The organism is Mycolicibacterium austroafricanum, assembly GCF_000612725.1.
GTDB lineage: Bacteria > Actinomycetota > Actinomycetes > Mycobacteriales > Mycobacteriaceae > Mycobacterium > Mycobacterium austroafricanum.
Genome location: NZ_HG964450.1, coordinates 673,134 through 727,643 on the forward strand (window position 1 = coordinate 673,134; position 54,510 = coordinate 727,643).

Consider the following 54,510-nt stretch of genomic DNA (forward strand, 5'->3'; position numbering starts at 1 on the left):
GCGGGAGACGTCGGCGACGTTGCGAGCGTGGCGCAAAGCATGCTGCCGTTGGCCAGACAGACGTTGATCATCGAAGGTGGCCTGAAGATGATCTGCGTGATGGAGGAACAGGTCGGCGGTGCGAATGTTCCCACAGAAGGAGACAGTTTCAGCGCCAGTGCTCATCGGTTCAATCAGATTGGTGACTCCATTGCTTCTGCAATGCCGGACGACCGTTGGCGCGGCACCGCCGCCGACGCCTATACCTCGGCGAACGAGCAGCAGCATGCGCGAGCCCGGAAACTCGTAGATGCCGATCTCAAGGTCCGCATGGCGCTCTCGGCTGAGGCCGGGGAGGTACGTACCACCCGTCGAATGTTCAACAAAGCGGCAACTGTGATGGGGAATGCGATCGTTCCGGCCCTGGCTGCACGCGCCATGGGTAAACACGGGAAGGCGATCTCCCATGGCATCGAGACGGGGGCCGTCGCTTCGGCCATGCCGGTTTGCATCTGGCATATGACGCAACTCGCCGACCATTCAAGCCGCGCAGCGGAAACGCTCAAGGATGCGGTTGCGTTCTACGAACAAGTGGCGGCCGAGGGTTACTCGACCCGGATGTGAGGACGCGACACGTTGACAACCCCGGGCGAGCAGCTGCACGTCGAGCCATCGCATCTCCGCCGACTGTCTGCGCGACAGAGCACCGCTGCCGCACAGATCGCGGACGCCATCCCGCTGACCGCCGATGAAGCCGGCCAGGTACTGCGCAGCCACGGGATCGTGTGCATGCCGACATACCTCGCCGCCCAAGCAGTATTGCTGGCCAGGGCCAAGGCTGGTATCGCGGTACAGGTCATGTCCGAGGCGTTCGCGGCGAATCTGGACACTGCGGCCGCGAACTACTCGTGGACCGACCAGGATTCCGGCAGCAACATCGACGGCAAGATGCGGCCGGGCCGCCGATGACCGCATTCGCCGCCGCGCAGGGGCCGCCCTTCTGGCCGGGGTCTAGGACTTCCGGAAGACGACCCAGCGCAGCGCGCAGTACATGTAGGCCGCCTCGCAACCACCGGCGATCAGACGCGCGATGCGGTAGTCGATGCCGAGACCGGTCAGCACCGTCGACAACGCAAGGATGAACGCCAGATAGTTCACCACGACCACGACGATGTAGACGGCCAGCTGGGGGCCGACCGGCGCGTGCGAGCGAAAGTTGAAGTACCGGTTCAGCGCATAACTCAGACCGAAGGCACATGCGTAGGCCACGGTCACCGCAACGGGATACGGCACACCCAGTCCACCGCGCAGCAGCGTCAACAACACCAGGTCGACGCCGAAGGTGAAGCTGTTGATCAGAGCGAAGCCGAGCAAGGTCGGCGGGACGATCTCGTCTAGCCCGAAGGGCAGGCGAGCGACGACCTGCTCGCACCAACGGTGAAACCGCTCGGGGGCACGAGCCTCGACCACCACGGGTTTCACTGTGACGCCGTCAGGTGTCGGGTACGTGAGCGACCGGCCAACGCCAGGAGTCAGGTCAGTGGTCGCCGTCGGTTTTCGACGCGGAACCCGCCGGCGAAGAGGCGGTCATGCCACCGAGATCCGCGCCCGGACCTCGAAATCCAGATCGACGGCCTCGGCGACGTAGACGTCCTGGCTCATCTGGTTGCCCCGCATGGTGACTTCCCCGCGCGGACTGACATACGTCAGATACTCCGCCGCCGACGTGAGGGCTTCGATGGCCAGGGAGCCCGCACGCGACGCGAGGGCGATGAGAAGCGCGATCGCCTCATAGCAGGATTCACCGATGCTGTTCAGCGCCGGCGCAGCCAGTCCGAACCGGTGGTAGTAGCGGGCGGCGAACTCCATGCTGGCGGTCGTGTTGAGGGCCTCGAAGTACCCGGCGGCCGAGAACAGATTCCTGTTGCAGTGACTGCCGCTGGCCATCAGCATGTTCTCCTCCACGTGCGGGCTGAGCCGAGGGATCGCGGCATCGAGCCCTGTGGCCGCGAACTGCCGGTTGAACGCCACCCCGTCGCCGCCCACGAGGAGGACGACGACGCCCGTGGCCTCGGTGAGCTCGACCTGCCGGATCGCGTCGGTGAAGTCCTCGGTGCCCAGCGGAACATACAGTTGCCCCACGAGCGGGGAACCCTGCGCCCGCGCATGCCTGGCCGCCGCAACACCGGTACCACGGGGAAAGATGTAGTCGTTGCCGATCACGATCCACCGGTCGATGCCGTACTCGGCTTTCATCCAGTCCATTGCCGGCAGGAGCTGCCGGGACGGCGTCTCGCCGGTCAGGAACAGGCCGGCCGTGTGCTCACCGCCCTCGTACAGCGGGCCGTAGACGTACGGCACGCGGCCCGCGGTCACTCGGGCGATCGCTTTGCGCACCGGCGAGATGTGCCAGCCCGTCACCGCGTCGATCGCCCCGCTCTCGACGAGTCGAGCAACTTCAGCGGCCACCACGGACGGCGGGCGACTGCCGTCGACGGGAACCAACCGGACCTGGCGACCGAGAACCCCGGAGGACGAGTTCGCGTCGGCGATCGCGAGTTCAGCGCAGGCCTCACACGACGGACCGTAGATGCCTGCGGATCCGCTCCGGGGTATCACCAGGGCGACATTCAGGGTCTGGTTCACCGTCGTGCTCCGTTCGCTACCTCTTCTCGGCTCGACCTGAGCCATCGTCACGCCGGTGGGTTACCGCCGCGTTGCGCATCTGTTCGATGAGTGAAAAGTTGTGAACTGGTAGTACCCGGCGCTACAGCGACAGATCGCCGACGCGCGCGAGCGTACGGATAAACCCCACCGCGGCCTCCTCGCCCAACTCCTCGACGAGCGCGGCCTTGACCAGGGCCTCCTGCTTGACCAACTTGCGCACCTTCGTCTTGCCGCGCGCCGACAGGTAGATCAGCACCCGCCGTCGATCGGCCGCGTCGACGCGGCGGAGCACGAACCCGCCCTCGACCAGCTTGTCGACGATCCTGGTCAGCGTGGGCGGCGGGATCGACATCGCCGACGATATGTCGCTCATCGTCAGACCGTCACCACCGCGAAGCATGCCCAGGATGCGCCACCCCTCGATGGCGGCGATGTCTCCGTCGAGCAACCCCCGGCACAGCGCATCCGTCCAACGACGCTCTGCCCGGAAGAAGACCTCCGACACGCTGTCGAAGTCCGTCGCGACCGTCACCATGCTCCTCGCCGCCGCCAAACCGCCACCTTCGTCTGAAGGTTTCTCAGTCCTGAGAGTACCTCAGTGCACCTCACGTCGCTCCCTGCCTACGCCGGCTGAACTGAATCAGCATCGTTGCGGCGCAACGAGACCCGACCGATCAGCGAAGCGCCGTATTCCGATGCGACACCGAACGCGGCACCCACCAGCGCCGTGATCGCCGCGATCAGCGCGGGGTTGGACATCCCGAGATCGGTGATGGAATGGCCCGTCGCGGCGATGGTGCCCACGGTCATCGCGAACCCGAACACGATCGCCGGTGTCGCAGATATCCACTCCAGCCGCGAAACCTGGACCATGGCAAAGCTTCCCAGGCCGACAGCGATCGACAACCACAGCGCACCCGTGGTCCCCTGGACCGCGAGCAGTGTGCAGGTCGCGATGGCGATGCCGGTCCAGTTGCACGCCACGGACTTCAGTAGCGCCGGCATGCCCGACCCGACGAAGAAGAACGACGCCCATGCCAGGAACAGCACCCAGACCGGAAGATTCCAGATCGTCGCCGTCATCAACGTCGACACCATTCCCAACACACCGACACTGATCGACAATGCAGTGACTTTCGACATACTCGCCCCTCAGTGGTGGTGGTGGTCGTGGTCGTGGTCATGATCGGAATGCGCAAGCCGCTGCGCCTCTGCGGCAGCCCGCTGATCGAGCTCGGCCTCGGCGAAGAACCCCTTCTCCCGTGACAGTCGGCAGAACGCCTCCGCGAACTGCCGGTAATACACTGCGGGATCACAGGTCTCACCCACCCCGGAGTCCTCGATAGCTGCGATCAGGTGCGCCTTGAAGTCGTCCCACTCGAATGTTCCCGCCTGGCACAGGTGCACGACCAATCCGAACAACCGGCCCTGCCATGGAGCGTCGAACACCAACTCCCCGTTCGACCGCGGCAACGCCGCGTCGCTGTCCAGTGCGTCGAAGTCCGACAGGTCCAGTGCCGCCGCGGTCGTCATGACGCCGTCGCTGCGGTGACGAGCGCCGTACCGACCATCGAGTCGCGGCTGATCAACGGGACGAGCTCTTCGGCCGTCAACCCCTCGGTGCCCTCAGGACGCTGCGGAATGACGAGGTAGCGGATCTCTGCGCTGCTGTCCCACACATCGATCTTGACGTCGTCGGGCAGCGACACCCCGAACTCGGCGAGCACACTGCGCGGTTCCTTCACCACGCGCGCGCGGTACTGCGGGTACTTGAACCACGCCGGCGGGATCCCCAGCAGCGTCCACGGATAGCAGGAGCACAGTGTGCACACGACGACGTTGTGCCGCTCGGCGGTGTTCTCGACGGCGACCATGTGCTCGGTCTGCAGACCGGTGAAACCCATGTCCGCGATCGCCGCGGTCGCGTCGGAAAGCAACCATTCGCGGTATTCGGGTTCAGTCCAGGCCCGCGCGACCACCTTGGCGCCGTTGACCGGCCCCATGTCGTTCTCGAACGAGGCGACGACGGCATCGACGGCCTCGTGCTCGGCAAGGCCCTTTTCGACCATCAGCGATTCCAGCGCATTGACCCGCGCCTCGACGTCGGTGAGTGAAAGCCAGTTCATGGTGTAACTCCTTGGGGTCGGACTGCTCAGGCGGGTTCGAGGTAGTTCTCGAACAGATCGGCATAGAGGTCGAATTCTTCGGGCGTTTCGTCGCCCCACAGGTCGGTGGACGTGAACCGGACCATGTACAGGTGGTGCGGCGTCTCGATCTGGCGGTGTGCGCTGTCGGCCGGATCATGGTGAGCGCCGTAGTGTTTTGCGATCACCCCGGGGATCTTGTTGAGATAGCCGGGCAGCCGGTTGTGGGTGACCTCGTTGAGGTTGCGCACCAGCACGCTGTCACCGACGGCGTAGGCCGCGGGTTGGTCGGCCGGACGGTCATGGGGTGTGCCCGCCCACAGCACCTCGATCATCTTCTCCGCGAACGGCGAGAGCGTCTCCGGCTTGGTGGGATGCGGTGTCATCGACGGTGCGCCGAGCTCTCGCATCCGCTCGTCGATCTCCTCATGGGAGATGTACCCCTTGTCATTGAGCAGCTTCTCGACAGAGAACAGCCAGTGCGCGTAGTACGTCGAGTCGAGGTAGTCGCTCCATTTCATCAGCTCGATCCCATGTCGCTGCTCGTCGAGGTTGAACGCACCCTTGGCGATCGCCATGGCGGTGACCGAGTGCATCCGACCCTCGAAGGGGTAACGCCATTCCGGTATCCCCGGCTTGAGGAACTCGGGATCGATCGGACCGATGCCGTCGCGCCCACCGAGATCGTGTGGACCATGCATACGAATCTCTCCAATCATTTGCTTGAACAAACACTTCCAAATGGAAGGATGTACCTGGAGATGAACGCATGCAATGCCGAGAGGCGGCTCGTAACAAAGCATTTACCTGCGGCCGCCGTTGCCGTGTTACTTCGAGGTTTCCATCGCTCCCGAGGCGTCCTCTCGTATTGACGTGTCGACACCCGAGCGGTAAGCAGGTCACACGCAATAGTTGCGAAATGGAAATATCACCCCCACCGCAAAGGAAGCACCCCGATGAACTCGACACCTGCGCCCGACTCACTGTCTCGCCGAGCCGCCGCCGTCCTGCCGGACTCCACCACCACCGGCGCCGCGCTGTGGCTGACCACGTCCACCGTGGTCGCACTGATCGCGTTCTACTTCCTGGCCTTCGACCAGGGTGCGGTGTCGGTGTTCGGCGCAGACACCCACGTACACGAGTTCCTGCACGACGCCCGGCATCTGCTCGGCTTCCCCTGCCACTGATCGACAAGGAGAAAGACGATGAAGAAGATCATCGGAATCGGCTTGGGCGCAGGCGCATTGGCAGGGATGTCCGCCTTCGGATATGCCCGCGTCCAGGTAGCGCCCCTGATCGCCCAGGCCATCCACCACGAAGATGAGCGGTCGCACATGCTGGCCGGGATCACCGCTGAACACAGTCACGGGCACGAGGTGTTCACCCGTGCGGTGCAGGAGAACGTCGGGGCAGGCGTCGGGGTCATCGGCTTCGGCATGGTCGTCGGCGTACTGTTCGCCGTCGCCTACGCGATGGTGTCCTCGTCGTTGTCCGCCCTCAGCCGGTCGGCTGGTCCAGCCTGGGTGGCAACGGCTTTGAGTGTCGTCGGGCTGATCGCCGTGAGCCTGGTGCCGGCCCTGGTCTATCCGGCCAACCCACCGGGGGTGGGCCAGGAGGAGACTGCTGGTCAGCGCACCGTCGCCTACCTCGCCTTGCTCGTGGTGTCCGTGGCCGCCGTCGCCGTGCTCACTGCCGTGGCGCTGCGATTCGCCCCGCGGGTGGGCGCCTGGACATCCGTCATGGGCGCGGTCTGGGCCTACGTCGGTGTGATTGCGCTCGCCGCAACGATTCTGCCTCGGGTCCACGAGGTCCCGGCCGGCTTCCCGGCCGACCTGCTCTACGAGTTCCGTCTCCAGTCGGTGCTGACCGCCGCCGTGATGTGGATGGTGTTGGGCACCGCGTTCGCCGGGGCGAGCGCGCGGGCGCTGCCTGCGCGCATCCAGATGACTGTGAAAGAGGTTGTCCATGACGGTCGTTGAGTTCACGCCCTCCCGTGACCAATACGTGTGGACGTTCGGCGGCGCAGAGCCGGTCATGGAGGTGGCGCCGGGCACCGCGCTTCGGTTGTGGACCGAGGATGCCTTCGCGGGGCGGGTCACCTCACCGACCGACAGGCCGAGTCAGGTGCTCAACCCGAAGGAGCTCAATCCGCAGACCGGCCCGTTCTACGTGACGGGCGCCGAGCCGGGTGACACCCTTGCACTCCACTTCGCCGCCATCGAGCCGGCGAGGTCGTGGGCCGCGTCGACCACCATCCCGCTGTTCGGCGCGCTCACCGGGACAGACCGCACGGCGACCCTGCAGAGTCCGCTGCCGGAGTTGACCTGGATCTACGACGTCGACGTCGAGCGGGCGGTGGCGACGTTCGTCGCGCACGAGAGCGACTTCAGACTGGAGCTGCCGTTGGCGCCGATGCTCGGGACCGTGGGGGTGGCGCCGGCGCTGCGTGAGGTTCGCACAACGCTGGTTCCCGACTACTTCGGCGGCAACATGGACACCCCCGAGTTGCGGGCAGGCACGACCGTGTACCTCGGTGTCAATGTCGACGGTGCGCTGTTCTCGGTGGGCGACGGGCATTACCGCCAGGGTGAGGGCGAGACATGCGGCACTGCGCTCGAGGGCGCCATGAACGTCACCGTGATCGTGGACCTGATCAAGGGTGGAGCGCCCGCCTGGCCGCGCTTCGAGCACGACGACGCACTGATCACCGTCGGCTCCGCACGCCCCCTCGAGGACGCCTGGCGCTGCAGCCAGGTGGAGATGGTCGGGTGGATGACCGAGCTGTACGGCCTCGGCCGGATGGATGCCTATCAGCTGTGCAGCCAGCTCTGCCTCTCACCGCTGGCCAACGTCGTCGACGTCAACTACAGCGCGGTGACCAAGCTGTACAAGCAGCTTCTCCCCCACGTCGAACCGTACGGCGGCGTCCATGCCCGGCTGCGAGAGCGCGCAGCCGTGCTTCAGCTCGCGTAATCCCAGAACTGGAGCTCGTGCACGGTGGCGAACACCGTGAAGGTCAGGCCATACATCACGAGGATCGCCACGGCACCGGTCAGGGAGATGCGCGTCCCCGCACCGTCGACCGGGTCCAGCCACTTCCGGAACGGCCGCGACGCCGCGGGCATCAGCCACCATTGCATCGCGCTGACACTGACGACCTGACTGATCCACAGGCCGAGCCACGGTGCCGCGCCGGCGGCGTCGAGGATGGGGCCGAGGAAGCGCGAGAGCAGCATCACGGTCGGATACAGCACGAGCAACACCAACATCGCCGATTTCCAGTTCGGTGTCATCAGCGTGTGACCGTCGTCGATCCGCACGGTGGTGCCGAACGGCGTGGTGTTCGAGACCGCCGAGAAGTCTGCGCTCAGGGTCGACCGCAGCCCGTGCAGCGCGGAATCGCGTTCCTCCGACCGCATCCACGCCGACAGCTGGTGTCCGGTCCGAAACCGCACGATCGACGACCACTCACCGTCCCCGTCCGCCGGTAGGAGCGTGGTGCCCTCGTAGCCGGGCAGCCCCGCGGCCACGCTCGCCAGCTGCACCTGCACGTTCCGGAAGTCGGCGTCCTTACCGGCGGAGACGGTGTGGCGGAACAGTCCGACGCCGGGCGACGCGGGTCCGTCCCTCGACAGGACGAGTTCACCCGAGCTGCGCCAGTAGCCACAGGTCTGGCCCTCGGCCAGGATCGCGATCCTCGGCGTGCTGTCCAGCCACGAGTGCAGCGGTGTCTCCCCGGAAAAGGTTACCGCGACAGCCGAATCCAGCCCTGGCTCGTCGTGCACCGAGATCCGTCCCGACACGTAACCGGGCGCCGACCGGGCGGACCCGAGCAGATGCTGCGCCCAGACGTCGAACGCGGCGGCGTCCCCGGCCCGATGAAAGACCGTCACCGCGGTGACCTGCGTCATGCGGTGACCATACCGACGACATCCGCGCCGCGTCCTTGCTAGGTTTTCCCGGTGCCGGGTAGCTGGGGACCGATCCTGACCGAACTCATTCCGCTCGCGCTCGTCATCGCGCTCTCGCCGCTGTCGATCATTCCGGCGGTCCTTGTCCTGCACAGCCCGCGGCCCCGGCCGACGGGCCTGGCCTTCCTGGTCGGCTGGCTGGCCGGTCTGGCCGCGCTGACCGCCGCGTTCCTGGAGCTGTCCGACCTGGTCGGTGGCATCGGCACCAAGCCGCCGTCGTGGGCGTCGTGGTTGCGCATCCTCGTCGGCGTCGCGCTGATCGGGTTCGGCGCCTACCGGTGGGTGATGCGGAAGAAGTCCGAGCACATGCCCGGGTGGATGACGCGCATGAGCAGCCTGACGCCTACGAAGGCGGCGGGGACGGCGGCCGCACTGACCGTGCTCAATCCGAAGGTGCTGTTCATCTGCGCCGCAGCGGGTTTGGCGATCGGTTCGGCGGGTCTGGACTCACCGACCGTGTGGGGTGCGCTGATCTGGTTCGTCGCGATCGCGGGTGTGACCGTCGCACTTCCCATCCTCGGGTACGCGGTCTCCGGGGAACGGCTGGATCCGGCACTGAACCGGCTCAAGGCGTGGATGGAACGTCAGCACGCGGCACTGGTCGCGGTCATCCTCGTCGCGATCGGTCTTCTGGTGCTGTACAAGGGGATTCACGCACTACTCGGGTAGGCCGAGTTCGCCGGCGTCGGCGGTCAGATACCGGGCGACCACGGGTGCCAGCAGCCTGACCACATCCTCGGTGGGCAGTTCCGACAGCGGCGCTATCCCCATCACGTAGCGCAGCATCGCGGTCCCCACCAGGCTGCTCGCAGCCAGCATCGCCCGCAGCCTGGCCTGTTCACCGCCACCGAGCACGCCCGAGACCGCGGTCAGCACGTAGTCCTGCATGAAGCTCCGAAATGCTTCGTGCGCATCGGGATTCGAGGTTGCCGACGCCAGCATGACGCGCATGCTCTGCGCGCTGTCGGCGGCCTCCCACACCCCGAGGTAAGTGGCGACGATCCGCGTTCCGATGTCAGCGGGGTCACCGCCGGTTGCGGCGAACGCCGAGACCAGCACGGCGGGGTCGATGATCAGGCGCAGCGACTCCCGGAACAACTGTTCCTTGGAACCGAACAGGTAGAGCACCATCGATGGGTCAACCCGGGCGTCGTCGGCGATCGCGCGCAGTGTCGTCTTCTCGTAGCCGTCCCTCGCAAACCGGGTTTTCGCCGCCGCCAGCACGGCCTCCTTCGACACCGGTTCCCCCTGTCGGCGACCCCGGCGCCTGGCTGTTTCACCTGGTCGCGGCATAAAAAGACGCTACCATTTCAATAGCTGTTGAAATAACGCCCGGACAGTCTTACGCTGCCTGCAGCCGCTAATTCAACGTCGAATGAAAAGAGGTCGGCCATGACTTCCCACGGGACAGACGCCCGTCACACCGTCACCGTGCACGAACCGCCCGCCGCCGCACGCGCCGCGGGCATCATCGTCGCCATCACCGCGCTGCTGGCGCTGGTGGCGATCGCCTTCGCGCTGCCTGCCGCCAGGTCGGGACCGCATCACGTGCCGATCGGCGTCGCAGGCCCGCAGGCCGCAAACGGCCAGATCAGCACCATGCTCGACGAGAAGATGCCCGGCGCCTTCGAGGTGACCTTCTACCCCGGCGAGGCCGCACTGATCGCCGCGATCCGCAACCGCGAGGTCTACGGCGGTTTTGTGGTGCCCGCCCAACCGGGTGAGCAGCCCGCGCTGCTGGTCGCTTCCGGGGGCAGTCCGATGATCGCGCAGCTGCTCACCCAGATCGGCTCCGAACTCAGCCGGCAGACAGGGATGGCGTTGCGCACCGAGGACCTGGCCCCGCCCACCGCCAGGGATCCGCGCGGCACCGGGATGGCCGCCTCGGCGCTGCCGATCACGCTGGCCGGAATTCTGCCCGCGATCGCCCTGGTCCTGGCATTGCGGCGGGAGATCTGGACCGGCTTCGCCGCGGCCGTCGTGTTCTCCGGTATCGCGGGCGTCACTATCGCGGCGCTGCTGCGCTACGTCCTCGGATCCGTCGACCAGAACTTCTGGGGAGTCGCCGCCGGGCTGACCCTGGGGGTGGCGGCGGCGCTGCTGTTCATGTTCGGCCTCGGCTCGCTGTTCGGTCGGGCAGGTCTTGCCGTCGGCGCGCTGCTCGCGTTACTCGTCGGCAATCCGCTGTCCGGGCTGGCCGGCGCGCCGGAAATGCTGCCGATGGGCTGGGGGCAGCTGGGACAGCTCCTTCCGCAGGGCGCCACGGCGACCCTGCTGCGCTCGACGGCCGCGTTCGACGGCGCAGGCGCAGCCACAGCGATCATCGTGCTGGTGTGCTGGGCGTTGGCCGGAACCGCCCTCATTGTGGCCGCCGCCATTCGGCACAGGAAAACGGCACCCGCGTGACTTAGGATCGTGCGGCGTGGGACTCGAAGACCGAGAATCGATGCGCATCCTCCGGGAGGCGCTCGATCTCGACCTCGGGTCCGAGGCGCTGATCGGTGACTTCTATACGCGATGGTTCGCCGCAGACCTGTCGGCCCGCGACCTGTTCCCGCCGGACATGGAGAAGCAGCGCCAGGTCTTCGCCCAGGCGCTGTGCTGGCTGTGCGACGAACTGATCGCGCAACGCGCCGAGGAGCCGGTCGCGTTCCTGGCCCAGCTCGGCCGTGACCACCGCAAGTACGGAGTCACCCAGGGCCACTACGCAACACTGCAGGATGCATTGCTGACCACACTGCGCAAAGCCCTGGTAGAGCAGTGGGACCGGCGGCTCGCCGAAGCCGCCGACGACGTCGTCCAGCTTGTCGTCGGGGTGATGAGCGGGGCCGCCGACGCGGAGACCAGCCCGCCGTTCTGCGACGGCACCGTGCTCGAACACCTGCGGCCGGCCCGCGACATCTCGGTCGTCAGACTCAAGATGGACCACGCGCTGGCCTACCACCCAGGTCAGTACGTGCCCGTCCAGGTGCCGCAGTGGCCGCGCCGATGGCGCTACCTGAGCCCGGCGATCCCCGCCGACCCGCAGGGCTATCTCGAGTTCCACATCCGTTCGGTCGCCGGAGGCATGGTCAGCACCGCGATCGTCGGCGAGACCCGGCCCGGCGATCGCTGGCGGGTATCCAACCCGCACGGGGCGATGGAGATCGACCGCGACGGCGGTGACGTGCTGATGGTCGCAGGCAGCACCGGGCTGGCCCCGCTGCGGACACTGATCATGGACCTCGCCCGGTTCAGCCAGAATCCGCGCGTCCACCTGTTCTTCGGCGCCAAGTACCCGTGCGAGCTCTACGACCTGCGCACGCTGTGGGAGATCGCGTCCACCAACCCGTGGCTGTCGGTGACGCCAGTCTCGGAGCTGAACTTCGACCCCCCGTGGGCCGCCGACTATCCCGACGTCACCCCGCCGCGCGGGTTGCACGTCCGTCAACTCGGCCTACTTCCGGAGGTGGTCACGCGGTACGGCAACTGGAGTGACCGCCAGATTCTGCTGGCCGGCCGGCCGGCGATGGTGCAGGCCACCAGGTCGGCGCTGATCGCCAAAGGGGCGCCTGCCGAACGGATTCAGCACGACCCGCTGGCCAACTGAGCAACGCATGGCAGGATCGCAGGAATGGACGAGTTCGAAACCGTCACGCTGCGCGATCCGTCGTCCCCGCTGACGGCCACCTATGTTCCAACGGCCGGGATGGTGGCCACCTCGCTGTCCGATGACGGCATGGAACTACTCGGCCAGCGCAGGGGCCTGCTCGCCTACGTGTCCAACCACAAGACCATGGGCATCCCGATCCTGTACCCGTGGGCTAACCGCCTGTCCAGCATGGGTTACGGCGTCGACGGTGCGGTGGTGACGCTGACACCGGGCACCGGCGGGGTACGCACCGACCAGCACGGGGTGCCGATCCACGGCACGTTGGGCGGCTACAAGGACTGGACCGTCACCACACTGCTGGAGTCTCAGCTGACTGCCGAACTGGATTTCGCCGCACGGCCGGGACTGCTCGCCAGTTTCCCGTTCCCGCACCTGCTGACGCTCGACGTCACGCTGCTCGACCGCACGCTGACGGTGAAGACCACCGTGACGGCGACGACCGGTTCCCGGGTGCCGCTGTGCTTCGGGTTCCATCCCTATCTGCAGCTGCCGGGCATCCCACGCACGCAGTGGACGATCGAGACCCCGGCCATGCGGTACCAGCCCGTGAACGCGTGGGGGATCCCGACCGGCAGGGTCGAGCAGCGTCCGGCGGCCTCAGAACCATTGGGCGACAAGTTCATCGACGACGGCTACGACGAGGTCGAGCCTGGATCGGTGTTCGCCCTCTCCGGCGGCGACCGACGCATCGAAGTTCACTTCGACCAGGGCTTCACCGCGGCGCAGGTATTCGCGCCGGGTGACGACGACGTGGTGTGCTTCGAACCGATGGCCGCCCCCACCGACGCGCTGCGCCGGGGCGGCTACCACGAAGTGCAGCCGGGCGAGTCCGCGGTGGCACAGTTCCGGATCAAGGTCTCGTAGTCAATCGCCGAAATTGCATTCCATGCGGTGAAATCCACCTCAGACTCAAGTGGTCGCTGCAACACCTGATTTGTCCGGAGGTGTTGTTCGATGGGTTTTGGCGGGCATGGCAGCAAAGAGGTTCATGAGTCGGCGCGTGAGGTGTTCCTGGAGGCGTTGAGGTCGGGTTTGTCGCAGTCGGCGGCCGCGACGGTCGCCGGGGTGGCCCACCAGCAGGGGTCGAAGTGGGCAAAGGCGGCCGGTATCCCGGCCAATCTCAGACACCGCGGAACCCGGTATTCGGTGGCCGCTCGGGAGGCTTTCTGGTCAGCGATGAAAGCCGGATCGTCGATCACCCAGGCTGCACTGGTCGCCGGCGTGTCGGAGAACGCCGGCGCGATCTGGGTCAAACAGGCTGGTTATGTGCCCAGAACAGCTGTCCCTGTCGAGGAGTCAACCGCGCGAGCGCCTCGGCCGCGAGCGCCGTTGACGTTCACCGAGCGTTACCGTCTCGAAGAGCTGCTCGAGACCGGATGCGCTCCGCGGCGGGCCGCCGAGGTGCTGGGTCGCCACCCCGACACCATCAGCCGTGAGATCGCCAAGGGAATGACCGAGTCGGGGTATCGAGCCCGCCTCGGCCAGGACGTGGCCGAGGCCAACCGTAAACGGCCCAAACCGCGCAAGCTCGAGGACAACCCGGCGCTGTTGGCCGAGGTGGTGGCACGCTTGGAGAAGCGGCATAGTCCCGAGCAGATCGCGGGCCGGCTGCGCGAGGATTTCCCCAAGAAACCGGAGATGTGGGTGTCACACGAGACGATCTACCAAGCGCTGTATGTGCAGCCCCGCGGCGAGCTGGCGAAAGTGGTCAAGGCCGCGCTGCGTACCGGCCGGACCCGACGGAAACCTCAGGGCCGCAACGAAACTGGTCCAGGAAAGCTCAAAGACATGATCAACATCAGTGAGCGGCCCGCCGAGGCTGATGACCGCGCGATCCCCGGCCATTGGGAAGGAGATCTGATCCTGGGCAGCACCGCTTCGGCCTCGGCGATCGGCACCTTGGTCGAACGCACCACCGGTTTTGTGGTCCTGCTGCACCTGCCCGGCGACCACACCGCCGCCACCCTGGCCGAGGCGATCAGCGCCAAGATCCCCGAGATACCTGAGATCCTGCGCCGCTCCCTGACCTGGGACCAAGGCCGCGAAATGGCGCTGCACACCAAGATCACCGAGGCCACCGGGCTGCCGATCTACTTCTGCGATCCGCACAGCCCCTGGCAACGCGGCACCAACGAGAACACCAACGGCTTGCTCCGTCAGTACTTCCCCAAAGGCACCGACCTGTCGTTCTACGGTCCCGGTTGGCTCGACCAGGTCGCCGCCGAACTCAACGCCCGACCCCGCAAACGCCACAACTGGCGCACCCCCGCCGAAGAACTCGACCGACTACTCTCAGACCCGTCCACATTCGTTGCAGCCACCGCTTGAATCCAAGCACGAAATAGCCGCGTGGAATGCAATCTCGGCGGAGATCAACGGGAGTTGCGCGGCTGCCACACCACCAGCGCGGTGCTCTTGGGCCGCGGCTGCGCCCGCAACCGCTCGACTTCGTCGCTGAGCTCACGCACCCGCGCCTGCAGCGCCTCGACCTGGTTGGTCAGCTCGATGATGCGCTTGATCCCGGCCAGGTTGACGCCCTCGTCCTGGGACAGCCGCTGCACTTCACGCAGCAGGTCCACGTCGCGCTCCGAATAGCGCCGTCCCCCACCGGAACTGCGCTGCGGGCTGACCAGGCCGAGCCGGTCGTAGGTGCGCAGCGTCTGCGCATGCATACCGGCCAGCTCGGCGGCCACCGAGATCAGAAACGTTCTGGCCTCTTCGTTACGGCGGGGACGGCCGGCGCTCATCAGGCACCGGCCCATCCCGCCCGCGGATCGAACCCGCCGGCGCGTTCGGCCTTCGCGTACGCCTCCAATGCCTCGGCGGCCTCACCTTCGAGGTGCGGCGGCACCGCCACCTTCACGGTGACCAGCAGGTCACCGTGACCGCCGGAGCGCTTGGGGACGCCACGGCCGCGGACCCGCAGGATGCGGCCGTCGGAGGTGCCCTTCGGCACCCGGACCCCCACCTTGCCCTCCAGCGTGGGAACAGAAAGCGTTGTACCCAAAGCCAGTTCGTGAAAGCTGACCGGAACGGTCACCGTCAGGTCGTCGCCGTTGCGTCCGAAGACCTTGTCCGGCTTGACATGAACGGTCACATACAGGTCGCCCGAGGGTGCGCCGCGTAACCCGGCCTCGCCCTGGCCGGCCAGCCTGATCCGCTGCCCGTCCTCGACACCCGGTGGAATCCGCACGTTGATGGTGCGGGTCCGGGTGGTCACCCCGGTGCCCCGGCACTCGTCACACGGGTGCTCGATGATCGACCCGCTGCCTCGGCACTCCGTGCACGGCTCGGAGAACCCGAACGCACCCTGGTTGCGGCTGATGACGCCCGCCCCGTTGCAGCTGGGACACACCTTCGGGCTGGTACCCGGACGTGCACCGCTGCCGTGGCAGTTGGTGCACGGCGCCGGGCTGGTCAGCCGGAGCGGCATCGCCACCCCCTTGGTGGCCTCAAGGAAGCTCAGCTCGGTCTCGGTCTCCAGGTCGTTACCCCGACGGGGCCGCGACGGACGCGGCTGTTGCGCGCCACGGCCGAACAGCCCGCCGAAGAGGTCACCGATGTTCGCGCCGCCGGCCTGGCCTGCGGCGTCGAACAGATCGTTGAGGTTGAACTCCTGACCGTCGCCTGCACCGAAGCCGCCGAACCCCCCGCCGCCGCCGCTGAAGCGGCCCCGACCGAACCCGCCGCCTGCGAACAGCCGGCGGGTTTCGTCGTACTCCTTGCGCTTCGCCGGATCGGTGAGCACCTCTTTGGCCTCGGAGGCGGTCTTGTACCGCTCCTCGGCCTCGGCGTTCCCCGGATTGCGGTCGGGGTGGTTCTCCGCGAGGATCTTGCGGGCGGCCCGCTTGATCTCCTTCTCGTCGGCATCGGAAGCGACGCCGAGCACCTTGTAGAAGTCCTTCTCAACCCACTCGCGTTGGGCCATTTCGCGCCACCTCCTTACCTGCTCGTCATGGCTGTCGGTCAACTCTTACGATTCTGCGGGCTGGTCCGGCTCCGAGCCGGTATTGGCCGGCCCGGACGCGTCGGGCACCGTGTCGACGACGCCCACCAATGCGTGGCGGACCACCTGCTCACCGACCCGGTAGCCGCGCCGCATCACCGTGCCAACCACCGGGTGGGTGCCCTCGCCCTCGTGCTGCACGGCCTCGTGCAGCGCGGGGTCGAACTCGTCGCCTTCCTCGCCGAAACCCGAAAGCCCAAGCCCCTCAAGGACTGCCACGATCTTGTCGGCGACAGCCTTGAACGGGCCGGATTCCAGGTCGCCGTGGCTACGCGCCCGCTCGAGGTCATCGAGAACCGGCAACAACTGGCTGACCACCGTGGCCTTGGCCCGGTCTGCCATCAGTTGCTGATCGCGCAGCGCCCGCTTGCGGTAGTTCGCGAAATCGGCTTGGACACGTTGCAGATCGGCGAGCAGCTCGGCGGCCTTGCCGGCCTCCTCCACCGACTCACCGGCGAACTCGTCCGGCGCCGGCCCACTGGGGGCCGGCCCGGCGTCCGAGTTCTCGCGGTTCTCACGCACCTGTCCGGTGTCCGGGTCGATGCGCCGCTTGTCGGTGACGGTGATCGGTTCCTCCCGCTCGACTGGATCGCTCACTTGCGCTCCTGGTCGTCCTCAACCACCTCGGCGTCGACCACGTCGTCGTTCGAGCCCGACGGGCCGGCGGATTCGCCGCCGCCCGCGGCCTGCTCAGCCTGGGTGGCCTCGTAGATCGCCTGGCCGAGGGCCTGGCTCTCCTCGCCGAGCTTCTCCATCGCCGACTTGATGGCGCCGATGTCGGTGCCGGCAAGCGCGGTCTTGGCGTCGGCGATCGCGGAGTCGACCTTGGTCAGGGTGTCCTCGGGGACCTTCGATCCCCCTTCACCCTCGCGCTGTTCCTTGACGAACTTCTCCGTCTGGTAGACCAGCGACTCGGCCTGGTTGCGGACGTCAGCCTCCTCGCGACGCTGACGGTCCTCGTCGGCGTGCGCCTCGGCATCCTTGATCATCCGGTCGATCTCTTCCTTGGACAGGCCGGAGCCTTCCTGGATCTTGATCGTGTTCTCCTTGCCGGTGCCCTTGTCCTTGGCGGTGACGTGCACGATGCCGTTGGCGTCGATGTCGAAGGTGACCTCGATCTGCGGGACACCGCGCGGGGCCGGCGGGATACCGGTCAGCTCGAAGGAGCCGAGCAGCTTGTTGTGCGCCGCGATCTCACGCTCACCCTGGAACACCTGGATCTGCACCGACGGCTGGTTGTCGTCGGCCGTGGTGAAAGTCTCCGAGCGCTTGGTCGGGATCGTGGTGTTGCGTTCGATGAGCTTGGTCATCACGCCACCCTTGGTCTCGATACCCAGGGACAGCGGTGTGACGTCAAGCAGCAGAACGTCTTTCACCTCGCCCTTGAGCACGCCGGCCTGCAGCGCCGCACCCACGGCGACGACCTCGTCCGGGTTGACGCCCTTGTTGGGCTCCTGGCCGCCGGTCATCTCCTTGACGAGCTCGGTCACCGCAGGCATCCGGGTGGAGCCACCGACGAGCACCACGTGGTCGATGTCGCCGACGGCGATGCCGGCGTCCTTGATGACCTGCTGGAACGGCTTGCGGGTGCGGTCCAGCAGATCCTGGGTGATGCGCTGGAACTCCGCGCGGGTCAGCTGCTCGTCGAGGAACAGCGGGTTCTTGTCCGCGTCGACGGTGATGTAGGGCAGGTTGATCGACGTGCTCTGCGAACTCGACAGTTCGATCTTGGCCTTCTCGGCCGCTTCACGCAGCCGCTGCATCGCCATCTTGTCCTTGGTCAGGTCGATGCCGCTGGTGCCCTTGAACTTGTCGACGAGCCATTCGACGATCCGGTCGTCCCAGTCGTCGCCACCGAGGTGGTTGTCACCCGAGGTGGCCCGCACCTCGACGACGCCCTCGCCGATCTCCAGCAGGGACACGTCGAACGTGCCGCCACCGAGGTCGAAGACCAGGATGGTCTGTTCCTTCTCGCCCTTGTCCAGTCCGTAGGCCAGCGCGGCCGCGGTCGGCTCGTTGACGATACGCAGCACGTTGAGTCCGGCGATCTGGCCGGCTTCCTTGGTGGCCTGACGCTGCGCGTCGTTGAAGTAGGCGGGGACGGTGATCACCGCGTCGGTGATGTCCTCACCGAGGTAGCTCTCGGCGTCGCGCTTGAGCTTCATCAGCACGCGAGCGCTGATCTCCTGCGGGGTGTAATCCTTGTCGTCGATCTTGACGGACCAGTCCGAACCCATGTGGCGCTTGACCGACCGGATGGTCCGGTCCACGTTGGTCACCGCCTGGTTCTTGGCAGGCTGGCCGACCAGCACCTCGCCGTTGCGCGCGAACGCGACGACCGACGGGGTGGTGCGGGAGCCCTCGGAGTTGGCGACGACGACGGGGTCGCCACCCTCCAGCACTGCGACGACGGAGTTGGTGGTCCCGAGGTCGATACCGACCGCACGAGCCATAGTTACTGCCTCCTGATTAGACGATCATTGTGGTCTGAGTGCACCGCACTCAAGACTGCTCCGGTCGGCACGTCCGTGTCAACCCAGACTTGAGTCTGTTTCACTCAACTATCGATGGGGTCAACGGGGCCACCCGGGATTTTGTTCCCGAGCGTCGGAGAGTGTGGCGATGAGCAGGGCACACGCCGAATCCATCGACCGTCCGACCGGATCTGGTGACTTTCGGCCCAGGGTGAGCGGGCAGTGGTTAGCCGATAATCGAGGTGTCAGATCAAGATCAAACGCGAGAGGCGTAGCGGTGGACACTTTCTTCGGGTTACCGGCACATCCCCTGGTGGCGCACCTGACGGTGGTGGCGATTCCTGTTGCTGCCCTGTTGGTCGTCGTGGTGGCCCTTCGTCCACGCGTTTCTCCGTTGGTGAAGATCACAACGCTGGCGCTCGCCGCGTTATCGGTGGTGCTGGTGCCGCTGATGGAGTCCTCCGGAGAGGCGCTGGAGGAACGTGTCGTGGAGTCGGCGGCCGTCGAACGCCACACGGAGATGGGTGAAACGTTGACACCGTGGGTGATCGGCTTGTTCGTGACGATCGTCGCCGTTCTGGTGCTTGATCGAGTGCGCAGCCGTACCGCACGCGACAGTCGGAGCCGGTCCGGAGTGGGTGGCAGCACGCTGCTGGCCGTCGGCCTCGCGGTCCTCTCCGTTGCCGTCGCCGCCGGCGCCGTCGTGCAAACGGTCCGCATCGGTCACAGCGGCGCGGAGGCAACCTGGTCAACAGTTACTGCTCCGGCGCCCAGCCCATCGGAGGACGACGACGACTGACGAGCGGAGAAGTCGAGCCTGCCCGCCTCCGCGGCGCACGCGGTGTTGGGCGGTCTAGGACCCGACGGGCCTGGCGCCGAAGACGAACCTGCGCCCGGTGATGTTGAGCGGGCGGATCCGCACGAAGTGGTTCTTGACCGTCGCGGTCCACGGCACCAGGTCCGCCGCCTCGGCCTCGGCGATCTCCTCCTCGGTGTGCAGCGAGCGGGCGGTGCCCTTGACGATCACGCTCCAGCCCTGGGTGTCCTCGTACCCGTCGGCCTCGAAGAGCACCTCCTTGCTGATCGCCGAGGCGACCAGTTTGGTGCCCTCGGCCGTGCGGAACAGCACGGTGCGGTTCTGCACGGCGAAGTTCACCGGGAAGATGTGCGGCTCCCCCTCGGTGCTGGTCACCAACCGCCCGAGCGGGGCCCCGGCGAGCAGATCCCAGCACTCGGACGCGGACAGGATCGAGATCGGCGCAGCCTCTTGGGACATGGGCGTGATGCTACCCATCCGACTCGACATCGGGGCCCCACGAGCGCAGCCGGGGCAGCAGGGCGTTCTTCTTGTAGTGGTGTTCGGCCATCCGGCACAGGATGTCGTCGAGAACCGTCACCGCTTCTCCGATGTGCGGGCCCTTGTTGAGCATCACGCATTCGGCCCGCTCGCCCATCGCGGCGTCGCTGACCTCCGCCCGCGACGGCAGACCACTCCTGGCAAGTTGGTCGAGCACCTGCGTCGCCCAGATCACCGGCAGGTGCGCGGCCTCGCACAGCCACAGGATCTCCTCCTGCAACTCGGCGAGCCGTTGGTAGCCGACCTCGACCGCGAGGTCGCCGCGCGCGATCATCACACCGGTGCGGGGGCGCCGCATCGCGGTGAGCAGCAGCTGCGGCAGATTCTCGAACGCGGACGCGGTCTCGATCTTGAGCACGACGCCGACATGGTCACCGCCGAGCCCGGCCAACGTCTCGTGCAGGCGCAGCACGTCGGCGGGATCCTGCACGAAGGACAGCTGCACGAGGTCGGCGATGTCGACGACCGTCGTCAGATCGGACAGATCCTTGTCGGTGAGCGCCGAGATCGGCAGCCTGGCGTCGGGAACATTGATGCCCTTGGCGGCGCGCAGCTTCGAACCGCTCCCCGCGGCGCGCTCGACACGCACGTCGAGAGCGTCGGGATTCACGGTGACGATCTCGCCACCGATCTTGCCGTCGTCGAAGTAGATCCGGTCCCCGACGCGGGCGTTGTCGAACAACTCGGGAAGCGTGCAGCCGATCACCGGGCCGTCCGCGGAATCCGTTGGCACGGGCGAACAGTCGCGGGTGAGCCGGAGCCGATCACCGGGACGCAGAAGCAGGAACTGCTCGACCTCCGGCACTTCCCCCACCTCGGCCGCGTCATGCACACCGTCGACGCGCAGCGTGGTGCCCGAAGTGAGGTAGGTGGTCTTGTCGACGGTCGCCACCCGGCCCGCGATGCTGTCATGGGCGGCGCCGACGACCAGCCGCCGCTTGGCCCCACGGGTGTCGTACAGCGTGATCGTCTCGCCGGGGCGCCTGCGTGCCAGCCAGTCGGCTGGCACCGGAATCACCGTAATCCCTTGCTCTGCAGCGTTTTTCCCTGCGCACTCGGGGAGCAGCAGCGCCTCGGCGGGTGCCAGCACCCGGCCCAGCGCGTCGCGCTTCGGGTGCAGCTTGACCACTCGGGGCCCCGGCCGGATCGGACCGGTCCGCAGCTTCGGACCGGCGAGGTCCATCGCGATCGCGCAGGCCCGGCCGGCGTCGGCACTCGCGGCACGGACATGGCCTGCCATCGCCCGCCATGCCTGCGGGTCGTCGTGGGCGCAGTTGATCCGGGCCACGTTCATCCCCCGGTCGACCAGCCCACGAACGAGCGCGGCATCCGTCGCGGCCTCCGACGGCAGCGTGACCATGATCCGCGTCTCCCGGCCCGACGGCGCCGGACCGAGCAGATCGACACAGCGGCCCCGCAGCAGCTCGCGGCTCTCCCGCGCCCCCACCACGGCGGGTTCCGGTGGCCTCCAGTCCCCCTGGAGCATCGCCTGTGCAGCGGACCGCACCAGCCGCAGCGTGGACTCGACGTGCGCCTCACTGCGCCCGAGCGAGGACAGGCCGAAATCGGCCAGCCTGCGCTGCAGATCCCTCAGGTCCGTCTGACGAATCGCCCAGTAGTGCACGATGTTTCGGGCACTGGCGCGGTACTGCGGGGCCACCGCAGCGATGCCGTCGGCCCAGGAGTTCTCGGCGTCGTCGAGACGGTCGAGCAGATCGGAGAGCTCGCGCACCACGCGCACCAGCTCCCGGTCGTTCGGGCTGTCATGCGCCAACCACTGGATCTCCTGCGACGACACGACCAACTCCCCTGCCTCGACCCGTCTCCGGCGGGCCACGGTAACCGCCGCCGGTTACCTCGCGATGAACGCCGGATGTGCTGGGTTCTTCCCCTCGAAGCCGCGAGTCACTCCCGTCACGCACGCCACATGCTGCGTAGGCTGGACGGGATGAGACCTCAGGTGGCCCTGGCCGGGGCGGCACTCGCCTGCGCCGTCGCGCTCGTCGGTTGCCAGTCGTCGATCGAGGGCACCGCCACCCGTACGCCGGACTCCTTCACCGAGCCCGATTTTCCGACCCCGCGACCGAGCAGACCGACCACTGCGCCGCCCACGACCGGCCCGGCCCCGTCCACGCGCACCGGGCCGCCGGCCGGTGAGGTGCTCTCCCCGCAGAACGGCTACGTGTTCATCCAGACCAAGACCGGAAAGACGCGCTGCCAGCTCGACGAGCAGGAGGTCGGCTGCGAATCGGCATTCACCAACGCACCCGAGATCGACGGACTGCCGGCCAACGGGGTGCGGTTGAGCGCCGACGGCGATCTCAGCTGGGTTCTGGGTAACCTGGGCGCCATCCCGGCGGTGACACTGGACTACCGCACCTATTCGGCGGTGGGATGGACCATCGAGGCCGACGAGAACGGCACCCGGTTCACCAACGACGGCACCGGACACGGCATGGTGATCAGCGTGGAGGGTGTCGAGAGTTTCTGACATCCGGGGATCTGCGGCGAAGGGAACAGCACGACCATGACCGTTGCCCAACGAGAGCGCGCCGCCCTGGTGGCGACCTTCCGCAACGTCCCACCCGACGCCCCGACCCTGTGCGAGGGCTGGGACGTGCGGGATCTGACCGCCCATCTGGTGGTCCGCGAGCGGCGGCTGGACGCCGCGCCGGGCATCATGATCCCGGCTCTGGCCGGCTATACCGAACGCGTCCAGCGCCAGGTGGCGGAATCGACCGACTGGGACGTGCTGCTGAGCCAGGTCGCCGCGGGTCCGCCGCTGTACTCGCCGTTCAAGGTGCTCGACCCGATCGCCAACGTCGCCGAGATGTTCATCCACCACGAGGATGTCCGGCGCGCCAAGGCCGGCTGGGAGCCCAGGCCCCTCGACGAGCAGACCGTCTCGGCGCTGCGCAGGCCCATCGCGATGATGGCCAGGATGACGTTGCGCAAGGCGCCCGCCCGGGTCGTGTTCCGCACCCCGCAGGGCGACACCGTGGCCGCCGTCGGACGGGGCGAGGAGGTGACCGTCACCGGGGACCCCGGCGAGCTGCTGATGTTCGCCGCCGGCCGCGACGAGGCCCGGGTTTCCCTCGACGGTGCCACCGACCTCGTCGAGCGGCTGAAAAGGGCCCGCGGCGGTCTGTGAGCTTAGGCTTGAGCACCGTGGCCGCGACAAACACTCCAGATTTCCGCATCTTCGTCGAACCCCAGCAGGGTGCGAGCTACGCCGACCAGCTCGCCGTCGCCCGCACCGCCGAGAGCGCGGGCTACTCGGCGTTCTTCCGCTCCGACCACTACGTCGCCATGGCAGGCGACGGCCTGCCCGGCCCGACCGACTCGTGGGTGACGCTGGCGGGTCTCGCACGCGAGACGTCGACGATACGGCTGGGCACGATGGTCACCTCGGCGACCTTCCGGTATCCGGGGCCACTGGCCATCTCGGTGGCTCAGGTCGACGAAATGAGCGGCGGCCGTGTGGAATTCGGGATCGGCGCGGGCTGGTTCGAGGCCGAGCACAAGGCGTACGCCATTCCGTTCCCGCCCTTGGGTGAACGCTTCGACCGGCTCACCGAACAACTGGAGATCCTGACCGGCCTGTGGACCGCCGCGCCCGGTGAGACCTTCGACTACTCAGGGCGGCACTACAGCATCGTCGATTCGCCGGCACTGCCCAAGCCCGCCCAGCGCCCGCACCCGCCGATCATCATCGGCGGCGGTGGCGCCAAACGCACTCCGGCGCTGGCGGCGCGGTTCGCCGACGAGTTCAACATCCCGTTCGTCCCGCTCGACACGCTGACCGAGCAGTACGGCCGGGTGGCCGCGGCGGTCGAGAAGTCGGGTCGCGCCAGAGACTCACTGACCTACTCGGCGGCCTTCGTGCTGTGCGTCGGCCGCGACGAGGCCGAGATCGCCCGCCGGGCGGCCGCCATCGGCCGGGAGGTCGACGAACTACGGTCCAATTCTCCGGTGGTGGGCACCCCCGACGAGGTCGTCGACAAGCTGGGCCCCTTCCTCGAAGCCGGTGTGCAGCGGATCTACCTGCAGGTTCTCGACATGTCTGATCTGGAGCACGTGGAGTTCTTCGCCGAGGCTGTGATCCCCCGGATCGGCTGACCCGGCGACCGCTCGGCGGTCATGGCTACTATCAGTGGCCGTGAGCAGCCGATATCGTGACGAAACGCCGGAAGAGCCGCCCGTCGCGTGGCACAACCGGACGTCGACGCTGCTCGCAGCGAGCGTCGCAGGCCTGGTCGCGATCGCTTTGGTGATCACTCTGATCTCCTATGTGGCCCGGCAGTTCAACGAACCCGAGCAGGCCCCGCTGTACTACGTCCCGCCCGCGTCGTCGGCCAGCACCACCAGATCGGGCACGTCGACCACCACGGAGACGATCACCAGCACCAGCCCGCCCATGACCAGCGACATCAACCCCGACCTCACCACGGAGTCGCCGACCACGACCAAGCCGAGCACCCGTCCGCCCCGCACCCGCGAGACCGACGACAACGGCACGACGTCGACCTCGCGCAGCCGGCCGCGCACCAACGTGACACGCACGCTCTCCCCGGTTCCGTAGCGGCGAGCGCCTACTATCGGTTTTCGTGGCGCGATACGGCGATTCCGACGACCAGAACTACTACTCCGACGACGAGCCGACCCAACTCAGCAACTACGGTGCCGGTTACGGCGACTACGGCCAGCCGGCTGATGCGGCGACCCCCTGGTACCGAAAGCCGGTCGCGCTGGTGTCCTTCGGCGCGGTGGGAGCGCTTCTGATCGCCCTCGTGGTCTTCGGTCTCGCCAGGGCCATCACCGGAGATTCGACCTCCGACACCACCACGACCACCCCACTGACACCGTTGACCACCACGTCGGCGCCCGCCGTGGTACCCCCCGCCACGGTCACCGAGACGGCGACGGCGACCACCACCACCGAACCGGTCACGACGACGACCACCACGACCACCGAACCGACGACGACCACCACCACCACCACGACCACGACGACCACCCCCAGCACGTCGGTCAGCACCAGCACCAGCACCAGCACGGTGACGCAGACCGAAACTCAGACCGAGACGGTCACCGAAACCCCGGCGCCGCCGGCTCCTTAACAGACCGTCTCGGGGGAAGCCACGCACTCGGTGACCGGTGCCGGCTCCTCAGACGGTTCCGGCGCGGGCTCCGGCGAAGGTTCGGGCGACGGCTCCGCAGCGGGCGACGGCTCCGCAGAGGGCGACGGCTCCGCCGAGGGTGGGGGTGTCGGTTCTGCCGAAGGCTGCTGCGAAGGCTCCGGCTGCTGCGTCGGTTCCGGGGTCGGCGGCGCGAAGGTGAACACCGGCCACGGGATCTGCGGCTGCGCCGGTTCCGGAGCGGGGGCCGCCGGCGGCGGTGCGGGAGCGGGTGCGGCGGCCGTCGCGGGTGCCGGTTGCGGAGCCGCCTGCTTGGTGACCGTGCGCTGCTGGACCGGACCCTGCGCGGGGGCAGCGACGACGGTCGCCGTCGACGCCGAGGGCGCTGCGGGCGCAGCGGGCGCCGGCGCCGCAGGGCTTTCGACGGCCACCTCCAGCGGCGCCACGGCCATCGGGGTGGCGATGCCCGGCGAACCCGCCGGGGCGGTGTCGGCCTCAACCCCCTGCGAGGTCATCACGAACGCCGTGACGGCGGCCGCCGCCAGCGTCGCCGCACCGGCGAACACCACCCCCGGCCGCCGATACCAGGGCCACGGGGCCGGATCGGTGACTGCCTCGTCCGGGTGATCGAAACGGACCTCGGGACGCGCGTAATCGGTGTCGTACGAGGCGAATTCGACCAGCGCGGGATTCTCGGCCGCGGCCGACCAGGCCAGCGGGACAGCGGCCGCCGCGACGGTCGGCGCCGGGACCAGCGTGGTGCGTGCCTCGGGCTCGGAACTGCGCAGCGCCAGCAGTTCGGCACCGGCGGCCGCGGCGGCCTGCGGATCCGACGACGTCACCACGGGGACCCGCAGCGCTTCGGAAAGCCGTTGGCCAACAAGAGGTATGGCGGCGCCGCCACCGACAGTCACCACGGCGGCCAACTGCGCCCGCGGCACCGCGTTGCGCTGCAGCGTGTCGACGAGCGCCGCCACGAAGCGGTCGAGCGGATGAGCGATCACGTCGTCGAGCTCGGCGCGAGTCAACCGCACCATCGTGTGGGCGCTCGGCAGTGCCGTCGCGGTGTCCGCGCTCAGCCGTTCCTTGGCGCCACGGCACAGCGTGCGCAGGTCGGCCAGCGAAGCGACCGCCGATGTTCCGGCCGGGTCGAGGTCCAGCCCGGTCACCACATGCCTGAGCACCAGTTGGTCGACGAGGTCACCGGAGAAGTCCTCGCACCGAACGGTCGGCCCGATCAGCGTCATACCGTGACCTGCGTCGGCCAGCGTGATACTGCTGCCCGTTGCACCGAAATCACACAGCACCACCACACCGCGGCCGGGCAGACCACGCTCGGCGTCGACCGCCGTGAGCGCGGCCACCGCGTCAGACACCACCGTCAGATGGGGGACCCGGGCGCGCAACGCCGCCATGGCCGAATCCGACCAGTGGCCGGGAACCGCGACCGCCGCGACGTCGGGCCGGCGGTGCGGGCGCGCGAGCCGCGTCGCCGCCTCGATGACGTCGGCCGCCAACCGGTCGGCGTAGTGACGCCAACCATCGGCGGCCACCAACGGAACCGGATCCCCGACGCGGTCGACGAAGCCGGCCAGTGACGGCGGCGCCAGCGTCACCGTCGCGCGCCGGACCATCGGCCTGCCGTCGGCGACGGCGATCAGGTTGGCTGCACCCAGCGAGACGCCCAGAGAACTGCGCATACCTGTACATCGCTCGGCGGCACCGAAACGTTAGGCGCGCGCGTACTCCGCAACCAGCGCTTCCGCGCTGCGCACCGCCGCCCGGCAGGCCCGGGCGGTGAACGGGTCATTCAGCGGATGCTCAGCGCGCCGCCGCCACCGCTGGGCCGCGGCGAACGAGGCGCGCGGCCCGTCGCCGAGGGTGTCGGGCGTGAGCCCCAGCCGGCTGGCAGCGTCGGTGCCCGAGCCGCCGATGAGGCGCCGCAGCGACGCCATCTCATCGTCGTTGAGAGTGGTTGACCGGGAACGCAACTGGCTGAGCAGACGCAGCTCTTCGAACGCGTGGGTGTCGGCGAGCAACGGTTCGATGTCGGCGAGGATCCTGGGCGTGGCGTAGATCGGGTACCGCTGCACGAACTGGCGCAGCGACAGCAGCGCGGTGTGCGCCTTGAGCAGATCGGAGCGCTGGGCGAACTGCTGGTCGATCACCTCACGCAACGCCGGCAGACCGCTGCGTTCGAGCAGTTCGTCAGCCAGCGCCACCGAATCGCCCACCCCGGCGCGCAGCACCGCGATCGCGATCCTGATACCGAACATCCCGAACCGGTCCAGCAGCTCGGCGCGCACGCCGGGGCTGACGGGCAGCGCGTTGTCCTCGCTGTCCTCGCGCACGAAGCGGTCCACGGAGAGCATGGCCCTGGCCAGCTGAGCCGGCTCCATCTCGGAGAGCTTCTTCAGCGCCACGAACTCGCTCTGCCGCAGGGTGCGCGCGGTCAGCGCCAGCAGGCCCGACACCGGCACCACCGCCTGGCAGATGCCGGTGCGCTCCATCTCGTCGGTGAACCGTTGGGCGACGTCCCCGGCCGACATCATCGCGTCGATCCGGCCCGCCCCGATCTCGTCGGCCCGCGACGCCACCCCGATCACCCCGAGCGCGCCGGCCGAGCCGCCGACGAGCTGGCCGATCTGCTTGAGCAGCGCGATGTCGGCGGCGTTGAGGGTGCGCAGCAGGAACACCACGGCGTCGACGCGGGGTACGCCGTCCTCGGGCACCAGCAGCCGCAGGGTGCGGGCCGAGACGTCCCGCGACAGCGACGAGGTTCCAGGGGTGTCGATGATGGTCGCGTCGATCAGCTCGGCCGCCGGCCACTCCACGTCGAGGTCCACCACGTCGTCGGGATCGAGGCTGGCGAAGTCGAAGCTCAACCCCCGCTGCCCCGGGTCGGCCCGGTCTCGGATGATCGGGACGTTCGAGCGGCGTCCGCCCCGGTGGTTCGCGGTCACTCTGGGCGTCGGGCCGTGCCGGAACCAGGTGACGATGCGGGTCGCCTCGGTGGCGTCCGTCGGCGCGATCTCGTCCCCGACCAGCGCGTTGACCAGCGTCGATTTACCGGCCTTGAGCGTGCCGGCCAGGGCGATGCGCATCGGTTCGTTGAGTCGGCGCCCGATGCGCTCGAGCTCAGCGTGCAGGTCGGGCCGCTGACGGTAGGCAGGATCGCCCCGGTAGGCCGCGATGGTGCCGCCCAGGATCGCCCGCACTCGGTCGCTGGTGCTCAGATTTCACCGTCTCGTGTCGCTCGACTGATAACCGTTCGAGCTTAATGACGCTACGACGCCAACTTCTCGGTGTGGTCGAGGACCTGCCGCAGGACGTTGAGCTGACGTTCGAGCTCCTTGACCCGGGTGTTGCGTTCGGTCTCCTCCAGCTTCGCCGCGGCGAGGGTGGCCTGCAGCGACTCGTTGAGCGAGCGGGTGGTCTGGTTGGCGATCTCGCGGTAGTGGTCGCGCAGCTGGCGCTGAATCCCCTTGAGCCGGTCGCGGGACTCCTTGCCGACGACGAACGCCACGTCGTCGACGAACCGGCGGACATTGGCCTTGGCCTCGCTGCGCACCCGCAGCATCCGGTTCTCCATGTCCTCCTTGTAGGCCTTGCGCCCCAGCACGAAGCCCGCCCCCAGCGACAGCGGGTTGAACATGCCGAGACCGGCGAAGGAGGTGAGCATGCCGAACATCAGCACGCCGCCGTAGGAGCCGCGCATGCCGGTGACGACCTTGTGGCCGAACTTGAGTGGTTTGGCCTCCAGCTGGGCCAGTGACTTGAATTCGCCGAAATCGGCGCCCATTTCGCGGGCGTCGATGGCCGGCATCCGCACGGCGTCCAGCCCGGCCTCCCGGAACGTCCGGGCCACGTCGGCGGCGAGCGCCTCGGCCCGCTGGTAGGCCCACACGAAGTTGTCGCCGACGGCGGTGGCGACCGCGTCCTCGAGTTCGGCGCCGATCGCCGCCCAGTTCTGCGTCGGGTCGGAGCCGTCGATCACCTCTTCGGCGTGAAAGGTGATGTTGCGGAACCGATGTCGCAGATCGTGGTCGACGTCGGCGGTCAGGTCGGCGATGCCGTCGTTGAGGACCTGCTGCCACAGCGCGGTGTGCTGGAGCGCATCCTGGGCCTCCTGCTTGCGGCGTTCGAGGTCGGCGGTCAGCTGTTCGCGGGCGGTCGGGTCGTTGAGGGCCGAGAGCTCGGACTGCACCGACATCCTCAGGTGTTCCGCCGCAGAACGGATCTCGCCGACCACCTGGTCGCGGACCCGGCCGCGCTGGCTGGCGAGCACCTCCTCGGACAGGAACTTCACGATCGCCGGGAAGTTCGACTCCTCGTTGAGTTCCTTGTCGTTGAGCGCCACGGCGTGACTACGCAGCGTCGAGGACACCGGGATCAGCGGTGTGGTGACGCCGGCGCGCTGCAGGTGTGCCCGGTTGACGTCGACCACCTGCCGCCAATGTGGGTAGAGGTCGGTCTTGGTTGCGACGATCAGCGCGACCGGGCACACCTCCAGGGCCTGCCGGATGAATGTCATCTCGGGCTCGGTGAACTCCTGGCTGGTGTCACTGATCATCAGCATCGCGTCGGCGTCCGGCAACAACCCCAACGTCGCCGACAGGTGCGGCTGGCCGTGGCCTCCGACGCCTGGGGTGTCGACGAACGCCAGGCCGCCCTTGAGCAGCGGGCTGGGTGCGTTCACCTCGACCCGGAGCACCTCACGGCCATCGGCCTGCGGGGCGCGGCGCAGATCGTTGCGCAGGTCGGCGGTCGGGATCTCGACGAGTTCGGGCTCCTCGCCGCCGGGCCGGGCCACCACCAGCCGCGCCGACGCCTGCTCGCCGTAGGACACCACGGTGGGCAGCACGGTCGACTCGTCGTCTCCGACGCGCGCGACCGGCATGTTCAGCAGCGAATTGAGCAGCTGGCTCTTGCCCTGTTTGAGCTGGCCGGCGATCACCACCCGGATCTGGGGGTCCGCGAGCCGTGTCCTGGCCCGCGCCAGCCGGTCCGCCAGATCGCCGCGGTCCTGGGCCTGCGCGATCCTGCTGGCATGGTCGATCAGCTCGACGATCGCCGTGTTGGCCGGCTGTGTCATGGTGCCCCTCTTGTCGCGGCGTGGTTCAACGGTAAGCGCGAGGACCGGCGGGGACCGTCACGGTCCCCGCCGGTGTCGCGGTGGCGGATCAGAACGCGTCCAGCGCCGCCAGGGTGTCGTTGTTGGAGGCGACATCGGTATCGGTCTCGATGCCGGTGACGTTGTCCGAGAACAGGTCGGTGTTCGTCTCGTTGCCCGAGCCGATGTTGGACTCGTAGGTCGACGAGTTGTCCTCGACCGAGCTCTCCGTCGAGGTCGCGATGTCGGTGTCCACGGCGGTGTTCACGGAGTTGTCCTCGGAGTTGTCGCTGCCGTAGTCGCCGTCGATCTGGGTGCCGGTGTTGACGTCGTTGTCGGTGATGATGATGCCGCCACCGCTGCCGCCGTCACCGCCCGCCGCATTGCCGGATCCGATGCCGATCAGGCTGCCGCCGCCGTCGGCGCCGCCGCCGTTGCCGCCGCTGGTGTCGACGTCGTTGAGGACGGGTGCGTCGTTGTCGGTGATCAGGTCGTCGCCGGCGGTCTGGGAGTTGTCCTCGACCTCGTTGTCCTTGCCGACGACGACGTTGGACCCGGAGCCGGCGAGGATGTCGCCGTTGTTCATGGTGTTGCCGTCGCCGAGTGCGGCGCCGTCGCCGGTGACGATGTCGCCGTCGTTGTCGCCGTCGACCACGACGCCGCCGTCGGTGGCGGTGTTGCTGGTCTTGTCGCCGAAGGTGATATCGCCGAAGCCGAGGTTGAACGCACCGTTCTGGGCATTCGCGCCGGCGTCCTGGACCGGGCTGGCCACCGGCACGTTGTTGCCGCTGAGCAGATCGGTGTCGGTCTCGGGGGCGAACGTCGGGGCCCACGAGGTCTGCGGGGAGAACGGCGAGGCGAAGTTCGAGGCGAGCTGGTGATGATCGGCGACCGCGCGCTGCAGGCCGACGATCGGATCACCGCCGCCGAGTGCGTAACCGGCCGGGGCGGCCGTCGCGGCCACCGACGCCAGCTGCGCAGCGGTCACGTTCGGCAGGCCGGCGTCACGCAGCGCGCCGTCGGGATCCATGACGAACGACGCCGCCGACGCGGGGCTGCGGAACAGGTCGAGGATGAAGTCGATGAGGGTGTTCATGGCATTGCCTTTCTCGTTGGTTCGAGGTCCTTCGCCGGTCCATCCCGGCGATCTGGACACCACGTTATGGAGTTCACGGGACCCCGGAAACGGGGAAGAGTCCTATCCCCCAAGGGGGCTACCTAGGGCTTTCCATCACTAACCCTTAGGGGATTAGGGGTAGCGCGGGGTCGATCCCCCTGCAGGCCGCATCCGCACAGCTCAGACAGCAGAAAACCCGCATGGATCGCTCGATCCAAGCGGGTTGTCCAGGGCTGCCGACGATCAGTCGAACAGGTCGAACCCCGGCGCGTCGTCACCCAGGTCGACGTCGGCGGCCTGCTGCAGGAAGTCCTCGACCGGCTCGGTCTGCACGACCGGCACGTCATCGATCCCGGCCGGGAAATCGGCCGCCTGCGGTTCGTCCACCTGCACCGATGCCGGCACGTCGAACAGGTCGACCGTCTCGGCCACCCCGCCGTCGGTGTCGATGACGACCCGCTCGGGCAGTCCCTCCTCGGTCACGTCGAACGCGTCGAACGCCGCGGTCGCCGCGCCGCTGGCCCACACGTTGCCGACCGGCTCCGCGCCGAGGGCGTCCAGGCTGTGGGTGGGGGTCACCATCGTCAGCGACTCGGCCACGACCGGGATCAGGTTCTGAACATCGGTGCTGGTCACATCCATCAGATTCGCGTCCGCGAGGGCCTGCGCGGGGTCGGCGGCGTAGCGTGCCGCCGCGTCGGGATCACGCACCAGCGACATCACGAAATCCAGCAGTGCGTTGGCCATGCCTCGATGCTAGGCGCGGTGGCGGCGTCCGGGATCGGTGAATCGCCCAACTCCGCGAAACCGCCGTTAGGGGGTGGACCATTAGGGGATCACCGATATTAGGGGCAGATCCACGGTGATGACGCCGTCAGCCGCTAAGGTGGTCAACGGCCCAGACAGGAGAGAGCCCAAATGACCGAACCTCTCGGGTTGTCGATCGGGATGACGAACCTGGTCGCGGCCCGCGTCGGCCGACCACCGGTGACGCGTCGTTCCATCCTCAACGTCTACGCCGACCGCGCGCCCGAGGTGGGTGCGCCGGCCGAGATCCCCGGCTTCACCCAGCCGCGGGTCGTCCTGAACGGATTCGTCGAGCGCGTCGGCGATCCGGTTCCCCTCGTCGCCGCCGACGGCTCGGCGCATCGCGGCGAGCAGACCCTGGCACAGGCGCTCGACGCGATGGCGGCGCTGGTCGACGGCGGCGCGCCGGTCGCCGTCGCCGTGCCCGCACACTGGGGCCCCGGCACCGTCGGCGCGCTGCGTGGCGCGCTGCGCGCCGCACCGAGGCTCTCCCCCAACGGCGTTCCGCCCGCCCTGATCCCCGACGCGACCGCAGCACTGGCCGCGCTGCGGGTGACGCCCGGGCTGCCGAACCAGGGCGTGGTCGTGCTGGTCGATCTCGGCGGCAGCGGCTCGAGCATCACGCTGGCCGACGCCGGCTCGAGTGCCGCCACCATCGGACAGACCGTCCGCTACCCGGAGTTCTCGGGCGACGCCGTCGACCAGGCGCTGCTGGACCACGTGCTGGCCGGGGTCGCCGACGCCGGCACCGCCGACCCGGCAGCCACCGCGGGCACCGCGGCGGTGGGCCCGCTGTCACGCCTGCGTGACCAGTGCCGCGCGGCCAAGGAACGGCTTTCCGGGGAGACGGCCACCGCGGTACCCGTCGAACTGCCGGGCTTCAGCTCCGACATCCGGGTCACCCGACCCGAGCTGGAACAGCTGATCTCCGAACCGCTCACCGGCCTGCTGTCCGCGATCGACGACGTCCTGCAACGCAACGGCATCGCGTCAGGCGACGTCTCGGTGGTGGCCACCGTCGGCGGAGGTGCCGCGATTCCGCTTGTGACACAGCGACTTTCCGAACACCTGCGCGCACCGGTGGTCACCACTCCCGAGCCCGCGCTCAACGTGGCCGCCGGTGCGGCGTTGGTCGCCAACCAGAGCGTCGCCGCCGACGCGCCGACCGGAATGGCCCCCGCCGCGGATGCACCGACGGCGATGGGCCATGCGGCGTGGGCTGCGGGTGCGGCGGGTGTGGCCGCCACCGAGTCGGCAGGCGACGGGGCCTCGTCGGCGACGTTCCGTGCGCTGGCCTGGTCGCAGGACGACGACGCGGCCGGGGACCCGCTGCCCTACACCGGTGAGGACTACACGGTGGCGGGCGGCTACGCGGATTCCGGCACCGCCGCACGCCCGTCAATCGATTTCGCGGGCCAGGACGACACCTACACCGACGACCTCGCTCCGTTGCCCTGGTACAAGCGTCCCCCCGTCCTGTTCGGGGTCGCGGCCGCGGCCGCACTGCTCGCCGCGGGCGGCCTGGCGGTGACGTTGACCGGCTCACAGGGGGATTCGGGCACGGTCACCGAGACGGCGAGCGTCCCGAGTGAGACGCCGCCCGCCGAGTTGCCCCCGCCGGTGACCACGGTGACCGTGGGGGCCGACGGCATCGCCACCACCACCGTGAGCCAGCCGCCGCCTCCGCCCCCGCCGTCGTCGAGCACCACCACGCCGACCACCGCGTCGACGACCTCGCCGACCACGACGACGACCACCACAACTACGACGACGACCACCACGACGACGACGACACCCACCACGACCACCACCAAGACGACGACGCAGCCGACCACCACGGCGCCCCCGACCACGACGCAGCCTCCGCCGCCGACCACGACGGCCGCGCCGCCCCCGACCACCGACGATCCGCCCGACCCGATCACGACGACGGTGATCATCCCCGAAGACGGCGCCTGACCTCGGCGATGACGAGTCCGGCCGCGCCCCGGTTGTCGGATCTGCCACCGGCCGCCCGGGAGGCCGTCGCAGCCATCGAGGCCGACCCGCACACACCGGTCAAGCTCGTGGTCGCCGGTGGCGCGGGCAGCGGCAAGTCCACGGTGTTGGCTGCGGTCCGCGCCGCGCTGCGGGCGTCCGGGCGCCCGGTGCGGTCGCGGCCCCGCGGGGACGACGACGCCGGGGACGCCGTGACGGTCGTCGACGACGCCCACCTCCTCGACGACGCCGAGCTCGATCGGTTGACCGAACTGGCGGCCGACCCGTCGGCCGGTGTCGTGATCGCCACCGAACCGCTGGCGCATCACAGGCCGCTGCGCGAACTCGTCACCGCGCTGGAGCGCGAGCACCCGGCGGTGACGCTCGGACCGCTGCCACCGGTCGAGGTCAGCCGGATCGCAGCCGCCGCGCTCGGTGTGCCCGCGGCGCCCGAGCTGGTGCGCGCGGTGCTCTCGGCTACCGCCGGCCTGCCGTTCCTGCTGCGGCCCGCCCTCGCCGCGGCCGGTGAGGGGGCGGCGGCGACGCGGCAGGCCGCGCGATTCGGCCTGATCGAACGGCTCCGCGGCTGCGACGAACGCCTGCTCGACACCCTGGTGGTCTCGTCGCTGAGCTTCGACCTCGGTCCCGACGACGTCGCCGCCGCGCTGCGGCTGAGTTCGCAGGAGGCGCTGGCGGTCGTCGACCGGGCCCGTGCCAGCGGACTCATCGAACCGGCGCACCCCCAGGCGTTCCAGCGCACCCTGCACGAGGCCGTCGCGCAGGTTGTGGGTGCGGCGCGACACCACGACATCGAGGTCTCGGTTCTGCGGTCGCAGCTCGAATTGTCCACTCTCACAGCAGATCTGGCGTTGCGATTAGCCGAACACGGCCTGCGCGACGAACGACTCGCCACCGCATTGACCGAACTGGCCGGGCGTACCCGCGGGCATCCGGCCCGCACCGCACGGCTCTATCGGGCGGCGGCCGAAGCCGGTGCGAGCGCCCCCGGTGTCCGGCTCGCTGACGCGCTCGCCCTGACCGGTGACTGTGAGACGGCCGGGCGACTCGCCGACGATCTGCTGACCGCACCGGATCCGGCCGAGCGGGCGGCGGCGGTGCGGATCGCGGCCAGCGTCGCGCTGCACGACGGCGGCGCTGCGCAGGCCCATTCGCTGTTCGAGTGGTTGGGCCCGGTACCCGACCCGGTTCTGGGCGCGGCGGCCACCATCGCCGCGGTCGCCGCCGGAGACTCCGCCGCGGCGCGGTCCGCCGCTCAGACACCGGACCCGGGCCCGCCGACCTCGACGGCGCGGGCCGCGTCCGGTCTCGCCGCGGGGCTGGTGATGACACTCGATCAGCCGTACCCCGCCGCCGTCGCACGATTGAGCCGGGCCCTCGGCACCGATCTGGGCCAGGCCATGGTGTTGCCCGACACCCCGGCCGCGCTCGTGACGCTGGCGGCGCTGCACGGCGGAGACCCGGTCCGGGCCCGAAGCGTGGTCGGCCGCGCCGTGCACACCGACGGACAGCGCGAGGCCGAGGATGCGAGGTTCGTCACTCGACGGCACCGGCTTCTCCAGGGCTGGGCGTACATGCAGGACGGGCAGCTGCACGCCGCGAGCGCCGCGGTCCGGGCGGCCGGAGATCCGGGACGGCACCGCCGCGACGCGCTGTGGGCGGCGGCGCTGCAGACGGCCGTGGCGCGACGTGGCGGCGACAGCGGAGCCATGCAGAAGCACTGGTATTCGGCGGTGGAGGTGCTGGCGGAGTACTCGATCGACGTGTTCACCGTGCTGCCACTCGGGGAATTGTGGGTCGCCGCCGCCCGAATGCGGCAGGTCGAGCGACTGCGCCACACGCTCGACGAGGTGTTCGCGATGCTCGGCGCACTCGGCGATCCGGCCCTGTGGGCGGTACCGCTGCACTGGGCCGGGGTCCACGCCGGCATCCTGGCCAATTCGCCGGACTCGGTCGCCCCGCACGGTCAGGCCCTCACCGCAGCGGCGCCGCACTCGTCGTTCGCACGTGCACTGGCTGCGGCGGGCCGGACGTGGCTCAAAGTGCTGGCCAACCACGTCGATGCCGGCGAGGTGTCCGCAGCGGCGCGCGGGCTCGCGCAGTACGGCCACACCTGGGACGCGACCCGCCTGGCCGGCCAGGCCGCGCTACAGACCACCGACCCGCGGGTGTCGCAGGCGATGCTGCAACTCGCCCGCGACCTGAAAGACGCCGTGGCCGGAGACGCACCGGCCGACCTGCCCGACGGCGCCCCGCCCTCGGCCGCAGCGCCGGCCGGCCCGTCGGCGCGCCCCACCGCGGCACACCTGTCCGACCGGGAACGGGAGGTGGCCGAATTGCTTCTGCAGGGCCTGCCCTACCGCGACATCGGCGCCCAACTGTTCATTTCGGCGAAGACCGTCGAGCATCACGTCGCCAGGATTCGCCGCCGTCTGGGCGCCGAATCGCGCTCCGAATTGCTGTCGATGTTGCGCGCGCTGACGGATGCCGGGGCGCGCACCTGACCCACCCGACCACGAGTTAGGTCAGCCTTTGTAGCGGCGTTTCCCGGGCGGATGTAACTATGAGCAGGCACCGAGCTAAAGTTACTGGCCAGTAACATACTGTTGGTTACCCACGGGTAACAAGAAATCCGGAGGCCCGCGTGGATACGCAGATGTTGATCAGGATCATCGTCGGGGTCCTGATGATCGCCGTCGTCGGCGTCTTCGCCGTCAAACGCGTCCTGTGGCTGACCACGCTGATCCGGTCCGGCCAGCCCATGAGCGAGGGCAACAACCGCAAAGACCACCTCAAGAAGCGCATCACCACGCAATTCGAAGAGGTCTTCGGGCAAACCCGGCTGCTGCGCTGGTCCATCCCCGGCATCGCACACTTCTTCACCATGTGGGGCTTCTTCGTACTGGCCACGGTGTACCTCGAGGCGTTCGGCCTGCTCGTCGACCACGACTTCCACATCCCGCTGATCGGCCGATGGGACGCGCTCGGCTTCCTGCAGGACTTCTTCGCCGTCGCGGTGCTGCTCGGCATCATCACGTTCGCGATCATCCGCATCGTCCGCGAGCCGAAGAAGCACGGCCGCGACTCCCGCTTCTACGGTTCGCACACCGGCGGCGCCTGGCTGATCCTGTTCATGATCTTCAACGTCATCTGGACCTACGCACTGGTCCGCGGCGCGGCCGCCGTCGTCGGCAACCTGCCCTACGGCAACGGTGCGTTCTTCTCGCAGTTCATGGGCTGGATCATGCGTCCGCTCGGGCACACCGCCAACGAGTGGATCGAGACGTTCGCACTGCTGGCCCACATCGCGATCATGTTGGTGTTCCTGCTGATCGTGCTGCACTCCAAGCATCTGCACATCGGCCTGGCGCCGATCAACGTCACGTTCAAGCGCCTGCCCAACGCGCTGGGCCCGCTGCTGCCCGTCGAGTACAAGGGCGAGCTGGTCGACTTCGAGGATCCCGCCGAGGACGCCGTGCTCGGCCGCGGCAAGATCGAGGACTTCACCTGGAAGGCCTACCTCGACATGACCACGTGTACCGAGTGTGGGCGCTGCCAGTCGCAGTGCCCGGCCTGGAACACCGGTAAGCCGCTGTCGCCGAAGCTCGTGATCATGAACCTGCGCGACCACCTGTTCGCGAAGGCGCCCTACATCCTCGGCGACAAGGAGAGCCCGCTGGAGAACACGCCCGAGGGCGGCCTCGGCGAAGAGCTCCGCGGTGAGAAACACAGCGAGAAGCACTCCCACGAGCACGTGCCCGAGTCCGGTTTCGAGCGCATCATGGGTTCGGGTCCGGAGCAGGCGACCCGCCCGCTGGTCGGCACCCTCGAGCAGGGCGGCGTGATCGACCCCGACGTGCTGTGGTCGTGCACCACCTGTGGTGCCTGCGTCGAGCAGTGCCCGGTGGATATCGAGCACATCGATCATATTGTCGACATGCGCCGCTACCAGGTGATGATGGAGTCCGAGTTCCCCGGTGAGCTCGGGGTGCTGTTCAAGAACCTGGAGAGCAAGGGCAACCCCTGGGGCCAGAACGCCAAGGACCGCACCAACTGGATCGACGAGGTCGACTTCGACGTCCCGGTCTACGGCAAGGACGTGGAGTCGTTCGACGGCTTCGAGTACCTGTTCTGGGTCGGTTGCGCCGGCGCCTACGAGGATCGCGCGAAGAAGACCACCAAGGCCGTCGCCGAGCTGCTCGCCGCGGCCGGCGTCAAGTACCTGGTTCTCGGCGAGGGCGAGACCTGCAACGGTGACTCGGCCCGCCGCTCCGGCAACGAGTTCCTGTTCCAGCAGCTGGCCGCGCAGAACGTCGAGACGCTGGGCGAGCTGTTCGAGGGCGTCGAGCGGGTGGACCGCAAGGTCGTCGTCACCTGCCCGCACTGCTTCAACACCCTGGGCCGCGAGTACCCGCAGCTCGGCGGCAACTACACGGTGCTGCACCACACCCAGCTGCTGAACCGGCTGGTCCGCGACAAGAAGCTGGTCCCGGTGAAGTCGACGGACAACGGCAAGGACATCACCTATCACGACCCGTGTTACCTGGGTCGGCACAACAAGGAGTACTCGGCACCGCGTGAGCTGATCGGGGCGTCGGGCGCGACGCTCACCGAGATGCCCCGGCACGCCGACCGCGGCCTGTGCTGCGGCGCCGGCGGTGCGCGGATGTGGATGGAAGAGCACATCGGTAAGCGCGTCAACACCGAGCGCACCGAGGAGGCCATCGACACCGGCGCCTCGGCCATCGCCACCGGCTGCCCGTTCTGCCGCGTGATGATGACCGACGGTGTCGACGACGTGTCCGCAACCCGGGATATCGAGAAGGTCGAGGTGCTCGACGTCGCGCAGCTGCTGCTCGGCTCGCTGGACCAGAGCTCCTTCACGCTGCCCGAAAAGGGCACGGCGGCAAAGGAAGCCGAGGAGCGCGCGGCCCGGGTCGCGGCGCAGGCTCCTGCCAAGGTGGAGGAGCCGGCCATCGAGACCAAGACCGAAGCCAAGACCGCCGCCGAACCTGCCGAGGCGGCGAAGTCCACCGCTGCGGCCGACACCGAGTCCAAGCCCGTGACGGGGCTCGGACTGGCAGGCGGGGCGAAGCGGCCCGGCGCCAAGAAGCCCGCCGCGGCCGAACCGGCCGAGGACAAACCGGCACCGGCGCCCGCGAAGGGCCTCGGCATCGCCGGCGGCGCCAAGCGGCCCGGCGCGAAGAAGGCAGCCCCGGCGGCGGAGAGCACCACTGCCGCCCCGGCGGAGAGCACCTCCGCGGCTGAACCGGCCAAGACCGAGCCGGAGGTCAAGGGTCTCGGCATCGCGGGCGGCGCGAAGCGCCCCGGTGCCAAGAAGCAGGCCGCTCCGGCCGCCGCCGCACCCGCGGCGACGCCGGCGCCGGAAGCTCCTGCCGAGCCCGAGGCCGCTGCTGGGGCACCGGCCAAGCCGGAGCCCGAGGTCAAGGGCCTGGGTATCGCTGCAGGTGCGCGCAGGCCGGGTGCAAAGAAAGCACCCGCCGCCCCGGCGGCGGAGACCACCTCAGCCCCAGCGGAGAGCACCCCCGCGCCTGCGGCCACGCCCGAACCCTCGTCCGCGCCCGAGGCGCCGTCATCGAGCGGTCCGGACAACGGCGAGACCCGCGTCGTCGGTGATGAACCGCCGGTGAAGGGTCTGGGCATCGCCAAGGGTGCCCGCCGCCCCGGCAAGCGGTAAATCAGTCGCATCGAGAGTGCGTCCAGGGTCGTTGCGGTCGCCCGTCAACGACCCTGGGCGCACTCTCGATTCATATTTCGCTGGACGACGGTGCGATCATGAGTGTTGTGAGTACCCATCAGGCGCATTGGCACACCGGAAGTGGCCAGCATGCGCGCCAGCGTGAGTTCACGCAGTCGAGCAAGCTGCAGGACGTCCTGTACGAGATCCGCGGCCCCATCCACGAACACGCCTCCCGCCTGGAGGCCGAGGGCCACCGCATCTTCAAGCTCAACATCGGCAACCCCGCGCCGTTCGGCTTCGAGGCGCCCGACGTGATCATGCGCGACATCATCGCGGCACTGCCCTACGCGCAGGGGTACTCGGATTCCAAGGGCATCGTCAGCGCGCGACGCGCCGTGTTCACCCGGTACGAACTCGTCGAGGGATTCCCCAAGTTCGACATCGACGACGTCTTCCTCGGCAACGGTGTCTCCGAGCTCATCACGATGACGCTGCAGGCGCTGCTCGACAACGGTGACCAGGTGCTCATCCCGGCCCCGGACTACCCGCTGTGGACCGCGTCGACCGCGCTGGCCGGCGGCACGCCGGTGCACTACCTGTGCGACGAGACTCAGGGCTGGAACCCCGACATCGCGGACCTGGAATCGAAGATCACCGAGCGCACCAAGGCGCTGGTGGTGATCAACCCGAACAATCCGACCGGCGCGGTGTACAGCCGCGAGACCCTCGAGCAGATGGTCGAACTCGCGCGCAAGCATCAGCTGCTGCTGCTGGCCGACGAGATCTACGACAAGATCCTCTACGACGACGCCAAGCACATCAGCCTGGCCACGCTGGCCCCGGATCTGCTCACCCTCACGTTCAACGGGTTGTCCAAGGCCTATCGCGTCGCGGGTTACCGCTCCGGCTGGCTGGTGATCACCGGCCCCAAGGAGCACGCCGCCAGTTTCATCGAGGGCATCAACCTGCTGGCCAATATGCGGCTGTGCCCGAATGTGCCTGCCCAGCATGCGATTCAGGTGGCTCTGGGCGGTCACCAGAGCATCGACGATCTGGTGCTGCCGGGTGGCCGACTGCTCGAGCAGCGTGACGTCGCCTGGGAGAAGCTCAACGAGATTCCCGGGGTGTCCTGCGTCAAGCCCAAGGGTGCGCTGTACGCGTTCCCGCGGCTGGACCCGGAGGTCTACGACGTCGAGGACGACGAGCAACTCGTACTCGACCTGCTGCTGCAGGAGAAGATCCTGCTCACCCAGGGCACCGGATTCAACTGGCCCACACCGGATCACCTCCGCATCGTGACCCTGCCGTGGGCGCGCGACCTGGCCGCCGCCATCGAACGGCTCGGCAACTTCCTGGTCAGCTACCGACAGCAATGAGCAGGCCGCGCGCAGACAGTGCCGACGCGCGCGAGCCGACCGCATCGCTGATCCGGCTGCTGAAGATCGACCATCGCTCCTGGCGCCCGAAGGTCCGGTGCAGCAGCGCGACGTAGCGAGTCAAGGTGTCCATGTCACCCGTCGCCGCGAGGTAGCAGCACGTGGTCTCATACGCGATCAGCAGGTTGTTTCCGACGGCGTACTCGACCAAATGCCTTGTTGTCTCCATCGTTTCGATCGCCGACAGCGTGCGGCCGAGATCCGCGCATACCCCGTCGGCGAATGCCACCATGTCCGTGTTGCGGTCGAACCCCAGTTCGTAGGGCGCCCCCGGCGCCAGAGACTCCCAGCGGCGATCCAGCAGAAAGCTCTCCGGCGGGTGCAGTTGATGCTCATGCCCGGGGCAGGCCGCGTCGACTTCCGCCGAACCCACCCCGACGTTGACGAAGAACCCGTGCCACGGCGTCACCCCGTTGTGCCAGTTGTTCTGAAAATTGATCCTGTCGCGGAGCGGGCCTCGGTGGCGGTCGAAGTCGTTGCCCAACCTCTCAAACCCCCGTTCCGCCAGGAACGCGTCGACCGCCCCGGACAGCATCGCCTCAAACGATCGTCTCAACCGCGCTCGCTCGACTTCCCTTTTGATCATTGACTCAGGCTAAAGCCGGCCACCGAGTCGTCCCCGCGGCAATTTCCTAGGCTGTCCGGGTGACGCACACGCACTCGCACTCCCATTCGCTGCACGGCCCGTCACCGCTGGGACCGCTGGCGGCCAGGATCGTGGTGGGTCTGCTCATCGCGATCGGGGTCGCGACGCTGATCGGCGGCGCCCTGCTGTGGCCCAGCGGGGAGAAGGCCGACATCCCGCTGCCGTTCCAGAACGCCGCGGGTGGCGCGGTGACCACCGAGGCCGGGCACGTACTGTCCAGCAGCGCGGCGGTGTGCGGGAGCCCGTCGGTGGGCGCGGTGCTGACGTCGGCGCCGATACCCGCCGAGGGTGAGGGGGCCGCCTGTGTGCAGGCACTGGTGGCCATCGACTCCGGCCCGAATCAGGGCGCCAACACGCTGCTGGAGTTCAGCGGCGGTCCGGGCCAGCCGAGCCTGGCCGTGGGTGACGACGTCCGGGTGAGCCGGCAGGTCGACGACGTCGGGTCCACCACCTACGCGTTTTACGACTTCGAGCGCACCTGGCCGCTGACGGTGTTGGCGGCGGTGTTCGCGATCGTCATCGTCGCGGTCGCCCGGTGGCGGGGGTTGCGTGCGCTGGTCGGCATCGTGATCGCGTTCGGTGTGCTCGTGGTGTTCCTACTGCCCGCACTGCGCGACGGCGCCCCGGCGGTTCCGGTGGCGCTGGTGGCCTCGGCCGCGATTCTGTACGCGGTGATCTACCTGGCGCACGGGGTCAGCCTGCGCACCAGCGCCGCCCTGCTCGGGACGCTGGCCTCGCTGTTGCTGGCCGCCGTGTTGTCTTGGGCGGCAATCGAATCGGCACATTTGACCGGGCTGTCCGAAGACCAGAACAACACCGTGGCGGCATACCTGGGCAATGTGTCGATCACCGGTCTGCTGTTGGCGGGGTTCATCATCGGGTCGCTGGGTGTGCTCAACGACGTGACCGTGACGCAGGCGTCGACGGCGTTCGAACTGGCCGCGCTCGGCGACGGCGCCTCACGCCGGGCGGTCTTCGTCGGCGCGATGCGGGTCGGCCGCGACCACATCGCCTCCACGGTCTACACGCTGGTGCTCGCCTACGCGGGCAGCGCACTGCCGCTGCTGCTGCTGTTCAGCGTCGCGAACCGCTCCCTCGGTGACGTCCTGACCAGCGAAAGCGTGGCCATCGAGATCGCGCGCTCGGCGGTCGGCGGAATCGCGCTGGCGTTGTCGGTGCCGCTGACCACCGGCATCGCGGCGATGCTGGCGACACCGCGGCGCGCCGCCCGCTGACTCAGGCGGTGTCGATGGCGCGATCGACGTTCAACGACGAGACGTGCCGACTCCATACTGTCGCGCTGGGCACAGTTGACGACACGGGTTCCGTCGGGCTCCGATGGAGGCTCGCTGAGAGCCAGCCACGGCCTTTCACGCGCGTGCGCGGCCCATCACCGTTGCGTCAGGGAACATCACGCGCGAAACCCGTTGTCCACCAGTTGCATACGAACGGCTACCGCTGCAGCAACTCCAGCAGGTACGCCCCGTAACCGGACTTGAGCAGGGTTTTTGCCCGCGCCTCCAGCGCGTCGTCGTCGATGAAACCTACCCGCCACGCCACCTCTTCGGGCATGCTGATCTTGAGTCCCTGCCTGCGCTCTATGGTCCTGACGAAGTCGGCGGCGTCCAGCAGGGAGTCGAACGTACCGGTGTCCAGCCATGCCGTTCCCCTGGCCAGCACTTCGACGCTGAGCCGGCCCTGGTTCAGGTAGGTCTGGTTGACCTCGGTGATCTCGTATTCACCGCGGGCCGATTTCCGCAGCCCGCGGGCGATCTCGATGACGTCGTTGTCGTAGAAGTACAGCCCCGGCACCGCATAATGCGATTTCGGGGTCGCCGGCTTCTCCTCCAGCGACAGCGCCGTGCCGTCCTCGGCGAACTCGACCACGCCGTAGGCTGACGGGTTGGCCACCCAGTATGCGAATATCGCTCCGCCACTGACGTTCTGAAAGCGCTGCAGGCTGGTTCCCAGGCCGGGGCCGTAGAAGATGTTGTCTCCCAACACCAGTGCCACCGAGTCGGTGCCAATGTGCGATGCCCCGATCACGAACGCCTGCGCGAGGCCGTCCGGCTCGTCCTGAACCGCATAGCTCAGGTTGACGCCGAAATCCGATCCGTCGCCCAGCAGCCGACGAAAGTCCGCGGCGTCGTGCGCCGTGGTGATCACCAGGATGTCGCGGATGCCCGCCATCATCAGCGTGGACAGCGGGTAGTAGACCAGCGGTTTGTCGTATACCGGCACCAGCTGTTTGCTGATGCCCAGGGTGATCGGGTACAGCCGGGTGCCCGATCCGCCGGCCAGGATGATGCCGCGCATCAGCCGGTGAGATCCGCTTCGGTCAGTTCGGTCGCCGCGAGCGCAGCGGCGAGATCGGGATGCCGGAACACCGACGTGATGTGGTCGTGCACCACCCGGAAGGCCGAAGCCTCCGTGCCGGTCTCCCCGGTCACCGAGATCGTCTGCTGCTCGACGACCACCACACCGTCGTGGACGTACATCCGACCCGGCTCGATCTTGACGTCGAGCGCCTGCGCCCACTCCCGCAGGGCGGCATGCCCCTGGCCCGCGCCGCCGGCGTCGCCGATCTCGATGTCGTCGCTGGAGAGCTCCAGCAGGGTGTCGAGGTCGGCGGCATTGAGCGCGTCGTGCCAGGCGAGGACGGTGGCCAGTTCCGAAGTGGTCATGTCGCGAAGGTACCTACTCAGAACGGGGTGCGCTCCAGCCACCCGTCCCAGACGGCGGCATCCCCGAGCATCTCAAGCCCGGCGTCGGCGGCGGTCTTGCGCCGCACCGCCGCCAGCAGGAGCCCGGTGACCGGTCCGCGCAGCGCCACGCTGCTCTTGCTGTGGCTGTGCGACCAGGACAGCCCGTCCTCGTCGTGTGCGATGGTCCACTCCCCCGTCGGGCCCAGTTTCTCCTCGCTGGCGTGCAGATGGATGGATTGCCCACGGTCCAGGGCCGGGGGGTGCCGTCTGTCGACGGTGGCCAGTTCGATCCACTCGCTGAGACAGTCGGCGGCGAAATCGGCGGGCAGCTCGAAGTCCGCCCCCAGCGCCAGCGCGGCGTCGGCGCGGTGCACGGCCGTCTCGTGCACGCGTCTGCGGATCCACCAGCCCGCCGGCCTGGGGCCCACAAACGTCCACACCCGCGCATCGGCGCCGACGTGGTCGACGGCGTCGATGACCATCTGGGCGCCGCGCTGGAACCACTCGATTGCGGCGTCGTGGTCGTCGGGCGGTTTGCCGTCGCGCACCTCGCGCGGATCCAGTGGTTGGTTGCGTCGCTCGCTGATGATCTGGGCGGCCCAACGGTTTCCGCGCCCCACGTGGCGGTAGAGCTGTTTGAGCGTCCACTCCCCACACGTGGGCACCGGGGTCGCCGGGTCTGCCGGTCGGATCAGGTCACCGAAGGCTCGAGTCTGCTCGAGCAAGGCTGCTCGGAAGTCCACCTCTACGAACCTAGCGCGGCGCGCGCGGTTCCAAGTGTGATCGGCAAGGTTGACCACCCTCTCAGCACCCTGGTGTCGCGGCGGCTGCCCTGACCGGCCAGCCGGGCATCCGGGTAGCGCTCGAAGAAGGTCCGCAGTCCGACCTCGCCCTCGGCCCGGGCCAGCGCCGCGCCCAGGCAGAAGTGCCTGCCGCCCGAGAACGACAGGTGCCGTCCGGCGTTGTCGCGTTCGATGTCGAACCGGTGCGGGTCGGTGAACACCTCCGGGTCCCGGTTGGCGCCGGCGAGGTGGAGGATGACGAGCTCACCGCGCTTGATCTCGGTCCCGCCGATGGTGACGTCCCTGCGGGCGAAGCGGGCGCTCATCTGCACGGGCGAGTCGAGCCTCAGGATCTCCTCGACCGCGTTGGGCCACAGCTCGGGGCGGGCCGCCAGCGTCTCCAGATGCCCGGGCGTCTCCAGCAGCATCCGGATACCGTTGCCCAGCAGGTTCACCGTGGTCTCGAAGCCGGCGGCCAGCACCAGCCCCGCGGTGGCCTGCAGCTCGCGATCGGTCAGCCGGCTGTCTTCGTCGGCGGCCTGACTGGCCTGCATCAGCTGGCTCATCAGGTCGTCGCCCGGATTGCGGCGCAGCTCGTCGAGATGGCCGCCGAGCCATTCGTTGAATCCGACGAGGCCCTCGTGCACCTGGGTGTACTGCCGCCAGGACAGTCCGATGTCGAGGCTGGGCGCGCCGAGCTCACCGAAGTGCAGGATGTGCTGGCGGTCGCGTTCGGGGACGCCGAGGATGTCGCTGATCACCGCGACCGGCAACTGCGAGCAGTACCGCTCGACGATGTCCACCACCCCGGATTCGCGTTCCAGGTCGTCGAGGAGGTCGTTGGCGGTCTGCTGGACCCGCTCGCGCAGCGCCGCCACGGCCCGCGTGGTGAACACCGAGGACACCAGCTTGCGGCACCGGGTGTGGTCGGGCGGTTCGATGGACAGCAGCGACGGCGGCTCGATCGGATGCAGCAGGCCCGGATGGGTCTTGCGGTTGATCCACTGCAGCGGTTTGGGCAGACCCGCACCGAGCGAGGACACCCGGAAATCGTCGGAGCGCAGGATCTCGTTGACCGCCCGGTGGTCGACGCTCATCAGCACCGCCCGGCACCGGATCACCGGCCCGCGACCGCGCAGTTCGTCGGCGAACGCGGCGGGGTCGGCGCGCACTGCGGGATCGGCGATCAGCCGGGCCTGCGGGTCCTCTCCGCGACGGACGGCGACCTTGGACAAGCCGCGAATGACGCCGTGCAGGGCCAGCCACCGGATGCGCTGCTGCAGATCGGCCGCCATCAGTTCAGCTTAAGCAGGGGCCGCAGATCATCCAAGCGGTCGAACAGGTGCCAGATGTAGGACGACGACCCGTTCTCGCGGTGGGCGTGCAGGTCGGCCAGCTCGGGGTCGTCGCGATAGCTGTCGAAGGCCTCCCTGGACTCCCACTCGACGAGGATCAGCACCGTGCGGGGTGCGATGTCGCCGGTGACGGACTCCTGGAACCGGCCGAGCGCGACGACGCGTCCGCCGTGCTTGGCGACCTCGGCCGGCGAACGTTTCGAGTAGGCCAGGTATTCGTCGCGGTCGGCGATGTCGAACAGGTTCAGCGCGTAGACAGCCATGCGGCGACGCTACGCCGCCGCCGGTTCTCCACCGAAGCGTCCCAGCGCGAACACCTGCCAGCCCGCCTGCTGCCACTGTCCGACGTCGAGGCAGTTGCGGCCGTCCACAACGACTTTCGCCCGCACCGTGTCGGCGAGCAGCACGGGGTCGAGCTCGACGAACTCGCGCCATTCGGTGAGGACCAGGACCGCGTCGGCGCGGTCGCAGGCCTCGACCACGGTGGTCGCGTAGTTCAGGGTGGGAAACAGCCGCCGGGAGTTCTCGATCGCCTGCGGGTCGTAGACGTTGACGGTGGCGCCGTTGAGTTGCAGCATTCCGGCGACGTTGAGCGCGGGTGAGTCCCGCACGTCGTCGGACTCCGGCTTGAACGCCGCGCCGAGCACCGCCGTGTTGGCGCCCAGCAGCGAGCCTCCGCACGCCTTGGTGGCCAGTTCGACCATCCGGGTGCGGCGACGCATGTTGATGCTGTCCACCTCGCGCAGGAACGTCAGCGCGTGGTTGGCGCCGAGCTCACCGGCGCGGGCCATGAATGCGCGGATGTCCTTGGGGAGACAGCCGCCGCCGAATCCGAGGCCGGCGTTGAGAAACCGGCGGCCGATGCGGGCGTCGTGGCCGAGCGCGTCGGCCAGCAGCGTGACGTCGGCGTCGACGGCCTCGCACACCTCCGAGATGGCGTTGATGAACGAGATCTTGGTGGCCAGGAACGCGTTGGCCGACACCTTGACCAGCTCGGCAGTCTGCAGGTCGGCGATCAGGAACGGCACCCCCGCAGCGAGCAGCGGAGCGTACATCTCCCGCAGCACCGGTTCGGCTAGTTGTGAATCTCTTTGCACCCCAAGCACAATGCGGTCGGGGTGCAGGGTGTCCGCCACAGCGAACCCCTCCCGCAGGAACTCCGGGTTCCACGCCACCTCGACGGTGACGCCCTCCGGAGCGAGGCCTGCGGCACGCACACTCAGGTCTGCTGCGGTGCCCACCGGCACCGTCGACTTGCCCACGATCACCGCCGGACGGGTCAGCAGCGGCACCAGGGTGTCGATCACGGCGTAGACGTGCCGCAGGTCGGCACCGTATTCGCCCTTCTTCTGCGGTGTTCCGACGCCGAGGAAATGCACGTCGGCGAATCCCGCCGCCTCGGCGTAGTCGGTGGTGAACCGCAACCGACCGGCATCGATGTTGCGCTGCAACATCTCTCGCAGACCAGGCTCGTAGAACGGCACCTCGCCGCCGGAGAGCTTGGCAACCTTACCGGCGTCGATGTCGACACCGAGAACGTCGTGGCCGAGCTCGGCCATCCCTGCGGCGTGGGTCGCGCCCAGATAGCCGGTCCCGAAGACGGTGCACCGCATACCGCCTGTATAGGCAGCCCCGGTGAGCTGACCGCTACGCGACACTGAGCGCCAGGCCAACGGCAGGTGACGAATACCCGCTCAGGACCGATCGGCACCCGTGAGGTCGAGCGCGATGTCGACCAGCATGTCCTCTTGCCCACCGATCATTCCTCGTCGTCCGGCCTCTTCGAGGAGCGTGCAGGCGTCGATGTGGTAGCGGGCGGCCGCCTCGGCGTGACGCAGAAAGCTGGAGTACACCCCGGCGTAACCCAAGGTCAGCGTTTCCCGGTCGACGCGCACCGGACGGTCCTGTAGCGGCCGGACCAGATCGTCGGCGGCATCCTGCAGTGCATGCACCAGCGGTCCGTCGCTGCGCAGGATCTTCATCATCAGGTCGGTGCCGACGTCCCCGGAGCCGAGGATCGCCACCGGGCACTTGACTGTCGGTGTCATCACGTCCTCAGGTGAAGGTCACCGACACGGTGCCCAGCCCGCTGACGGCGGCCGACGCGTCGTCCCCGGGTTCGACGAACGCGGCGGTCGTAAACGAACCGGACATGACGAACTGGCCCGGCTGCAGCGCCACATTGAACGGGGCGAGCGCGTTGGCCAGCCAGGCCACCGCCGCGGCGGGATCCCCGAGAACGGCGGAACCGAGCCCGGTGTCGATCTCGGTTCCGTTCAGACACAGCGATGCTCGCGCCGATGCCAGTTCCACGTCGTCGGTGAAGGGCAGCCACGGCCCCAACACCACCGCGCCCGAGCTGGCGTTGTCTGCCACCGTGTCGCACAGCGTCAGCTTCCAGTCCGCGATCCGGCTGTCGACGATCTCCAGGGCGGCCGCGACCGCACCGGTGGCGGCCCGCACCTGCTGCACTGTGATTCCTGGGCCGCGTAACGGCTGGTCGAGCAGGAACGCCACCTCGGGCTCGACACGCGGCGCGCAGAACCGGTTGCGCGGCAGTGTCGCTCCGGACGGCACGACCATGTCGTCGAGGAGGTAGCCGAAGTCCGGTTGGTCGACGCCGAGCAGGGTCTGCATGGGCTCCGAGGTGAGCCCGATCTTGCGCCCCACGACGATACGGCCCTGGTCCACCCGTTTGGCGAGGTTGACCTGTTGAATCGCGTAGGCGTCGGCGATGTCCATCTGCGGATACCGTTGTGTCAGTTGGCCGATCGGGGCGGCGTCGGCATCTGCGACGGCGAGCAGGTCGGCAGCGTGCTCGATCAGGTCGCGGGGCATCGTCATCGGTTGTTCTCCTCGATCATCCGCAGGGCGGTGTCATAGAGCGCCTGACCGTGCAGCGCGAAGAGAGCCATGAGATCCACCGTGTCGCCGCCGATCTCCTTGGCGATGAACAACCCGTCGGCACCGGCGATGGCATAGGTCGACAGGTGGCGCACCTGCTCCTCGGACAGGTCCAGACCCAGGTCACGGATGCTGGTCGCAAGGGCGGCGAACGCCTGCTCGCGGACCTGGATGAACATGGCCCGCGCCTTGGGTTCGACCGGACGGCGTTCCAGGGCGAGCATCAACCCGAGGCGCAGGAAGTCCGGCGAGTCCAGGACCGCTTTGGCGGTGCCCATCGCGACTTCCATCAACCGGTCCCGCGCCATCACGTCGTCGGGCAACTGCCAGACGGTCAGCCAGTTGGCGAAGCTGCGTTCGATGACGGCGGCGATCAGGTCGTCTTTGTCCTTGAAATGCCAGTAGATGGAACTGGCGGGTAGACCGCATTTGGCGCTCACCGCGCCGATGCTCGTGCCCTCGTAGCCCCGTTCGGCGGCGATCTCGGTCGCCGCGTCGAGGATCCGCCTGCGGGACAGCTCTCCGTCGGCGCGCCGCTGACGGCGCTTCGGCTGGTCCGTCATGACTGATTCATCTCCGCTTCTTGACTCTGTAGTGATCGCTACATTACCGTAGCGATCACTACAGCTCAAGTTCGCGGCCGACCGGGCGGCGACATTCGGATAGCGAGACAGTCATGGATGACTCATCGACCTATGACGTGGCGATCGTCGGGTACGGCCCGGTGGGCGCCACCGCGGCCAACCTTCTGGGCCGGAGAGGGCTCAAAGTCGTTGTCATCGAGCGTGATCCGGACATCTACTTCCGGGCCCGGGCCATCTCGACCGACGAGGAGGTGATGCGGATCTGGCAGCAGATCGGGCTGGCCGAACAACTCAACGCCGAGATGCAGCCCGGCTGCGGTGCCGACTTCGTCGACGCCGACGGTAGGAGTTTCGTCAAGCTGCTTCCCGCGGACCGCGGAAACGGACACCCTCCGCAGCAGTTCATCTACCAGCCCGCGGTGGACAAGACGCTGCGCGCCGGCGTCGACCGCTTTCCCAACGTCACGGTGCTGCTGCGACACGAATGCCTGCGTCTGGTGCCCCGCACCGACGATGTCGAGTTGATGCTCGCCGACCTCTCCGAAGACCAGTTCAAACGGATCCGCGCCACCTATGTGATTGCCGCCGACGGCGGGTCGAGCGCAGTTCGCGGGCAGCTGGGAATCGGTTTCACCGGGAGCACCTACTCCGAGCGCTGGATCGTCATCGACACCAAGGTGCTCAGGGAGTGGCCCGGTCACGACAGACTGCGGTTCCACTGCAACCCGGCCCGCCCGACCGTCGATTGCCCAACTCCGCTCGGGCACCACCGGTGGGAGTTCCCGGTCCGCGACGAGGAGGACGAGCGGGACCTCCTCACCGAGGATGCCATCTGGAAAGTCCTGCACGGCCAGGGAATCTCGAAGGACGACGTCGAGATCATCGGCTTCGCCTGCTACAGCCATCACGTCCGGTTCGCGGACCGGTGGCGGGTGGGCCGGATCTTCCTCGCCGGCGACGCGGCGCACGCCATGCCGCCGTGGATCGGCCAGGGCATGTGCGCCGGCGTGCGTGATGTCGGCAATCTGTGCTGGAAGCTGGAGGCTGTGCTGACCGGGGCAATGCCCGAGTCGGTGCTCGACAGCTACCAGGCCGAACGGCTGCCGCACGTCCGGGAGGTCACGCAGCGCGCAGTCAAGGTCGGGCGCCTCATCATCGAGCGGAATCCCCTGCGCGCCAACATCCGTAACCACTTCTTCCGAGCCGCGAGCAGGCTGCCGTTCTTCACCGCCTGGCTGCGCGACCACCGCTGGCTCCCCGACGCCCGGTACCGGGCCGGCCTGCTGACTTCCGACCGCCACCCCGCGGTGGGCTGGCTGATCCCGCAGCCCTGGGCCGTCGACGAGAAGGGTGACCGGGTGCGCCTCGACGACGTCCTGGCCGGCGGTTGGACGGTACTGCACATCGGCCCGGAAAGCCTTTGGCGGTCTTGGCGATCGGCCGGCGTACCGGTGATCGCCATCGCCCCACCGGGCAGTGCGCCGGCACCGGGTCGCATCGTCGACCGCGACGGCACGTTGATCCGCTGGATACAGACCAAGAAGGCCACCGTCGTGGTGGTGCGGCCCGACGGATTCGTCTACGCCGCCGCCGCAGATCAGCCGTTGCCGGCGCCGCCGGCCGGATTCACCCCTCGAGTGAGGCAGCAAGCATGACCAGATCTGATTCCGAATACCGGGTTCGCGTCGGCACCGCCGAGATATCCGTGACCGACACCGGCGGCGACGGGGCACCGGTCGTGCTGCTGCACGGCGGCGGCCCCGGCGCGTCGGGGATCTCGAATTACTCCCGCAACATCGACGCGCTGGCCGCGTCGTACCGGGTGATCGTCCCCGACATGCCCGGGTACGGCCGATCGACCAAGTACGTCGACCACAGCGATCCCTTCGGCTATCTCGCCGACAGCATCCGCGGCATGTTGGACGAAATGGGCGTCCAGCGAGCACATCTGGTGGGCAACTCGTACGGGGGTGCGGCCGGGCTGCGGCTGGCGCTGGACACCCCGCACCGCGCGGACAAGCTGGTGCTGATGGGCCCCGGCGGCATCGGCACCACCCGCGGCCTGCCCACCCCCGGCCTGAAGAGCCTGCTGGGCTACTACGCCGGTGAGGGACCCAGCCGCGAGAAGCTCGCCACCTTCATCCGCAACTACCTGGTGTATGACGGCCCGTCGGTGCCCGACGAGCTGATCGACCTGCGCTACCAGGCCTCCCTCGACCCGCAGGTGGTGGCCGACCCACCGCTGCGCCGCCCGTCCGGCCTGCGCACGCTGTGGCGGATGGACCTGACCCGGGACAAGCGGCTCAGGCGCCTGACCAACCCCACCCTGGTGCTCTGGGGTCGCGACGACAAGGTCAACCGCCCGGCCGGTGGGCCGATGCTGCTCAACATGATGCCCAACGCCGAACTGGTGATGACGTCCCACACGGGTCACTGGATGCAGTGGGAGCGCGCCGAACTCTTCAATGAGCTCGTCAGCGACTTCCTCTCCCCCGACACGAGATTGGCAAGTTCATGACACCTGACGTGTTCGGAAAGGTGCACCTCGGTTACCTGGTGATCGAGACCGAGAGGTTCGCCGACTGGCGGCGCTTCGGGCGTGACGCCATCGGCATGCACCTCGACGAGACGTTGACCGATGTGATGCGGTTTCGCCTCGACGACAACGCCTGTCGCTTCCTGTTGACGCGCGGACCGGCCGAGGACACCGCCGCGCTGGGCTGGGAAGTCGACGACCACGACACCTTCGACACCATCGCGGCGCGCATCCACGACCACGGTGTTCCGGTCTCCGACGGGGCCGCCGAGGAGGCCGAGATTCGCGGCGTGGAACACTTCATCCGCTTTCCCGGCCCCAACGGCCTGGTCCAGGAGTTGTACGTCACCCCGCGAAAAGGATTGCAGCACCTTCGGTTAGGGGTTGCGGGTGGCTTCGTCACCGGCGTCGACGGCATGGGGCACGTCGCCATCGCCACGAAGAAACCCCATCAGATGCACGGCTACTACCGAACAGTGTTCGACGCACGCCTGTCGGACTACATCGACGAGACGATCAGCGGACTGAAGTTCAAGATCAGGTTTCTGCGGGTCAACGAGCGACACCACAGCGTGGCCATCGCCTCGGTGAAGCGGTTGCCGCTCAACCCGATCCGCACCCGGATCCAGCACTGCAACATCCAGGTCGCCGAACTCGACGACATGGCGTCGGCGTATCGCCGGGTCAAGGAGCTCGGTTTCGAGATGGCGCTGTCGGTCGGCCAGCACACCAACGACAAAGAGCTGTCCTTCTACGCCGTCACTCCGTCGGGGTTCGAATGGGAGGTGGGATGGAATCCGATCGTCGTCGACGAGGCGACGTGGGAGCCCACCACCCACCAGGGCATCAGCCTGTGGGGTCACACCCCGGAGGGGCACACCATCGTGAACCTTCTCGAACGGTTCAAGGCCGGCATGCGTTCGGTGTTGCACGCGGAGGACAGCGTGCCTGCACTCGTGTGAATGGAAGCCGGCGCCGCCGTGGTCAGCCGCGACCTCCGCCGGGCGCGCAGAAGATCAGGAAGCAGCCGTCGCCGTTGACATCCCCGGGAACTCCGCTGCCCGAACCGCCGCGGGACGAGCCGGAGTCACCGCGACCGCCGCCGTAACTGCCGCTGCCGCCGTAACTGCCGCTGGAGCTGCCACTGCCTGAACCGGCACCGGACCCGCTGCCCGGCCACTGCGGCTGCTGCGGCACCTGGGGAACCGTGGGCACCTGCGGCACGGTCGGCACCTGCGGGCGGGTGGGTACCACCGTCTGCGTCGGCAGCGTCGGCGTGGGCTTGTCGTCGTCGTCGTCCTCCCACGGCGGCTGCCACGGTTCGTCGGGCTCGACGGTCTGGGTGGGCCACGTCCACGCCGGTTTGGGCGGCGTCCACTGCGGACGGGGCAGCACGATCACCGGGGGCGGCACGACCACGGGCGCGACGACCGGCGGTGCC

At 68.3% G+C, this 54,510-nt stretch carries 53 protein-coding genes and 2 pseudogenes (1 of these 55 cut by a window edge); 24 read left to right on the forward strand and 31 right to left on the reverse strand.

Annotated elements, in window-relative coordinates; all coding sequences use genetic code 11:
* Both BN976_RS03320 and BN976_RS03325 read left to right on the forward strand, forming a co-directional pair.
* Positions 1-603, forward strand: the 3' portion of a protein-coding gene (locus BN976_RS03320; RefSeq protein ID WP_036367865.1) for an EspA/EspE family type VII secretion system effector. 165 nt of this gene lie to the left of the window's left edge; the window shows 603 of its 768 coding nt (coding positions 166-768); its start codon lies off the left edge, out of view; the stop codon is at positions 601-603.
* Between the two features lie 12 nt (positions 604-615).
* Complete coding sequence (locus BN976_RS03325) at positions 616-948, forward strand: ESX-1 secretion-associated protein (RefSeq protein WP_036367868.1); 333 nt, start codon at positions 616-618, stop codon at positions 946-948.
* Between the two features lie 42 nt (positions 949-990).
* Here BN976_RS03325 and BN976_RS03330 read toward each other — a convergent pair whose 3' ends face one another.
* The 7 genes from BN976_RS03330 to nthB form a co-directional block, all read right to left on the reverse strand.
* Positions 991-1,452 (reverse strand): GtrA family protein, encoded by a 462-nt coding sequence (locus BN976_RS03330; protein WP_036369090.1) that lies wholly within the window; start codon positions 1,450-1,452, stop codon positions 991-993.
* Positions 1,453-1,566: 114 nt separating this feature from the next.
* The gene (locus tag BN976_RS03335; protein WP_036367870.1) at positions 1,567-2,625 is read right to left on the reverse strand and encodes a substrate-binding domain-containing protein; all 1,059 of its coding nucleotides are present in this window, start codon (positions 2,623-2,625) and stop codon (positions 1,567-1,569) included.
* 121 nt (positions 2,626-2,746) lie between these two features.
* Positions 2,747-3,181 (reverse strand): MarR family winged helix-turn-helix transcriptional regulator, encoded by a 435-nt coding sequence (locus BN976_RS03340; protein ID WP_235621991.1) that lies wholly within the window; start codon positions 3,179-3,181, stop codon positions 2,747-2,749.
* 86 nt (positions 3,182-3,267) lie between these two features.
* Positions 3,268-3,789: a DUF1097 domain-containing protein gene (locus BN976_RS03345; RefSeq protein WP_036367876.1), complete on the reverse strand. Its 522-nt coding sequence runs from the start codon at positions 3,787-3,789 to the stop codon at positions 3,268-3,270.
* A 9-nt stretch (positions 3,790-3,798) separates the two neighbouring features.
* Positions 3,799-4,179 carry a nitrile hydratase accessory protein gene (locus BN976_RS03350; RefSeq protein WP_036367878.1) on the reverse strand — a complete coding sequence of 127 codons (381 nt, stop codon included), beginning with the start codon at positions 4,177-4,179 and terminating at the stop codon, positions 3,799-3,801.
* On the reverse strand, positions 4,176-4,772 hold the full coding sequence (gene nthA / locus BN976_RS03355) for a nitrile hydratase subunit alpha (RefSeq protein ID WP_036367881.1): 597 nt from the start codon (positions 4,770-4,772) through the stop codon (positions 4,176-4,178). Before nthA ends, BN976_RS03350 begins: the two co-directional genes overlap by 4 nt.
* Before the next feature lie 26 nt (positions 4,773-4,798).
* Complete coding sequence (gene nthB, locus BN976_RS03360) at positions 4,799-5,491, reverse strand: nitrile hydratase subunit beta (RefSeq protein ID WP_036367883.1); 693 nt, start codon at positions 5,489-5,491, stop codon at positions 4,799-4,801.
* A gap of 255 nt (positions 5,492-5,746) precedes the next feature.
* On the opposite strand from nthB, the gene BN976_RS03365 reads away from it, so the two are divergent.
* The 3 genes from BN976_RS03365 to BN976_RS03375 are packed head-to-tail and all read left to right on the forward strand — an operon-like array spanning position 5,747 to position 7,763.
* The gene (locus tag BN976_RS03365; RefSeq protein WP_036367886.1) at positions 5,747-5,977 is read left to right on the forward strand and encodes a CbtB domain-containing protein; all 231 of its coding nucleotides are present in this window, start codon (positions 5,747-5,749) and stop codon (positions 5,975-5,977) included.
* A gap of 18 nt (positions 5,978-5,995) precedes the next feature.
* Positions 5,996-6,769, forward strand: coding sequence for a CbtA family protein (locus BN976_RS03370; RefSeq protein WP_036367889.1), 774 nt, complete (start codon positions 5,996-5,998; stop codon positions 6,767-6,769).
* Positions 6,756-7,763 carry an acetamidase/formamidase family protein gene (locus BN976_RS03375; protein WP_036367891.1) on the forward strand — a complete coding sequence of 336 codons (1,008 nt, stop codon included), beginning with the start codon at positions 6,756-6,758 and terminating at the stop codon, positions 7,761-7,763. Before BN976_RS03370 ends, BN976_RS03375 begins: the two co-directional genes overlap by 14 nt.
* On the opposite strand, the gene BN976_RS03380 is transcribed toward BN976_RS03375, so the two are convergent.
* Entirely contained in the window at positions 7,751-8,701 is a 951-nt protein-coding gene (locus BN976_RS03380) for a putative antibiotic biosynthesis monooxygenase (RefSeq protein WP_084182186.1), read from the reverse strand. The two genes, BN976_RS03375 and BN976_RS03380, sit on opposite strands and share 13 nt — an antisense overlap.
* A 51-nt stretch (positions 8,702-8,752) precedes the next feature.
* Between BN976_RS03380 and BN976_RS03385 the strand changes: the two genes are divergently transcribed.
* Complete coding sequence (locus BN976_RS03385; RefSeq protein WP_036367893.1) at positions 8,753-9,430, forward strand: GAP family protein; 678 nt, start codon at positions 8,753-8,755, stop codon at positions 9,428-9,430.
* Here BN976_RS03385 and BN976_RS03390 read toward each other — a convergent pair.
* A complete protein-coding gene (locus BN976_RS03390) occupies positions 9,419-10,054 on the reverse strand; it encodes a TetR/AcrR family transcriptional regulator (RefSeq protein WP_051558265.1) in 636 nt (211 codons plus the stop codon). The two genes, BN976_RS03385 and BN976_RS03390, sit on opposite strands and share 12 nt — an antisense overlap.
* A gap of 99 nt (positions 10,055-10,153) precedes the next feature.
* Here BN976_RS03390 and BN976_RS03395 point away from each other — a divergent pair, with 99 nt between their 5' ends.
* The 4 genes from BN976_RS03395 (at position 10,154) to BN976_RS03415 (ending at position 14,741) form a co-directional block, all read left to right on the forward strand.
* On the forward strand, positions 10,154-11,167 hold the full coding sequence (locus BN976_RS03395; RefSeq protein WP_036367899.1) for a membrane protein: 1,014 nt from the start codon (positions 10,154-10,156) through the stop codon (positions 11,165-11,167).
* 16 nt (positions 11,168-11,183) lie between these two features.
* Positions 11,184-12,350, forward strand: a complete 1,167-nt coding sequence (locus BN976_RS03400; RefSeq protein ID WP_036367901.1) for an FAD-binding oxidoreductase — start codon at positions 11,184-11,186, stop codon at positions 12,348-12,350.
* A gap of 24 nt (positions 12,351-12,374) precedes the next feature.
* Positions 12,375-13,277: an aldose 1-epimerase gene (locus BN976_RS03405; RefSeq protein ID WP_036367903.1), complete on the forward strand. Its 903-nt coding sequence runs from the start codon at positions 12,375-12,377 to the stop codon at positions 13,275-13,277.
* 312 nt (positions 13,278-13,589) lie between these two features.
* On the forward strand, positions 13,590-14,741 hold the full coding sequence (locus BN976_RS03415; protein WP_457920256.1) for an IS30 family transposase: 1,152 nt from the start codon (positions 13,590-13,592) through the stop codon (positions 14,739-14,741).
* A 44-nt stretch (positions 14,742-14,785) separates the two neighbouring features.
* Here BN976_RS03415 and BN976_RS03420 read toward each other — a convergent pair whose 3' ends face one another.
* Genes BN976_RS03420 through dnaK form a run of 4 tightly spaced genes read right to left on the reverse strand, consistent with a single transcriptional unit; the run spans position 14,786 to position 18,872 of the window.
* Positions 14,786-15,160: a heat shock protein transcriptional repressor HspR gene (locus tag BN976_RS03420; protein WP_036369094.1), complete on the reverse strand. Its 375-nt coding sequence runs from the start codon at positions 15,158-15,160 to the stop codon at positions 14,786-14,788.
* Positions 15,160-16,341: a molecular chaperone DnaJ gene (gene dnaJ, locus BN976_RS03425; RefSeq protein WP_036367911.1), complete on the reverse strand. Its 1,182-nt coding sequence runs from the start codon at positions 16,339-16,341 to the stop codon at positions 15,160-15,162. The genes BN976_RS03420 and dnaJ overlap by 1 nt, the downstream gene beginning before the upstream one ends.
* Before the next feature lie 45 nt (positions 16,342-16,386).
* Complete coding sequence (gene grpE, locus BN976_RS03430; protein ID WP_036367914.1) at positions 16,387-17,016, reverse strand: nucleotide exchange factor GrpE; 630 nt, start codon at positions 17,014-17,016, stop codon at positions 16,387-16,389.
* Positions 17,013-18,872: a molecular chaperone DnaK gene (dnaK, locus tag BN976_RS03435; RefSeq protein WP_036367916.1), complete on the reverse strand. Its 1,860-nt coding sequence runs from the start codon at positions 18,870-18,872 to the stop codon at positions 17,013-17,015. The genes grpE and dnaK overlap by 4 nt, the downstream gene beginning before the upstream one ends.
* A 298-nt stretch (positions 18,873-19,170) precedes the next feature.
* On the opposite strand from dnaK, the gene BN976_RS03440 reads away from it, so the two are divergent.
* Positions 19,171-19,692 (forward strand): DUF2231 domain-containing protein, encoded by a 522-nt coding sequence (locus tag BN976_RS03440; protein WP_036367918.1) that lies wholly within the window; start codon positions 19,171-19,173, stop codon positions 19,690-19,692.
* Between the two features lie 54 nt (positions 19,693-19,746).
* Here the strand turns inward: BN976_RS03440 and BN976_RS03445 are convergent, their stop codons facing one another.
* Both BN976_RS03445 and BN976_RS03450 read right to left on the reverse strand, forming a co-directional pair.
* Positions 19,747-20,169: a pyridoxamine 5'-phosphate oxidase family protein gene (locus BN976_RS03445; protein ID WP_036369096.1), complete on the reverse strand. Its 423-nt coding sequence runs from the start codon at positions 20,167-20,169 to the stop codon at positions 19,747-19,749.
* Between the two features lie 10 nt (positions 20,170-20,179).
* On the reverse strand, positions 20,180-22,048 hold the full coding sequence (locus BN976_RS03450; protein ID WP_036367921.1) for a pyruvate kinase: 1,869 nt from the start codon (positions 22,046-22,048) through the stop codon (positions 20,180-20,182).
* 150 nt (positions 22,049-22,198) lie between these two features.
* On the opposite strand from BN976_RS03450, the gene BN976_RS03455 reads away from it, so the two are divergent.
* From BN976_RS03455 to BN976_RS03475, 5 genes are read left to right on the forward strand one after another with little or no spacing between them, the layout of a single operon-like run.
* The gene (locus BN976_RS03455) at positions 22,199-22,741 is read left to right on the forward strand and encodes a hypothetical protein (RefSeq protein WP_036369098.1); all 543 of its coding nucleotides are present in this window, start codon (positions 22,199-22,201) and stop codon (positions 22,739-22,741) included.
* Positions 22,742-22,777: 36 nt separating this feature from the next.
* Positions 22,778-23,401: a TIGR03085 family metal-binding protein gene (locus tag BN976_RS03460; protein WP_036367922.1), complete on the forward strand. Its 624-nt coding sequence runs from the start codon at positions 22,778-22,780 to the stop codon at positions 23,399-23,401.
* 17 nt (positions 23,402-23,418) lie between these two features.
* Positions 23,419-24,369 carry an LLM class F420-dependent oxidoreductase gene (locus BN976_RS03465; protein WP_036369100.1) on the forward strand — a complete coding sequence of 317 codons (951 nt, stop codon included), beginning with the start codon at positions 23,419-23,421 and terminating at the stop codon, positions 24,367-24,369.
* Between the two features lie 40 nt (positions 24,370-24,409).
* Entirely contained in the window at positions 24,410-24,832 is a 423-nt protein-coding gene (locus BN976_RS03470; RefSeq protein ID WP_322787904.1) for a hypothetical protein, read from the forward strand.
* 25 nt (positions 24,833-24,857) lie between these two features.
* Positions 24,858-25,370: a hypothetical protein gene (locus BN976_RS03475; RefSeq protein WP_036367926.1), complete on the forward strand. Its 513-nt coding sequence runs from the start codon at positions 24,858-24,860 to the stop codon at positions 25,368-25,370.
* On the opposite strand, the gene BN976_RS03480 is transcribed toward BN976_RS03475, so the two are convergent.
* The 5 genes from BN976_RS03480 to BN976_RS03500 all read right to left on the reverse strand — a co-directional run bounded on the left by BN976_RS03480 (position 25,367) and on the right by BN976_RS03500 (position 32,365).
* Complete coding sequence (locus tag BN976_RS03480) at positions 25,367-27,088, reverse strand: Hsp70 family protein (RefSeq protein WP_036367927.1); 1,722 nt, start codon at positions 27,086-27,088, stop codon at positions 25,367-25,369. The two genes, BN976_RS03475 and BN976_RS03480, sit on opposite strands and share 4 nt — an antisense overlap.
* A gap of 30 nt (positions 27,089-27,118) precedes the next feature.
* A complete protein-coding gene (locus tag BN976_RS03485; protein ID WP_036367929.1) occupies positions 27,119-28,624 on the reverse strand; it encodes a dynamin family protein in 1,506 nt (501 codons plus the stop codon).
* Between the two features lie 50 nt (positions 28,625-28,674).
* On the reverse strand, positions 28,675-30,483 hold the full coding sequence (gene iniA, locus BN976_RS03490) for an isoniazid-induced dynamin-like GTPase IniA (RefSeq protein ID WP_036367931.1): 1,809 nt from the start codon (positions 30,481-30,483) through the stop codon (positions 28,675-28,677).
* 88 nt (positions 30,484-30,571) lie between these two features.
* Complete coding sequence (locus tag BN976_RS03495; RefSeq protein ID WP_036367934.1) at positions 30,572-31,597, reverse strand: IniB N-terminal domain-containing protein; 1,026 nt, start codon at positions 31,595-31,597, stop codon at positions 30,572-30,574.
* A 264-nt stretch (positions 31,598-31,861) separates the two neighbouring features.
* Positions 31,862-32,365, reverse strand: a complete 504-nt coding sequence (locus BN976_RS03500; protein WP_036367937.1) for an Rv0340 family IniB-related protein — start codon at positions 32,363-32,365, stop codon at positions 31,862-31,864.
* 171 nt (positions 32,366-32,536) lie between these two features.
* Between BN976_RS03500 and BN976_RS03505 the strand changes: the two genes are divergently transcribed.
* From BN976_RS03505 to BN976_RS03520, 4 genes are all read left to right on the forward strand, one after another.
* Positions 32,537-34,384, forward strand: coding sequence for an Hsp70 family protein (locus BN976_RS03505; protein WP_036367940.1), 1,848 nt, complete (start codon positions 32,537-32,539; stop codon positions 34,382-34,384).
* Between the two features lie 8 nt (positions 34,385-34,392).
* Positions 34,393-36,924, forward strand: a complete 2,532-nt coding sequence (iniR, locus tag BN976_RS03510) for an isoniazid response ATPase/transcriptional regulator IniR (RefSeq protein WP_036367941.1) — start codon at positions 34,393-34,395, stop codon at positions 36,922-36,924.
* A gap of 140 nt (positions 36,925-37,064) precedes the next feature.
* Positions 37,065-40,118 (forward strand): (Fe-S)-binding protein, encoded by a 3,054-nt coding sequence (locus BN976_RS03515; protein ID WP_036367944.1) that lies wholly within the window; start codon positions 37,065-37,067, stop codon positions 40,116-40,118.
* Positions 40,119-40,216: 98 nt separating this feature from the next.
* The gene (locus tag BN976_RS03520; protein ID WP_036367947.1) at positions 40,217-41,497 is read left to right on the forward strand and encodes a pyridoxal phosphate-dependent aminotransferase; all 1,281 of its coding nucleotides are present in this window, start codon (positions 40,217-40,219) and stop codon (positions 41,495-41,497) included.
* Here the strand turns inward: BN976_RS03520 and BN976_RS03525 are convergent.
* On the reverse strand, positions 41,478-42,113 hold the full coding sequence (locus BN976_RS03525; protein ID WP_235621957.1) for a DUF4304 domain-containing protein: 636 nt from the start codon (positions 42,111-42,113) through the stop codon (positions 41,478-41,480). The two genes, BN976_RS03520 and BN976_RS03525, sit on opposite strands and share 20 nt — an antisense overlap.
* An 89-nt stretch (positions 42,114-42,202) precedes the next feature.
* On the opposite strand from BN976_RS03525, the gene BN976_RS03530 reads away from it, so the two are divergent.
* On the forward strand, positions 42,203-43,438 hold the full coding sequence (locus BN976_RS03530) for a YibE/F family protein (protein ID WP_036367952.1): 1,236 nt from the start codon (positions 42,203-42,205) through the stop codon (positions 43,436-43,438).
* 217 nt (positions 43,439-43,655) lie between these two features.
* Here BN976_RS03530 and rfbA read toward each other — a convergent pair whose 3' ends face one another.
* From rfbA to BN976_RS03575, 9 genes and pseudogenes are all read right to left on the reverse strand, one after another.
* Complete coding sequence (gene rfbA / locus BN976_RS03535) at positions 43,656-44,519, reverse strand: glucose-1-phosphate thymidylyltransferase RfbA (RefSeq protein ID WP_036367955.1); 864 nt, start codon at positions 44,517-44,519, stop codon at positions 43,656-43,658.
* On the reverse strand, positions 44,519-44,887 hold the full coding sequence (locus tag BN976_RS03540) for a nuclear transport factor 2 family protein (RefSeq protein WP_036367957.1): 369 nt from the start codon (positions 44,885-44,887) through the stop codon (positions 44,519-44,521). Before BN976_RS03540 ends, rfbA begins: the two co-directional genes overlap by 1 nt.
* Before the next feature lie 17 nt (positions 44,888-44,904).
* Entirely contained in the window at positions 44,905-45,651 is a 747-nt protein-coding gene (locus tag BN976_RS03545) for a maleylpyruvate isomerase N-terminal domain-containing protein (protein ID WP_036367960.1), read from the reverse strand.
* Positions 45,652-45,653: 2 nt separating this feature from the next.
* Positions 45,654-46,985: a cytochrome P450 gene (locus tag BN976_RS03550; protein ID WP_036367964.1), complete on the reverse strand. Its 1,332-nt coding sequence runs from the start codon at positions 46,983-46,985 to the stop codon at positions 45,654-45,656.
* Entirely contained in the window at positions 46,985-47,308 is a 324-nt protein-coding gene (locus BN976_RS03555; RefSeq protein WP_011777875.1) for a DUF1330 domain-containing protein, read from the reverse strand. The genes BN976_RS03550 and BN976_RS03555 overlap by 1 nt, the downstream gene beginning before the upstream one ends.
* A gap of 9 nt (positions 47,309-47,317) precedes the next feature.
* Entirely contained in the window at positions 47,318-48,658 is a 1,341-nt protein-coding gene (locus BN976_RS03560) for a UDP-glucose dehydrogenase family protein (RefSeq protein WP_036367969.1), read from the reverse strand.
* An 81-nt stretch (positions 48,659-48,739) separates the two neighbouring features.
* Positions 48,740-48,997 (reverse strand): annotated as a pseudogene (locus tag BN976_RS03565) (4-hydroxy-2-oxovalerate aldolase); the annotation flags it as partial.
* Between the two features lie 103 nt (positions 48,998-49,100).
* Positions 49,101-49,889 (reverse strand): 2-keto-4-pentenoate hydratase, encoded by a 789-nt coding sequence (locus tag BN976_RS03570; protein ID WP_036367971.1) that lies wholly within the window; start codon positions 49,887-49,889, stop codon positions 49,101-49,103.
* Positions 49,886-50,512, reverse strand: coding sequence for a TetR/AcrR family transcriptional regulator (locus tag BN976_RS03575; RefSeq protein WP_036367975.1), 627 nt, complete (start codon positions 50,510-50,512; stop codon positions 49,886-49,888). The genes BN976_RS03570 and BN976_RS03575 overlap by 4 nt, the downstream gene beginning before the upstream one ends.
* 113 nt (positions 50,513-50,625) lie before the next feature.
* Here BN976_RS03575 and BN976_RS03580 point away from each other — a divergent pair, with 113 nt between their 5' ends.
* The 3 genes from BN976_RS03580 to BN976_RS03590 are packed head-to-tail and all read left to right on the forward strand — an operon-like array spanning position 50,626 to position 54,031.
* A complete protein-coding gene (locus BN976_RS03580; RefSeq protein ID WP_036367978.1) occupies positions 50,626-52,188 on the forward strand; it encodes a bifunctional 3-(3-hydroxy-phenyl)propionate/3-hydroxycinnamic acid hydroxylase in 1,563 nt (520 codons plus the stop codon).
* On the forward strand, positions 52,185-53,051 hold the full coding sequence (locus BN976_RS03585) for an alpha/beta fold hydrolase (protein ID WP_036367980.1): 867 nt from the start codon (positions 52,185-52,187) through the stop codon (positions 53,049-53,051). The genes BN976_RS03580 and BN976_RS03585 overlap by 4 nt, the downstream gene beginning before the upstream one ends.
* Positions 53,048-54,031: a VOC family protein gene (locus BN976_RS03590; protein ID WP_036367983.1), complete on the forward strand. Its 984-nt coding sequence runs from the start codon at positions 53,048-53,050 to the stop codon at positions 54,029-54,031. The genes BN976_RS03585 and BN976_RS03590 overlap by 4 nt, the downstream gene beginning before the upstream one ends.
* 22 nt (positions 54,032-54,053) lie before the next feature.
* Here the strand turns inward: BN976_RS03590 and BN976_RS03595 are convergent.
* A pseudogene (locus BN976_RS03595) lies at positions 54,054-54,510 on the reverse strand (DUF7159 family protein); the annotation flags it as partial.

Coding starts and splice junctions, on each gene's coding strand:
- BN976_RS03340 (WP_235621991.1), bottom strand. CDS start 3,181: ATGGTGACGGTCGCGACGGACTTCGACAGCGTGTCGGAGGTCTTCTTC.
- BN976_RS03345 (WP_036367876.1), bottom strand. CDS start 3,789: ATGTCGAAAGTCACTGCATTGTCGATCAGTGTCGGTGTGTTGGGAATG.
- BN976_RS03350 (WP_036367878.1), bottom strand. CDS start 4,179: ATGACGACCGCGGCGGCACTGGACCTGTCGGACTTCGACGCACTGGAC.
- nthA (WP_036367881.1), bottom strand. CDS start 4,772: ATGAACTGGCTTTCACTCACCGACGTCGAGGCGCGGGTCAATGCGCTG.
- nthB (WP_036367883.1), bottom strand. CDS start 5,491: ATGCATGGTCCACACGATCTCGGTGGGCGCGACGGCATCGGTCCGATC.
- BN976_RS03365 (WP_036367886.1), top strand. CDS start 5,747: ATGAACTCGACACCTGCGCCCGACTCACTGTCTCGCCGAGCCGCCGCC.
- BN976_RS03370 (WP_036367889.1), top strand. CDS start 5,996: ATGAAGAAGATCATCGGAATCGGCTTGGGCGCAGGCGCATTGGCAGGG.
- BN976_RS03375 (WP_036367891.1), top strand. CDS start 6,756: ATGACGGTCGTTGAGTTCACGCCCTCCCGTGACCAATACGTGTGGACG.
- BN976_RS03380 (WP_084182186.1), bottom strand. CDS start 8,701: ATGACGCAGGTCACCGCGGTGACGGTCTTTCATCGGGCCGGGGACGCC.
- BN976_RS03390 (WP_051558265.1), bottom strand. CDS start 10,054: ATGCCGCGACCAGGTGAAACAGCCAGGCGCCGGGGTCGCCGACAGGGG.
- BN976_RS03395 (WP_036367899.1), top strand. CDS start 10,154: ATGACTTCCCACGGGACAGACGCCCGTCACACCGTCACCGTGCACGAA.
- BN976_RS03405 (WP_036367903.1), top strand. CDS start 12,375: ATGGACGAGTTCGAAACCGTCACGCTGCGCGATCCGTCGTCCCCGCTG.
- BN976_RS03415 (WP_457920256.1), top strand. CDS start 13,590: ATGAAAGCCGGATCGTCGATCACCCAGGCTGCACTGGTCGCCGGCGTG.
- BN976_RS03420 (WP_036369094.1), bottom strand. CDS start 15,160: ATGAGCGCCGGCCGTCCCCGCCGTAACGAAGAGGCCAGAACGTTTCTG.
- dnaJ (WP_036367911.1), bottom strand. CDS start 16,341: ATGGCCCAACGCGAGTGGGTTGAGAAGGACTTCTACAAGGTGCTCGGC.
- dnaK (WP_036367916.1), bottom strand. CDS start 18,872: ATGGCTCGTGCGGTCGGTATCGACCTCGGGACCACCAACTCCGTCGTC.
- BN976_RS03445 (WP_036369096.1), bottom strand. CDS start 20,169: ATGTCCCAAGAGGCTGCGCCGATCTCGATCCTGTCCGCGTCCGAGTGC.
- BN976_RS03455 (WP_036369098.1), top strand. CDS start 22,199: ATGAGACCTCAGGTGGCCCTGGCCGGGGCGGCACTCGCCTGCGCCGTC.
- BN976_RS03460 (WP_036367922.1), top strand. CDS start 22,778: ATGACCGTTGCCCAACGAGAGCGCGCCGCCCTGGTGGCGACCTTCCGC.
- BN976_RS03480 (WP_036367927.1), bottom strand. CDS start 27,088: ATGCGCAGTTCTCTGGGCGTCTCGCTGGGTGCAGCCAACCTGATCGCC.
- iniA (WP_036367931.1), bottom strand. CDS start 30,483: ATGACACAGCCGGCCAACACGGCGATCGTCGAGCTGATCGACCATGCC.
- BN976_RS03495 (WP_036367934.1), bottom strand. CDS start 31,597: ATGAACACCCTCATCGACTTCATCCTCGACCTGTTCCGCAGCCCCGCG.
- BN976_RS03500 (WP_036367937.1), bottom strand. CDS start 32,365: ATGGCCAACGCACTGCTGGATTTCGTGATGTCGCTGGTGCGTGATCCC.
- BN976_RS03505 (WP_036367940.1), top strand. CDS start 32,537: ATGACCGAACCTCTCGGGTTGTCGATCGGGATGACGAACCTGGTCGCG.
- iniR (WP_036367941.1), top strand. CDS start 34,393: ATGACGAGTCCGGCCGCGCCCCGGTTGTCGGATCTGCCACCGGCCGCC.
- BN976_RS03520 (WP_036367947.1), top strand. CDS start 40,217: ATGAGTGTTGTGAGTACCCATCAGGCGCATTGGCACACCGGAAGTGGC.
- rfbA (WP_036367955.1), bottom strand. CDS start 44,519: ATGCGCGGCATCATCCTGGCCGGCGGATCGGGCACCCGGCTGTACCCG.
- BN976_RS03540 (WP_036367957.1), bottom strand. CDS start 44,887: ATGACCACTTCGGAACTGGCCACCGTCCTCGCCTGGCACGACGCGCTC.
- BN976_RS03550 (WP_036367964.1), bottom strand. CDS start 46,985: ATGGCGGCCGATCTGCAGCAGCGCATCCGGTGGCTGGCCCTGCACGGC.
- BN976_RS03555 (WP_011777875.1), bottom strand. CDS start 47,308: ATGGCTGTCTACGCGCTGAACCTGTTCGACATCGCCGACCGCGACGAA.
- BN976_RS03560 (WP_036367969.1), bottom strand. CDS start 48,658: ATGCGGTGCACCGTCTTCGGGACCGGCTATCTGGGCGCGACCCACGCC.
- BN976_RS03570 (WP_036367971.1), bottom strand. CDS start 49,889: ATGACGATGCCCCGCGACCTGATCGAGCACGCTGCCGACCTGCTCGCC.
- BN976_RS03575 (WP_036367975.1), bottom strand. CDS start 50,512: ATGACGGACCAGCCGAAGCGCCGTCAGCGGCGCGCCGACGGAGAGCTG.
- BN976_RS03580 (WP_036367978.1), top strand. CDS start 50,626: ATGGATGACTCATCGACCTATGACGTGGCGATCGTCGGGTACGGCCCG.
- BN976_RS03585 (WP_036367980.1), top strand. CDS start 52,185: ATGACCAGATCTGATTCCGAATACCGGGTTCGCGTCGGCACCGCCGAG.
- BN976_RS03590 (WP_036367983.1), top strand. CDS start 53,048: ATGACACCTGACGTGTTCGGAAAGGTGCACCTCGGTTACCTGGTGATC.